General features: G+C 68.5%; 41 protein-coding genes (1 of these 41 cut by a window edge). 28 read left to right on the top strand and 13 right to left on the bottom strand.

Going from position 1 to position 57,671, the window contains the following annotated elements:
- Both EDC25_RS07020 and EDC25_RS07015 read left to right on the top strand, forming a co-directional pair.
- Window positions 1-145, top strand: the end of a protein-coding gene (locus EDC25_RS07020) for a DEAD/DEAH box helicase (RefSeq protein WP_132577361.1). The gene continues 6,218 nt to the left of window position 1, outside the view; 145 of the gene's 6,363 nt are visible here — the last part of the coding sequence; its start codon lies beyond the left edge, outside the window; its stop codon occupies window positions 143-145.
- A 1-nt stretch (window position 146) separates the two neighbouring features.
- Entirely contained in the window at window positions 147-2,255 is a 2,109-nt protein-coding gene (locus EDC25_RS07015) for a UvrD-helicase domain-containing protein (protein WP_132577360.1), read from the top strand.
- Window positions 2,256-2,309: 54 nt separating this feature from the next.
- On the opposite strand, the gene EDC25_RS07010 is transcribed toward EDC25_RS07015, so the two are convergent.
- The 6 genes from EDC25_RS07010 to EDC25_RS06985 all read right to left on the bottom strand — a co-directional run bounded on the left by EDC25_RS07010 (window position 2,310) and on the right by EDC25_RS06985 (window position 9,648).
- Window positions 2,310-3,173 (bottom strand): phage integrase N-terminal domain-containing protein, encoded by an 864-nt coding sequence (locus EDC25_RS07010; protein WP_132577359.1) that lies wholly within the window; start codon window positions 3,171-3,173, stop codon window positions 2,310-2,312.
- A gap of 586 nt (window positions 3,174-3,759) precedes the next feature.
- Window positions 3,760-4,929, bottom strand: coding sequence for an STY4528 family pathogenicity island replication protein (locus tag EDC25_RS07005; RefSeq protein ID WP_132577358.1), 1,170 nt, complete (start codon window positions 4,927-4,929; stop codon window positions 3,760-3,762).
- A gap of 507 nt (window positions 4,930-5,436) precedes the next feature.
- A complete protein-coding gene (locus tag EDC25_RS07000; protein WP_132577357.1) occupies window positions 5,437-6,612 on the bottom strand; it encodes an ABC transporter permease in 1,176 nt (391 codons plus the stop codon).
- The gene (locus tag EDC25_RS06995) at window positions 6,609-7,340 is read right to left on the bottom strand and encodes an ABC transporter ATP-binding protein (protein WP_132577356.1); all 732 of its coding nucleotides are present in this window, start codon (window positions 7,338-7,340) and stop codon (window positions 6,609-6,611) included. The genes EDC25_RS07000 and EDC25_RS06995 overlap by 4 nt, the downstream gene beginning before the upstream one ends.
- A gap of 36 nt (window positions 7,341-7,376) precedes the next feature.
- Entirely contained in the window at window positions 7,377-8,819 is a 1,443-nt protein-coding gene (locus EDC25_RS06990; RefSeq protein ID WP_165910883.1) for an alpha/beta hydrolase, read from the bottom strand.
- A 46-nt stretch (window positions 8,820-8,865) separates the two neighbouring features.
- Window positions 8,866-9,648, bottom strand: coding sequence for an FAD-binding oxidoreductase (locus tag EDC25_RS06985; protein WP_132577354.1), 783 nt, complete (start codon window positions 9,646-9,648; stop codon window positions 8,866-8,868).
- A gap of 130 nt (window positions 9,649-9,778) precedes the next feature.
- On the opposite strand from EDC25_RS06985, the gene EDC25_RS06980 reads away from it, so the two are divergent.
- From EDC25_RS06980 to EDC25_RS06970, 3 genes are all read left to right on the top strand, one after another.
- A complete protein-coding gene (locus tag EDC25_RS06980) occupies window positions 9,779-10,711 on the top strand; it encodes an ABC transporter ATP-binding protein (RefSeq protein WP_123521222.1) in 933 nt (310 codons plus the stop codon).
- Entirely contained in the window at window positions 10,711-11,517 is an 807-nt protein-coding gene (locus tag EDC25_RS06975; protein ID WP_123521223.1) for an ABC transporter permease, read from the top strand. Before EDC25_RS06980 ends, EDC25_RS06975 begins: the two co-directional genes overlap by 1 nt.
- Before the next feature lie 65 nt (window positions 11,518-11,582).
- Window positions 11,583-13,160, top strand: a complete 1,578-nt coding sequence (locus EDC25_RS06970; RefSeq protein WP_123521224.1) for a TerC family protein — start codon at window positions 11,583-11,585, stop codon at window positions 13,158-13,160.
- A gap of 88 nt (window positions 13,161-13,248) precedes the next feature.
- Here the strand turns inward: EDC25_RS06970 and EDC25_RS06965 are convergent, their stop codons facing one another.
- Complete coding sequence (locus EDC25_RS06965) at window positions 13,249-14,052, bottom strand: TatD family hydrolase (RefSeq protein WP_123521225.1); 804 nt, start codon at window positions 14,050-14,052, stop codon at window positions 13,249-13,251.
- A 164-nt stretch (window positions 14,053-14,216) separates the two neighbouring features.
- Between EDC25_RS06965 and EDC25_RS06960 the strand changes: the two genes are divergently transcribed.
- The 9 genes from EDC25_RS06960 to EDC25_RS06920 all read left to right on the top strand — a co-directional run bounded on the left by EDC25_RS06960 (window position 14,217) and on the right by EDC25_RS06920 (window position 29,517).
- Complete coding sequence (locus EDC25_RS06960; RefSeq protein WP_123521226.1) at window positions 14,217-15,272, top strand: hypothetical protein; 1,056 nt, start codon at window positions 14,217-14,219, stop codon at window positions 15,270-15,272.
- An 82-nt stretch (window positions 15,273-15,354) separates the two neighbouring features.
- Entirely contained in the window at window positions 15,355-17,844 is a 2,490-nt protein-coding gene (hrpB, locus tag EDC25_RS06955) for an ATP-dependent helicase HrpB (protein WP_123521227.1), read from the top strand.
- Window positions 17,845-17,993: 149 nt separating this feature from the next.
- On the top strand, window positions 17,994-19,214 hold the full coding sequence (locus tag EDC25_RS06950; protein ID WP_132577353.1) for an efflux RND transporter periplasmic adaptor subunit: 1,221 nt from the start codon (window positions 17,994-17,996) through the stop codon (window positions 19,212-19,214).
- A 4-nt stretch (window positions 19,215-19,218) separates the two neighbouring features.
- Window positions 19,219-22,377, top strand: a complete 3,159-nt coding sequence (locus EDC25_RS06945) for an efflux RND transporter permease subunit (protein WP_132577352.1) — start codon at window positions 19,219-19,221, stop codon at window positions 22,375-22,377.
- 162 nt (window positions 22,378-22,539) lie between these two features.
- Window positions 22,540-23,898, top strand: a complete 1,359-nt coding sequence (locus EDC25_RS06940) for a glutamate--cysteine ligase (protein ID WP_243695107.1) — start codon at window positions 22,540-22,542, stop codon at window positions 23,896-23,898.
- Between the two features lie 17 nt (window positions 23,899-23,915).
- Window positions 23,916-24,677, top strand: a complete 762-nt coding sequence (locus EDC25_RS06935; RefSeq protein WP_123522275.1) for a UPF0149 family protein — start codon at window positions 23,916-23,918, stop codon at window positions 24,675-24,677.
- Window positions 24,678-24,758: 81 nt separating this feature from the next.
- Window positions 24,759-27,494, top strand: a complete 2,736-nt coding sequence (ppc, locus tag EDC25_RS06930; protein WP_132577351.1) for a phosphoenolpyruvate carboxylase — start codon at window positions 24,759-24,761, stop codon at window positions 27,492-27,494.
- A 386-nt stretch (window positions 27,495-27,880) separates the two neighbouring features.
- The gene (locus EDC25_RS06925; RefSeq protein ID WP_132577350.1) at window positions 27,881-28,498 is read left to right on the top strand and encodes a hypothetical protein; all 618 of its coding nucleotides are present in this window, start codon (window positions 27,881-27,883) and stop codon (window positions 28,496-28,498) included.
- A gap of 281 nt (window positions 28,499-28,779) precedes the next feature.
- A complete protein-coding gene (locus EDC25_RS06920; protein WP_123522274.1) occupies window positions 28,780-29,517 on the top strand; it encodes an SDR family NAD(P)-dependent oxidoreductase in 738 nt (245 codons plus the stop codon).
- 70 nt (window positions 29,518-29,587) lie between these two features.
- Here the strand turns inward: EDC25_RS06920 and EDC25_RS06915 are convergent, their stop codons facing one another.
- Both EDC25_RS06915 and EDC25_RS06910 read right to left on the bottom strand, forming a co-directional pair.
- Window positions 29,588-30,529, bottom strand: coding sequence for an aldo/keto reductase (locus EDC25_RS06915; protein ID WP_132577349.1), 942 nt, complete (start codon window positions 30,527-30,529; stop codon window positions 29,588-29,590).
- 83 nt (window positions 30,530-30,612) lie between these two features.
- On the bottom strand, window positions 30,613-31,449 hold the full coding sequence (locus EDC25_RS06910) for a DODA-type extradiol aromatic ring-opening family dioxygenase (RefSeq protein ID WP_205984981.1): 837 nt from the start codon (window positions 31,447-31,449) through the stop codon (window positions 30,613-30,615).
- Between the two features lie 83 nt (window positions 31,450-31,532).
- On the opposite strand from EDC25_RS06910, the gene EDC25_RS06905 reads away from it, so the two are divergent.
- From EDC25_RS06905 to EDC25_RS06895, 3 genes are all read left to right on the top strand, one after another.
- The gene (locus tag EDC25_RS06905; protein WP_123522271.1) at window positions 31,533-32,447 is read left to right on the top strand and encodes a LysR family transcriptional regulator; all 915 of its coding nucleotides are present in this window, start codon (window positions 31,533-31,535) and stop codon (window positions 32,445-32,447) included.
- 58 nt (window positions 32,448-32,505) lie between these two features.
- The gene (locus EDC25_RS06900) at window positions 32,506-33,528 is read left to right on the top strand and encodes a GGDEF domain-containing protein (protein ID WP_132577348.1); all 1,023 of its coding nucleotides are present in this window, start codon (window positions 32,506-32,508) and stop codon (window positions 33,526-33,528) included.
- Window positions 33,529-33,879: 351 nt separating this feature from the next.
- Entirely contained in the window at window positions 33,880-36,513 is a 2,634-nt protein-coding gene (locus EDC25_RS06895) for a putative peptide modification system cyclase (protein WP_123522268.1), read from the top strand.
- 17 nt (window positions 36,514-36,530) lie between these two features.
- On the opposite strand, the gene EDC25_RS06890 is transcribed toward EDC25_RS06895, so the two are convergent.
- Both EDC25_RS06890 and EDC25_RS06885 read right to left on the bottom strand, forming a co-directional pair.
- Window positions 36,531-36,803: an NHLP-related RiPP peptide gene (locus EDC25_RS06890; protein WP_123522267.1), complete on the bottom strand. Its 273-nt coding sequence runs from the start codon at window positions 36,801-36,803 to the stop codon at window positions 36,531-36,533.
- A gap of 148 nt (window positions 36,804-36,951) precedes the next feature.
- On the bottom strand, window positions 36,952-37,290 hold the full coding sequence (locus EDC25_RS06885) for an NHLP-related RiPP peptide (RefSeq protein ID WP_123522266.1): 339 nt from the start codon (window positions 37,288-37,290) through the stop codon (window positions 36,952-36,954).
- Window positions 37,291-37,422: 132 nt separating this feature from the next.
- Here EDC25_RS06885 and EDC25_RS06880 point away from each other — a divergent pair, with 132 nt between their 5' ends.
- The 3 genes from EDC25_RS06880 to EDC25_RS06870 all read left to right on the top strand — a co-directional run bounded on the left by EDC25_RS06880 (window position 37,423) and on the right by EDC25_RS06870 (window position 41,083).
- Window positions 37,423-38,589, top strand: coding sequence for a putative peptide maturation dehydrogenase (locus tag EDC25_RS06880; RefSeq protein ID WP_123522265.1), 1,167 nt, complete (start codon window positions 37,423-37,425; stop codon window positions 38,587-38,589).
- An 89-nt stretch (window positions 38,590-38,678) separates the two neighbouring features.
- Window positions 38,679-39,197: a c-type cytochrome gene (locus EDC25_RS06875; protein WP_123522264.1), complete on the top strand. Its 519-nt coding sequence runs from the start codon at window positions 38,679-38,681 to the stop codon at window positions 39,195-39,197.
- A gap of 11 nt (window positions 39,198-39,208) precedes the next feature.
- Window positions 39,209-41,083 (top strand): ExeM/NucH family extracellular endonuclease, encoded by a 1,875-nt coding sequence (locus tag EDC25_RS06870; RefSeq protein ID WP_164484061.1) that lies wholly within the window; start codon window positions 39,209-39,211, stop codon window positions 41,081-41,083.
- 776 nt (window positions 41,084-41,859) lie between these two features.
- Here EDC25_RS06870 and EDC25_RS06865 read toward each other — a convergent pair.
- Window positions 41,860-45,036 (bottom strand): efflux RND transporter permease subunit, encoded by a 3,177-nt coding sequence (locus tag EDC25_RS06865; RefSeq protein WP_132577347.1) that lies wholly within the window; start codon window positions 45,034-45,036, stop codon window positions 41,860-41,862.
- 87 nt (window positions 45,037-45,123) lie between these two features.
- Window positions 45,124-46,323: an efflux RND transporter periplasmic adaptor subunit gene (locus EDC25_RS06860; protein ID WP_132577346.1), complete on the bottom strand. Its 1,200-nt coding sequence runs from the start codon at window positions 46,321-46,323 to the stop codon at window positions 45,124-45,126.
- A 362-nt stretch (window positions 46,324-46,685) separates the two neighbouring features.
- Between EDC25_RS06860 and EDC25_RS06855 the strand changes: the two genes are divergently transcribed.
- From EDC25_RS06855 to EDC25_RS14905, 8 genes are all read left to right on the top strand, one after another.
- Window positions 46,686-47,378, top strand: a complete 693-nt coding sequence (locus EDC25_RS06855; RefSeq protein WP_132577345.1) for an alpha/beta hydrolase — start codon at window positions 46,686-46,688, stop codon at window positions 47,376-47,378.
- Window positions 47,371-48,501: a cell division protein ZapE gene (gene zapE, locus EDC25_RS06850; RefSeq protein WP_243695106.1), complete on the top strand. Its 1,131-nt coding sequence runs from the start codon at window positions 47,371-47,373 to the stop codon at window positions 48,499-48,501. The genes EDC25_RS06855 and zapE overlap by 8 nt, the downstream gene beginning before the upstream one ends.
- Window positions 48,498-50,006, top strand: a complete 1,509-nt coding sequence (locus tag EDC25_RS06845; RefSeq protein WP_123521371.1) for a hypothetical protein — start codon at window positions 48,498-48,500, stop codon at window positions 50,004-50,006. The genes zapE and EDC25_RS06845 overlap by 4 nt, the downstream gene beginning before the upstream one ends.
- A 10-nt stretch (window positions 50,007-50,016) precedes the next feature.
- Entirely contained in the window at window positions 50,017-51,381 is a 1,365-nt protein-coding gene (locus EDC25_RS06840; RefSeq protein WP_123521372.1) for a hypothetical protein, read from the top strand.
- 53 nt (window positions 51,382-51,434) lie between these two features.
- Window positions 51,435-52,700, top strand: coding sequence for an amidohydrolase (locus EDC25_RS06835; protein ID WP_243695108.1), 1,266 nt, complete (start codon window positions 51,435-51,437; stop codon window positions 52,698-52,700).
- Window positions 52,701-52,794: 94 nt separating this feature from the next.
- On the top strand, window positions 52,795-56,505 hold the full coding sequence (locus tag EDC25_RS06830) for a bifunctional diguanylate cyclase/phosphodiesterase (protein WP_123521373.1): 3,711 nt from the start codon (window positions 52,795-52,797) through the stop codon (window positions 56,503-56,505).
- 121 nt (window positions 56,506-56,626) lie between these two features.
- Window positions 56,627-56,983, top strand: a complete 357-nt coding sequence (locus EDC25_RS06825) for a LysM peptidoglycan-binding domain-containing protein (RefSeq protein WP_123521374.1) — start codon at window positions 56,627-56,629, stop codon at window positions 56,981-56,983.
- Window positions 56,984-57,119: 136 nt separating this feature from the next.
- Entirely contained in the window at window positions 57,120-57,599 is a 480-nt protein-coding gene (locus tag EDC25_RS14905) for a hypothetical protein (protein ID WP_205984902.1), read from the top strand.
- The last annotated feature ends 72 nt before the right edge of the window (window positions 57,600-57,671 follow it).

The raw sequence follows: 57,671 nt of genomic DNA, 5'->3' as shown, positions 1-57,671 counted from the left end.
GGCCTGGGTCAGCCTGAAGATCGCCGTGCTGCTGGCCGATTACCAGACCGATGCGTCCCGCTTCGAGGTAGAAGGCTGGACGATCCATATCGCAACCGATGACGCGCCCGTCCAGGCGCTTCTGGATAGCTTGAAGGAACATTGAAATGGCACTTTCGCCCAAGATCGCCATGTCGGACGACTTTCTGAAATCGTTCGCCAGGATTCCGCGCCAGAACCAACAAGCGGTGCTGACCTTCGTCGCTAAGTTCCGCCAGAACCCGCTGGCCAGCGGTATCAACTACGAGCGCATCAATGATGCCGCCGATGCCAACATGCGCTCGGTGCGCATCAACGACAACCTGCGCGGCATCATCCTCAAGCCGGAAACAGGCGATGTGTATTGCCTGTTATGGGTGGATCGTCACGACGATGCCTATCAGTGGGCCAGGCGCCACCGCGTCGCGATTCACCCGGACGTGGGCAGCCTGCAAGTTTATGCGGTACAGGAAACGCAATCCCTGACCAATAATGAGGTAGCCCAAACCGAAGCCTCCCCGAGCGAGGGCTTGTTTGCGGATTTGCGTGACCGAGAGATCCGCAAGCTGGGTGTGCCGGAGGAACGGCTGGCAGCCGTGCGAGCGGCTGTATCGGAAGCCGACCTGGAGGCCCTCGAAGCGCAGTTGCCGGATGAAGCCTTCGAGGCCCTGTATCTGTTTGCCGCCGGCGAGCCGCTGGACAAGATACTGGCCGAGCGGGCACCCGCCGAAACGGTCGACCCCAAAGATTTTGGCGCGGCGTTGACGCGCGACAGCACACGTCGCCACTTTGTTGTGCTCACCGATGACAGTGATCTGGACGCTCTACTGGCCGCTCCTCTGGAGCGTTGGCGTGTGTTCCTGCATCCGAGCCAACGCAAACTGGTGGAAGGCAACAAGAGTGGCCCCGTCAAGGTCACCGGCGGTGCTGGCACCGGCAAGACGGTGGTGGCCATGCATAGGGCAAGGTGGTTGGCCAGGCAATACGCAGACCTTCCGGGACGCCCGATCATCTTCACCACCTTTACTCGCACACTGGCCGAAGACATCCGTCACAACCTGTCTCTGCTGTGTTCACCGCAAGAATTGGCCAAGATTCAGGTGGTCAACTTGGATCAATGGGCGTCAGGCCTGCTGCGCCGCTTCGGCTATCCCTACGCGCTGCTCTATGACGAGAAACAGCGACGTGGCTTCTGGCAAGCCGCCTTGTCCGCGCTGCCCGCAGGCGCTGCCTACAGCGCCGCTTTCCTGAGGGCGGAGTACGAGCGCGTGATCCTGCCCCAAGGTTGCGAAACGGCGGAGGATTACATGCGTGCCCGTCGCATCGGACGTGGCGGGCAATTGGGCCGTTTGCAGCGCACGGCGTTGTGGCCGGTGTTTGCCGAATATCGGGCGCAATTGCACGCCGCCAACCTGCGCGAGCCGGAAGACGCCTTCAGGGAAGCCTGCCAACTGATACTGCAGGAGAAGCCGCAACTGGGCATTCGCGCCATGGTGGTGGATGAGGCGCAGGACATCAGCGCCGCTGCCTACACCCTGATTCGCGCGGCCGTGCCCAAGGCCGAGAACGATTTGTTCATCGTCGGCGATGCCCACCAACGCATCTATCGCCACAAGGTGACGCTTGGACAGGTGGGGATCGAGGTAAGAGGTCGCAGCCGTACCCTCAAGGTCAATTACCGAACGACCGATGAGATTCGACGTTGGGCCTGCGCGCAGTTGGAAGGTATCGAGATCGACGACCTGGATGGAAGCATCGACAGCTTGCGCGGCTATCGCTCATTGACCCACGGCGACTTGCCGGAAGTCTTTCCATCCGCCTCCTTGCAACAGGACGTGGAGCACATCCTGTCCGTCGTTGAACATGGTAAAGCCGATGATATCGAGGCTAGGCGCATCTGCGTCACGGCCCGTACCAATGAAGATCTGGATGCATTGGCACTGGCCTTGCGGCAACGCGGTATAGCTTGTCTCAGGCTGGACCACGGCACGACGGATGATCCTGCGGAACCGGGTATTCGACTGGCCACCATGCATCGCGTCAAGGGACTGGAATTTGACATCGTCATCCTGGCTGGCTATCGCGGCGCCAGGCAGTATGCCGAGCAGTTCAGCCATGACGAAGATGTCGGTGTCACAGACGACACGGAGGTTTCCGAACGTTGTCTGCTACACGTTGCGGCAACACGCGCCAAACGGCATCTGTTTGTGCTCGCCAGGGGTGACTCACAAGATTGATCCGTCGAATTGCTGGGAACAGCTGGTGTTGCAAGAGGTGGCTTGATGGGAATCTCACGTTCCCAGGTAGATCGCTGTTATTGTTGCACGCTCATGTCCCAGCTCTCGGCTGATCTGTTGCCGGGCTTGCTGATCCAGCAGGCGTTGGGACGAATCCAATTGCACAGTACTGAGGCCACCCGCCGCCAGCGCCTTCCATCCCGTCAATACCTCATACCGCATCTGCGCGTACCGATGCCGCAGTCCGTGCATGTTGCTCAACCCTGCCGCCTTGCATTGCCCGTCGTAGACGTGCCGTTGCTGGATGTAGGTCTTTTTCGCCGGGATCAGCGAGCCCAACCCTGCCAGTCGGTGTGCTTCGTCCAGCACCGTCCGCTGCTCCGGCGTAGTGATCGGCACCGTCCGGTCACGTCCGCCTTTGGCCCATGACCCTTTGATGGCAATGTGGTCACCACGGTCGGCATAGCGGGGCTGGAACTTGATGGACTCCTCCCGCCGCAGGCCAAAGGCCGCTTGCAGGCGCAGGCTCATGCGGACGTGTGGATCGGTGATCCTGTCCAGTCCGTCGCCCAGTTCCTTGGCCTTGCTCTCGTTGGTCACATAGCGGCGGTCAGGGATGCCCAGCTTGGTGTTGTCCGCTGGCAGGATACCTGCCTTGCCGACCTTCTCTGCCCACCAGCGCAGGTGCGCCATGCGGTTCTTGAGCGTGCCAGCCGACAGCCCTTCAGCCTGCCAGCGCTGCAACAGGGCTTCGACGTGCTTGCCCTTGAGCGAGGTGGCCCGCATCTGGCGGAAACCCGCTTCGCGCAGTTGGCGAGCAGCCAGACTCAGCGACCGTTGCCGGTCGGCCTGGGTGGCGTGGCTACCGTCGCGGTTGCGCAGGCAAAGCTGGCGCAGGGTATAGGTCAGGTCGTCCATTGCGGTGTCGTTCCATCGGTTGTCGGGGCTGAGAAGCAAACGGTCAGTGTTTTTGCCAACTCGCCAAGGCAAGACCCCGAAGGGCCAGGGCCAGGTGCTCAGTTCACCTGTGGCCTCGAATGAGGCGTCCGCCTTGCTTCCTGTGGGAAGGCCGGGCGGAGGAATGGCAAGGTACGACAACGCGGTGTGTTGGGATGAGTACCTCCTGTGGCGCGATGGTGGAAAAGGTGTCGGCAGGCCGCGCGAGGACGGCCGACCAGCAATGAGTGCCTGGAGCGGCGGATGTGTGTTGCGACGATGGCGGGACGAACCACGCCGAAGATGAGAAGGGCTCTGCCCGTGGGTAGGGCGGCACACCGAACGAGCCTGGGTGTGCCTGGGATGGTTCCGCCCGGCGAGCCGGGTCGGCGCTTGCAGGAACCTGCGCCAGGGTTCCGGTGTTCATACCCACCGGCAGGTCGTTGCAGGGTCAGTGTGCCGGGGCATCATCATGTGCGCCGCTATCAATGCGATGCTGCGCCAACCCGCATTGCTGCTGCAGTTCGGCGGGCCGTCACTGCGGCGGGCAGTGACGGCCCCATCTGTTTCACGCCGAGCCCCGTGGCCCCAGCCTTGCAGCAGCAGGCGTGTTTCCCGGGGCTGTTGGCAGCATTCCGCTGTCAGCCATGCACCCGATGATCTGCCCGATGGGCAGCGATGGCGTCTTCAGCATGCGCCTGATCTGATCCAGATGCCGTTGCGCCACCTCGCGCGACGCAGGCTTTGCGGCTTGGCTGCTGGACAGTGGCGAAGGTGTCGGCGGCGAGCCATGCTGGCTGTTGTTGATGGCCTGCATGGATGTCTGCTGCGGAGTGGATTTGCGTGCCGCCCAGAGCTTGAACACGCCTTCCACGGCCTTCTTGATCAATCCGTAGAGGTAGGCGATGGCGTTGTGCACGCCACCTGATTCGCAGCGCACGTCCCACTCGGCGAGCACCGCCAAGTGTTGCTCCGGAGGCAAGCCCCTGAGACGCGCGGTGAGAATCCGTTGCTGATCCTGTGGCAGTTGCCGGAAGCGGGCTGGCACATCTGGCCCCGATACCTGCACTTCGGGTGATGATCGGTACGTACGTACTTCTTTTAATACTTCTTTTTCTACAGTACGTACTGCTGTCGGAGATGGCGGAACGGGTTTCGGAATGTCACTGCTGGCTTCGGACACACGGGAATCGGGCGAAGCCGGAACATCAGGACCGCCCGGATCATGGTCATCGCCCCGGTGTTGCAAGCGCCTGATCCGCTCTTGCATTGTTGCGGGCAGCTTTCCCAACCTGTCCGGATGGCGCATAGCCTCTTCGAGAATGGACTGTGCCAGTTGGCGAATCGTCGCACTGGCATGGCCGAGCGCCCGTTCCAGCAGGGGCAGGTAGTCTTCGTCCTCCAGGCACGCGTCGTGGAACGCGAGGGGCTGATTCCGCACCGCGTAGCGGCTGGCCATTGAGAAGCCGGTCATGGGATTGCGGCGGTACTCGACCAGCGAAATCCATGTGGACAGCCGCAGGCAAAGCACGGCCATGGACACGGTTTCAAGGGCGGCCCGCTTGCTGCCCGGTGCGCTGGGCAGGTACCCGCGCAGCGCGTCGTAGCTGAGGACCACGGTGCTGTCGCTGCTGGCCAGCGAGCGGAAAGTCAGCCAGGCGTTGCGTTCCAGCGGCGTCAGCCGCTCATCGAGCAACAGGGCTTTCGGGGTGATGATGTCTGAGGTTGGGTGTGACATGGCGAGGCTCCCATCGGTATCGGCCAACTGGCCAAAGGAGCCGTCATCTCACCCCTGCATCATCGCTGCCGCAGCCATCAATCCGAACCGCGCTCCTTCCGTTTTCTCGGGCTGAAGCAGGGCGCAACATCCTTGGTGTTCCGGGTCAGGAGGTGAGAAAATGAGCCCATTGCAGCGCATTGGACGGTGGCGAACGTCGATGGCCGGTTTCGCTGCCTCTGATCAGGTCGTCTGCTGACACATCGCATCGGTAACGGGAGAGCGGGAAGCGTCCAGGGAGGCTCATCCGCCGCTACCAGGGGATACGCTGGTTATTGGGTCCAAGAATAGGTCCAAGCGTGTCAACGGGGTTTCAAAACTCCATTGCAAATCAATAGCATGCGGCGGAAACGCCACTTCTGCATCGGAAAATAGCGCCGCGAACCCCGGGGCGGCAGCGGCGTCGACGCGAGGGTCGCCGGCGTCGACCGGCGCCGCGCAGGGCGCGGCACCGGGTGGAAAACCGGCTCAGCCGGAGATCGCCAGGCGTTCCTGGTGATAGATGCGGACGGTGATCCAGGCGAGGACCAGGCCGGCCAGCAGCGTGCAGCCGATGCTCGCCGCGTACTGCCAGGGCAGCACCACTTCGCCGCGGACGATCTGGCTGATGATGAAGTGCTGGCTCAGCAGCGGCGTGGCATACATCCAGTCCACCGGCTTGGTCGGATTGATCGCCATGAACAGCGACGGCAGCGCCGGCACGATCATCAGCATCGACAGCCAGGTCTGTGCCTCGCGGAAGCTCTTGCTGAAGGCGGCCACCATCGTCTGCACCGACGCCGACAGCAGTGCCAGCGGCGCCACGACCAGCACGGCCAGGCAGGCGGACGCGAAATCCAGCTTAAGTGTCAGGCCCAAGGGACCGAGCGGAATCACGCGCAGGAACACCATCAGGCCGAACACCGAGATCGCCACCGCCGCCAGCGAGAACGCGGTGGTCGCCGCCAGCTTTCCAGCCAGCACCTGCGCGCGCGGGATCGGGTTGATCAACAGCGCTTCCAGCGACTGCCGTTCGCGCTCGCCGGCGGTGGTGTCGATCGCCAGGTACATGCCGCCCAGGAATGCACCGAGGATCAGCATGTAGGGCAGGAATGCCAGCAGCATGCCGGCGCGGCTCTGGGCGCTGCTCTGGTCGCGCTCGATCACGGTGACCGGCTGCGCGATCTGCGGATCGATGCCGCGCACGGTCAGGCGCAGCGCCGCATGGATGGCGCCGTAGCTTTCAATCAGGCGCGTCGCCCGCTGCACGGCGGCGGCGGTGAACTGGCGCGAATCGTCGTACAGCAGTTCCACCGGCGCCGGCAGGCCGTCGCGCCAGCGCTCGCCGTATCCGGCGGGAATGCGCAGCACCAGTTCCTCGTCCTGGTCGCGCACCGCCTTTTCCGGGTCGGCGGGGGCGTCCTTGATCACCACGCCGTTCTGGCGCAGGTGGGCGATCAGGTTGGGCGCGTGCTCGGCACCGGCAACCGGCAGGTCCAGCGGCTTCTCGGCGCGCTCGCTGGCCTTGTTGATCATGAAGCCGATCAGCAGGACGAACAGCAGCGGGCCGAACAGGGGACCGAAGACCAGCGAATTCATCACCGTGCGGCGATCGCGCAGGTTTTCCATCGCTTCCTTGCGGAATACCGTGAACCAGGCGTTCATGACAGGCCCTCCTCGCTGCCGATGACCTGGACGAAGACGTCCTCCAGGTTGTCCATGCCGGTCTGCGCGCGCAGTTCGTCCGGCGTGCCCTGCGCCACCACGCGGCCATGCGCTATGACGACGATGCGGTCGCACAGCGCCGCCACCTCCTGCATGATGTGGCTGGAGAACAGCACGCAGTGGCCGGCTTCGCGCAGGCCGAGCAGGAAACGGCGCATCGCCCGCGTCGCCATCACGTCCAGGCCGTTGGTCGGCTCGTCGAGCAGGATGTTCTGCGGGGCATGGATCAGCGCCCGCGCGATCGCGGTCTTGACGCGCTGGCCCTGCGAAAAGCCTTCGGTCTTGCGGTCGGCGATCTCGCCGAGGTCCAGGGCCTGGATCAGCTGTTCGCAACGCTCGCGCAGCGTCGCCTCGCCCAGCCCCTGCAGGCGGCCGAAGTATTCGATGTTCTCGCGCGCGGTGAGGCGCTTGTAGAGTCCCTTGGCATCCGGCAGCACGCCCATGCGGCGGCGCGCTTGCAGCGGATCGACCTGGGCGTCCACGCCATCGATGCGGATCGAACCGGCATCCGGGCGCATCAGCGTATAGAGCATGCGCAGCGTCGTCGTCTTGCCGGCGCCGTTCGGGCCGAGCAGGCCGGTGATGGCGCCGTCGGGCGCGGAGAAGCTGACGCCATCCACCGCCTGGATGGCGCCGAACGCCTTGCGCAGTCCTTGCACCTCAAGCATGCATCACCTCGCGTCGTGGGAAGCGGCAGCCGGCGCTCATGGCGCGCTGCCGTTGAAGTTCAGGTAGAAGCCGGGCGCAGACATGTCGGCGACGCACTCCGCGTCCAGTCCGGCGACGCTGGCATCGCGGATGAAGCGCGTCAGCAACCGCGGCATGCAGCCGCGCATCTGCACGATGTGGCCCTGGCCGGGCGCGACCAGGTGGCGGGCATTGCCCAGCGTGGCCAACGCGCGCTCGGCGTAGGACGGCGGCGTCACCGGATCGAACTCGCCGGACAGCAGCAGCACCGGCAGGTCGGAATCGACCGGCTGCTTGAAGGCGGCGGGCGCACGCGGCACCGGCCAGACCTCGCACTGTGCCTGCAGGAAGGTCACCATTGCGGCGCCGATCAGGCTGGTGTCGTCGGGATTCGCGCGCAGCCAGGGCACGTCCTCGCTGCAGGTCACCGACAGCTGCATGCCGTGCGCGAGCATCTCGTCGAGGCTGGCGACGATCATCCGCGCCTGCGCCAGCAGCGGCTGCGGATCGCCTTCGCGCGCCTGGTGCAGCAGCAGCGGCAGCAGCGCCGCGGTCTCGGGCTGGTAGGCGTACAGGCGCGCGGTCAGCGCCAGCGTCTCCTCGGTCAGCGCCGTTTCCAGCGGCTGCCGGCTGCGCGGATCCGGCACCATGACCGTGGTCGGTGCTTCGCGATAGCGCACGCGCAGTTCCTGCAGCGTCTCCCAGGGATCGCCGAAGGCGGCGTGGCAGGCCTCGTCCTCGCGGCAGCGCTTGAACTGCGCCGCCAGGGCCTCGTCGAGGTGCCGGCCGTGGTCCTGGCTGAGGGCGACGTCCTGCGGCACGACGCCATCCAGCACCACCGAGCGCAGGCTGTCCGGATGCGCCTGCACGTAGGCCAGCGCGACCCGGGTGCCATAGGAACCGCCGACGATGTTCCAGCGCTCGATGCCGAGCTCGGTGCGCAGCTCTTCCAGGTCGGCCAGGTAGTCGCGCGTCGTGTAATGGGCGACATCGGCATCGATGCCGGCCAGGCAGTCACGCGCCATCTGCTGGATCTCCTCGCGATCCGGCATCGGCGCGGTCGGATCGTCCAGGCCCGGCATCGGGCACTTCAGCGGATGCGATCCGCCGGTTCCGCGCTGGTCGACGAGAATCACCTCGCGCTGGCCGAGCAGCTGCCGGTAGGCCGGTGCCACTTGCGGGAAACTTTCGGTCGCCGACTGGCCCGGGCCGCCAGCGAGGAAGACGATCGGATCGGGCAGCGGCGTGCTGGCCCGCGAGGGCACCTTGGCGACACGCAGCGTGATCCGGCGGCCGTCCGGCACGGCGCGGTTCTCCGGCACTTCGAACGCGGCGCAACGGGCCGCCATGCCGGAAACGGCCTTGGCGGTTTTCAGTTCACAGTCGCTGAAATCCAGCGCGAAGGCGGGTGCCGCCAGGAGCGCGGTACAGCCGATGGCGATACGGAGCAGGTTTGTCATGCGGTCCATCCTGTAGCAACCGGGCGAATCCCGGCAGTGACGACAGTCATGCTTGCGGGCCATCGGCCGGCCGGGCCGGGAGTGCCCGGGGCGACGGTGGCGAGATGTATTTTTCGCGGCGGATGTGCGCGATCGGCAGGCCGGCCCCCTTCAGGGCCTCGAACGCCGCGTCGACCATGTTCGGATTGCCGCACAGGTAGGCGATGTCCTGCTCCGCCGTCGGCGCCAGTTCCGCCAGCGCGGCCTGCACGTAGCCGCTGCGCTCGTAAGGGCGCGGCGGCTGGTAGCCGGTGCGGGAGAAACAGGGAATGAACGCGAACCCCGGCGTCGCCTCGGCAAAGGCGGCGAATTCCTCGCCGTACAGCAGTTCCCCGGGCGTCCGGGCGCCGAACAGCAGCACGAAGCGCTGGCCGCGCTCGGCGATGCGGCGGCGGATCAGCGGCAGCATGGAACGGTACGGCGTGACGCCGGTGCCGGTGGCGACCAGCAGGTAGCGCTGGTTGCGGTCGCCGTCCTGCAACACGAGCCGGCCGTTCGGCCCGGTGGCCTGGATGCGGTCGCCGGGCGACAGGTTCTCGAACAGCGCCGTGGCGGCGCCGCCGGGCACGAAGGACACCGCCAGCTCCACTTCCAGCGCGCCGGCCTCGTCCGCCGGCGTGGCGATCGAGTAGCTCCGGCGCAGCATCACGCCCTCATGCTCGAAGTGGACCTGGACGAACTGCCCGGGAATGAAGGGCTGCCGCGCTCCGTCGCTGCGCACGAAGGTGTAATGGCGGACTGCGGGTGCCAGCGGGCGGCTGGAAACGAGCGTCAGCTCGAAATGATCCATGGACGGGCTGCGTGCGGCGGGAGTGGGTCGGCTGGACAGGGCAGGCCCGGTCGCCATGACGGCGGGACGGGCGCGCCATGGTCCTGCCGGCGAGCGCCTATACTAACCGCCCTCCCCAGCCGACCCAAGCATGAGCCTGCCCACCGCCCTTTCGATCCGAGACCTGCGCAAGACCTACGGAAACGGCGTGGAGGCATTGAGGGGCGTCAGCCTGGATGTGGCGGCGGGCGATTTCTTCGCGCTGCTCGGCCCGAACGGCGCCGGCAAGTCGACGCTGATCGGCATCGTCTCCTCCCTGGTCAATGCCACGGCCGGCGAGGTCGATGTCTTCGGCGTCAGCGTGCTGCGCGAGCGCAGCCGGGCGATGAGCCTGATCGGCCTGGTGCCGCAGGAAATCAACTTCAACATGTTCGAGAAGCCGGAGGACATCCTGGTCAACCAGGCCGGCTTCTACGGCGTGCCGCGCCGCCTCGCGCTGGAGCGCGCCGAGAAATACCTGACGCAGCTGCAGCTGTGGGAAAAGCGCAACGTCATGTCGCGCACGCTGTCCGGCGGCATGAAGCGCCGGCTGATGGTGGCGCGGGCGATGATGAACGAGCCGCGCCTGCTCATCCTCGACGAGCCCACCGCCGGCGTCGACATCGAGATCCGCCGCTCGATGTGGTCCTTCGTGCGCCAGATCAACCAGGCCGGCACCACGGTCATCCTCACCACGCACTATCTCGAGGAAGCCGAACAGCTGTGCCGCAACATCGCCATCATCGACAAGGGCGGCATCATCGAGAACACCTCCATGCGCGCGCTGCTGGCCAAGCTCGACGTCGAACAGTTCGTGCTCGACATCGATGGCGCCCTGCCGGCGCTGCCGGAACTGGAAGGCGTGCGTTTCACGCTGGTCGACCCGCAGACGCTGGAAGCGGAGGTGCCCAAGCGCGTCGATCTCAGCGCCGTGTTCGCGGTGCTCAGCGCCATGGGCGTGCGCGTGAAATCGATGCGCAACAAGGCCAACCGGCTGGAGGAACTGTTCATGCGACTGGTCGACCGGCCGGCGGAGGTGGCGTGATGGACGCCCACGAAGTCGCCGCCAGCGCCGCCTTCGGTGCGCGCGAGAAGTGGGTGGCGCTGTTCACCATCCTGCGCCGCGAGGTCAGCCGCATCCTGCGCATCTGGAGCCAGACGCTGGTGCCACCGGCGATCACCATGACGCTGTACTTCCTGATCTTCGGCACCCTGATCGGCGGCCGCATCGGGCAGATGGACGGCATCGCCTACATCGACTTCATCGTCCCCGGCCTGGTGATGATGAGCGTGATCACCAACAGCTACGGCAACATCGTCTCCAGCTTCTTCGGCGCCAAGTTCGGCAAGCACGTCGAGGAGATGCTGGTGTCGCCAATGCCGAGCTGGGTGATCCTGGCCGGTTACGTCGGCGGCGGCGTGCTGCGCGGCCTGATGTGCGGCGGCATCGTGCTGCTGATCGCCATGCTGTTCACAACGGTTCGCGTCGCCAATCCGCTGGTGACAGTGACCAGCGCTTTGCTGACCGCAATCGTGTTCTCGCTGGCCGGCTTCATCAACGCCGTGTTCGCGCGCAAGTTCGACGACGTCGCCATCGTGCCGACCTTCATCCTCACGCCGCTGAGCTACCTGGGCGGCGTGTTCTACTCGATCAGCCTGCTGCCGCCGCTGTGGCAGGCGGTGTCGCAGGCCAATCCCATCCTGCACATGGTCAATGCCTTCCGCTACGGCCTGCTCGGGGTCAGCGACGTGTCGCTGGTGACCGCCTACGGCGTCATCGGCGTCGCCACCGTGGTGCTGACCGCGGTCTCGCTGTGGCTGCTGCACCGCGGCGTCGGCCTGCGCAGCTGACCGTGTCGCCGCCGGACGGCATCGCCCTGTAAAGTCTCCGCTGGACCGACTCGAAGCGCCCCGACATGGAATGGATCGCTGACCCCTCGGCCTGGATGGGCCTGGCCACCCTGATCGTGCTCGAGCTGGTGCTCGGGATCGACAACCTGGTGTTCATCGCCATCCTGGCGGACAAGCTGCCGCCGGAGCAGCGCGACAAGGCGCGGCTGATCGGCCTGAGCCTGGCGCTGGTCATGCGGCTGCTGCTGCTGGCGAGCATTTCCTGGCTGGTCACCCTGACCGAGCCGCTGTTCACGGTGTTCGGCCGGGGCTTCTCCGGCCGCGACCTGATCCTGCTCGGTGGCGGCCTCTTCCTGCTGTTCAAGGCGACCACCGAGCTGCACGAGCGCCTCGAGGGCAGCGAACACCGCAGCACCGGCAAGCAGGTGTTCGCCAGTTTCGGCGTGGTGATCGCGCAGATCGTCGTGCTCGATGCGGTGTTCTCGCTGGATTCGGTGATCACCGCCGTCGGCATGGTCGACCACCTGATGGTGATGATGATCGCCGTGGTCCTGGCGATCGCCCTGATGATGGTCGCGAGCAAGCCGCTGACGCGGTTCGTCAGCGCCCATCCGACGCTGATCATCCTCTGCCTGGGCCTGCTGCTGATGATCGGCTTCAGCCTGGTCGCCGAGGGCATGGGCTTCCATATCCCGAAGGGCTACCTGTACGCGGCGATCGGTTTCGCCATCGTCATCGAGACCTTCAACCAGGTCGCCAGCGCCAACCGCCGCAAGGTGGACCGCCGGCGTCCGTTCCGCGACCGCACGGCCGATGCCGTGCTGCGCATGCTCGGCGGTCGCGTCGAATACGGCGCCGATGCCGCGACGCAACCCGCGGCGGCCGGGTCCGACCTCAACGCCGCGCAGATGGAGGAAGCCTTCCAGCCGGCCGAGCGCAGCATGATCCAGGGCGTGCTGACGCTGGCCGAGCGGCCGGTCACCGCCATCATGACGCCGCGCACGGACATCGACTGGATCGACCTCGACGACGAGCCGGAGCGCGTGCGCCGGGAACTCGTCGAATCGCCCTACTCGCGCGTCGTCGCCGTCCGTGACGGCCGCAGCGACGACCCGCTGGGCATCCTGCAGAAGAAGGACCTGCTGCCCGACCTGCTGGCCGGCGAGGCGCTCGACCTCGACAAGCACATCCTGCAGCCACCGGTGCTGCCGGAGTTCGCCACCGTGCTGGCGGCGCTGGAGCGCTTCAAGCGCGAACCGCTGCAGCTGGCCTTCGTCGTCGATGAGTTCGGCTCGCTGATCGGCCTGGTCACCGCCACCGACGTCATGGAGGCGATCGCCGGCGAACTGCCGGACGAACACGACCCGGTCACCGCGATGATGGTGCTCAACGACGACGGCAGCTGGACCGTCGACGGCCGCACCGGGCTGGACGAGCTGCGCGACCGCCTCGACCTGCCGTTGTCGGACGACGTCGACTACCACACCGCCGCCGGCCTGGTCCTCGATGCGCTGGGCAGCATCCCGGGCGTCGGCGACGGCATCGACATCGGCGACTGGCATTTCCGCGTCGATGCCATGAGCGGCAACCGCATCGAACGCCTGGTGGCGCAGCCGCGGCCCGCGGACGGCGAGGGCGACTGAGCCGCCGGCGACCCGGCTTCGCCGCGAGGCGACGGAGGTCCGCGGACCGCGTCCGGACCCAGCCTGGCGCCGGACCGTGGCGTCGGGATCAGTCCGCCGGTGCCGGCGGCAGCGAAAAGAACGCCCGCGCCGTCGCCGTCGTCGCCGCGGCGGTCACGGCGACGTCCTCGCCGCGGTCACGTGCCAGTTCCTCGACGATATGCGCCAGGTACATCGGCTCGTTGCGCCGGTGCGAGGGCATTGGCCGCACCGTGCGCGGCAGCAGGTAGGGCGCGTCCGTTTCGATCATCAGGCGGTCGGCGGGAATGTCGCGGACCAGTTCGCGCAGGTGCAGGCCGCGGCGCTCGTCACATAGCCAGCCGGTGATGCCGATATGCCAGCCGGCATCGAGATAGGCGCGCATCTCGTCGCCGCTGCCGGTGAAGCAGTGCACGACGGCCGGGCCGAGCCTGCCGCTGAAGTCGCGCAGGATGGCCATGAAATCGGCGTGCGCATCGCGCTGGTGCAGGAACAGTGGCTTGCCGCAGGCGACCGCCAGCTCCAGCTGTCGTTCGAAGGCGCGGCGCTGCGCCGGGCGGGGCGAGAAATCGCGGTGGTAGTCCAGGCCGCATTCGCCGACAGCACGCACGAGGTCGAGGCGATGCAGGTCGGCGAGCACGCTCTCGGTGTGGCTGGTGAAGTCGGCGGCGTGGTGCGGATGCACGCCGGCAGTGGCGAACAGCCGGCCCGGCCGCCGCTGCGCCAGTTCCAGCGCGGCGATGCTGCCGGCTTCGCTGGCGCCGGTGACGACCAGTTGCGAGACGCCGGCATCGAAGGCGCGCTGCAGCACCGCGTCGAAATCGTGGGCGAAGGATTCATGGCCCAGGTTGGCGCCGATGTCGATGAGATCCATGATTCAGGGCATGACGGGGCGCGGACGGTGCCCGCGCGGGCCGCGTAGTGTAGCCTTGCGCGGAGCAGGGCGACCGCCCGTCCGGGACAGCGGCGGTTCACGACACCCATCCGGCGCGGTACTAGTCTCTGGGCACTCACCACCACCAATTCAGGGGTACTGGAATGATCAGACTGCTATCTTCCTTCCTGCTGGCCTGCGCGCTGGCTCTGGCGGCGCCGCTGGCGCGCGCGTTCACGCCGGAATCCGGCTGGTGGTGGAATCCGGACGAACCCGGTTACGGCTTCGCCATCGAGATCCAGGACGACTACGTCTTCATGGTGGTCTTCAGCTACACCAATGGTGGCGATGCGACCTGGTACGCCGCGCAGGGCACCATGGAGAACAACGCGGTGTTCCTCAACCAGCTCTACTCCGCCGAGAACGGCACCTGCCTGGGTTGCAACTTCAGCCCGTCCACCGCCTTCGCCACCGGCGGCGACATCGACGTCGAGTTCCTGACCGAGAGCACCGCACTCGTCACCGTCGGCGGCCGCACGATTCCGATCCAGCGCCACAACTTCCGCCTCAGCTACGGCAGCGACGCCTCGCCGCGCACCGGCATCTGGCGTGGTGAATGGCATGCGACGCTGGACTTCAGCAACATCCCCGACGCCCGGGCGTTTCCGTTCTTCGGCGACGTGCTGGTCTTCGACCGCACCTACTCGAACAGTGGAATCGCCTACTTCGACGGTTGCCGCCCGGAGAACAGCACGGTCGGCCAGTGCAGCACCGCGGCCTTGAACAGCCATGGTGCAACCGGCTACTACAGCCCGACCGACGGCACCTACTTTATCGTGGTCGAGGACGAGGCGACGACGTTCCTGGTCTATGAGGTGGAAGCCAACCTCAACACCTTCCGCGGTTATGCCAAACGCTGTCCGCGCAGCATTTCCGACCTGATCGGCAACTGCCTCGACAGCAACAATTACTATGTGCTGCCGGTGCGTGGGTGGCGCAGTGCGAGCCGTGCCTTCGTCGATGGCGACGACAACGCCCCAAGCGCGCAGCCCGGCGACACGGCGGACAGCAAGGGGGCAGCGGTGGGCGTCGCGCCCTGGCATTCGTTGCCGTTGACGGGCCCGTCCGCCACGCCGCAGGCGAAACGCGAACGTGCCGATCCGGCGGCGACCGCGGCGCTGATGCGGGCTGCCATCGAGACACTCGAAGCCCAGCGCTGACGACGTGCTGCAACAGCCGGTCTGACGAGGGCGCCTGCGGGCGCCCTCGTCGTCTCCACCGCGGCCCTGTCGCATCCCTCGCATGACCCCGCCCTCCGCGCTTCCCATCGATGCCGTCCTGCCGGAACTGCTCGCCAGCCTGGCGACGCATCCGCGTGCGGTCCTGGAAGCTCCGCCGGGCGCGGGCAAGACCACGCGCGTGCCGCTGGCGCTGCTGGACGCGCCCTGGCTGTCCGGCTGCCGCATCCTCATGCTGGAGCCGCGGCGGCTGGCCGCACGCAGCGCCGCCCGCTTCATGGCCGCGTCGCTGGGCGAAGAGGCGGGCGCCACCGTCGGCTACCGCGTGCGCTTCGAAGCGAAGGTCTCGGCGGCGACACGCATTGAAGTGGTGACCGAAGGCATCCTGACCCGGATGCTGCAGGACGATCCGACGCTGGACGGCGTCGGCGCGATCCTGTTCGACGAATTCCACGAGCGCCACCTGAACACCGATCTCGGACTGGCGCTGGCGCTGGATGTCCAGGCCGGGCTGCGCCCCGACCTGCGCCTGCTGGTGATGTCGGCGACCCTGGAAGGCGAACGGCTTGCCGCGTTCCTGGGTGCACCGCGCATCCGGTCCGAAGGCCGCAGCCATCCGGTCGAGATCCGGTATCCGCCGCTGCGTCCCGGCGAGGACGCGGTATCCGCGGTGCCGCGCATGGTGCGCGAGGCGCTGGCTGCCAGCGAAGGTGATGTGCTGGTGTTCCTACCCGGGCGCCGCGAAATCGCGCAGGTCGCGCGCCGCCTCGACGGCGGTGATGCCGTCGTCGTCGAATTGCATGGCGACCTCGACCTGTCGGCGCAGGCGGCGGCGCTGTCGCCCGACCCCGGCGGTCGCCGCCGCATCGTGCTGGCCACGAATGTCGCCGAATCCAGCGTCACGCTGCCGGGTGTACGCGCCGTGGTCGATACCGGCCTGGCGCGCGAACCGCGCTTCGATCCCAATTCCGGTTTCAGCCGGCTGGCGACGGTGACGATCACCGCGCCTTCGGCGGCGCAGCGTGCCGGTCGCGCCGGTCGCCTCGGACCCGGCCTGTGCCTGCGGCTGTGGCCGGAAAGCCAGCGACTGGAGCCGGCGACGCGGCCGGAGCTGGCGCAGGTGGAGCTGTCCGGCCTGCTGCTGGAACTGCGCGCCTGGGGCAGCGACGACCTGCGTTTCCTCGATCCGCCACCGGCCGGCCATGTCGCCCAGGCCGCCGACACGCTGCGTGCACTCGGTGCGCTCGACGACGAAGGCCGGATCACCGGCTTTGGTCGGCGCATCCTGGCGCTGGGCACGCATCCGCGCCTGGCGGCGATGGCGGCGCGCGCCGCGTCCGACGAGGATCGGGCGCTGTGCGCCGACCTGATCGCCCTGCTCGAAGGCCGCGACCCGCTGCGTGGCGACGACGCCCGCGACGACCGCCTCGACCTTCGCTGGCGCGTGCTCGCCGCCTTCCGCGGCCGGCGTGCCGGGGAGGCCGACGGCAGCCGCGAGGCCCTGTCGGCGCTGTCCGAACAGGCGCGGCAATGGCGGCGGCGCCTGCGTGCGCCGGAACCGCCGGCGGCCATCGACCGCCACCGTCCCGGCGACCTGCTGCTGGCCGCGTTCCCGGATCGCATCGCCCGCCAGCATCCGCGGGACGCATCGCGCTACCAGCTCAGCAACGGCCGCGGCGCCCGCCTGCACGACAGTTCCGCGCTGCGCGGCGAGCCCTGGCTGGTCGTGCCGGAACTGCGTTACGAGGCGCGAGACAGCCTGGTGCTCAAGGGCGCGCCTTTCGACCCGGCGCACCTGCGGCGCCTGTTCCCGGAGCGCTTCCGCACCGTCGAGCAGGGCCGCTTCGATGTCGCCACCCAGGCCGTCGCCGTGTTCCGCGAACAGCGCTTCATGGACCTGGTCCTGGAGCGCGAGCGCATCGCCGTCACCGATCCGGCACAGCGCGTGGCCGGCCTGCTCGATGGCGTGCGCCAGCTCGGGCTGCAGGCGCTGCCCTGGACCGAAGCGCTGCGGCAGTGGCAGGCGCGCGTCGCCTGCCTGCGTGACTGGTGCCCGGAGCTGGCCCTGCCGGCCTGCGATGACGAGGCCCTGCTGGCCTGCCTGGATGACTGGCTGGCGCCGTTCCTGGCCGGCAAGTCCAAGCTGTCGGCACTGTCGGCGGACGAATTCGGCCAGGCCCTGCGCGCCCGCCTGGACCATTCCGGACAGCAGGCGCTGAACCGGCTGGCGCCGGTGGCGGTGACCGTGCCCAGCGGCCGCGAATTGCGCCTGCACTACGAACCGGGCCAGCCGCCGGTGCTGCCGGTGAAGCTGCAGGAGCTGTTCGGTGCCGCCGATGGCCCGGCCGTCGCCGGCGGCAAGGTGCCGGTGCTGTTGCACCTGCTGTCGCCGGCGCAGCGGCCGATCCAGGTCACCGCCGACCTGTCCGGCTTCTGGCAGCGCACCTACGCCGAGGTCCGCAAGGAGCTCAAGGGCCGTTACCCCAAGCATCCCTGGCCGGACGACCCGTGGACGGCACAGGCCACGCACCGCACCCGTCGCCGCAACGAATGAGCGCCGGCCTGCATCCGGATCGGCTGCGCCGACCGCTGCGGACGTCCGCCTGACAACCGTCCAGCGCAGCCCCTGACTTCTGGCCCTTTCCGCGGCCGTCCGGAACCGGACAATCGCCGACACTTCTCCCACCCGTTTCCCCCACGCCCATGCGCCTGCCCAAACGCCTGCTCCCGCTCCTGATCCTGGTCGCCGCCGTCGTGCTGACCTTCGTACTGATCAAAATGCGGCCGGCGCCCCCGAAACAGGAGGCCGCCGTGACCACGCCGCTGGTCGAGGTCGAGGAAGCGAAACCGGTCGCCGCCGACTTCGTCGTCCGCGCCCAGGGAACCGTGCAGCCGCGCACGCAGACCGTGCTCGTCTCGGAAGTCTCCGGCGTCGTGGTCGAGGTCGCCGACCAGTTCAACGCCGGCGGATTCTTCCGCCGCGGCGACGTCCTGCTGCGCATCGACCAGCGCGACTACCAGGTGGCCCTGCGCCGCGCCGAGGCCGCCGTCGCCAACCGCGAAGCGCTGCTGGCGCAGGAACGCGCGCGCGCCGAGCAGGCGCTGCGTGACTGGGAAAACCTGCGCCGGGCCGGCACGCCCAGCGACCTGGTGCTGCGCAAACCCTACGTCGCCGAGGCCGAGGCGAACCTGCGCGCGGCGCAGGCGGAACTGCAGCAGGCACGCATCAACGTCGACCGCACGGTCATCCGCGCGCCCTATGACGGCCTGTTGCGCGACAAGCGCGTCGACGTCGGCCAGTTCGTCGGCACCGGCACGCAGCTGGCCGAGCTGTACGCCACCGACGTCGCCGAGATCCGCCTGCCGCTGACCGAGCACGATGCCAGCTTCGTCACACTGCCGCCTCCGGGCAGCGACGACGGCATCGGGATGACCGTCAGCGCCACCATTGCCGGCGTGCGCTACAACTGGCCGGCGCGACTGGTGCGTTCGGAGCGCGTGATCGACGAGCGCTCGCGCGTTCTCTACGCGGTCGCACGCATCGACGATCCCTACAGCCGCAAGCCGGACAGCACGCATCCCCATGTCCTCAGCTTCGGCACGTTCGTCAATGCCGAACTGCCGGCCACCATCGGCCACACCGTGGTCGCGGTGCCGCGCGTCGCCCTGCGCGGCAGCAACCAGGTCATGACCGTCGATGCCGGGCAGCGCCTGCGCCTGCGTGAAGTGCACATCGTGCGCAGCGACGCCGGCCACGCCTATGTCGATGGCGGCATCGCCGAAGGCGAACGCATCATCGTTTCCAGCATGCCGGCGCCGGTCGAGGGCATGCAGGTGCGCGTGAACGACGCCAGCGCCGTCGCCGCGACAAGCGGCCAGCCGACCGTCGCCGAACCGGCGGACGACGCCGAGGCGGTGGAGTAGGACCATGGAATCGAACCGTTACAACGACGACCACGAAGGCATCATCGGCTGGTTCACGCGAAATCCGGTCGCCGCCAACCTGCTGATGGCGGTAATCATGATCGCCGGCTTCCTGTCCTACCAGGGCATCCAGAAGCGCACCTTCCCGGCCTTCGAATCCAACCTCGTGCAGGTGGTGGTGCCATACCGGGGCGCCGCGCCCGCCGAGGTCGAGGAAGGCGTGGTGGTGAAGATCGAGGAAGCCGTCGCCGACATCGAGGGCATCAAGGAAATCCGCAGCACCGCGCGCGAAGGCAGCGGCATCGTGCAGATCGAGGTGATGACCGGCCACGACACCACCAAGGTGCTGGACGACGTCAAGTTGCGCGTCGATGCGATTCCGAACTTCCCGGCGGAAACCGAGAAGCCGATCATCTCCGAGGTGCTGTTCGAGCAGCAGGTGGTCTGGGTCACCGTGTATGGCGACCTCGACGACCGCGCGCGCAAGAACCTCGCCCGCCAGGTGCGCGACGAGATCCTCGCGCTGCCCGGCGTGCGCAAGGTCAACCTCGCCGGCGACCGCGCCTTCGAGATGGCGATCGAGGTCTCCGAGGCCGACCTGCGCAAGTTTTCGCTGACCTTCGACGAGGTGGCCACTGCGGTGCGTCGTTCGTCCATCGACCTGCCCGGCGGCAGCGTCAAGACCGACGCCGGCGACATCCTGCTGCGGACCAAGGGCCAGGCATACACCGGCGCCGAGTTCGCCGACATCGTCCTGCGTACCAATCCCGATGGCACGCGCGTGCGCCTGTCCGATGTCGCCACCATCCGCGACGATTTCGTCGAAAGCGAAGACTATGCACTGTTCGAGGGGCAGCCCTCGTTGAGCATGAACGTGGTCGCCATCGACGGTGGCGACGACATCGCGATCAGCGAGGCGGTCAACCGCTACCTCGAGCGCAAGCGCGCGACGCTGCCTGAGGGCGCGAAGCTGGCGGTCTGGGGCGACACCTCGTTCTACCTGAAGGACCGTCTCGACATGATGGTCAAGAACATGCTGATGGGCACGCTGCTGGTGTTCGCCTGCCTGGCACTGTTCCTGCGCCTGAAGCTCGCCTTCTGGGTGGCACTGGGCATTCCCATCGCTTTCCTCGGTGCGCTCTGGCTGATGCCGCTCGGTCCGTTCGCGACCAACATCAACCTGATCAGCCTGTTCGGCTTCCTGCTCGCACTGGGCATCATCGTCGACGACGCGATCATCATCGGCGAGAGCGTGCACACCGAGACGCAGCGCCACGGCAACAGCGTCGCCAACGTCATCCGCGGCGCCCGCAAGGTCGCGCTGCCGGCGACCTTCGGCGTGCTCACCACGATGGCCGTGTTCATCCCGATGCTGTTCGTCGAGGGCGGCTTTTCCGTGTTCCTGATCGGCGTGTGCTGGGTGATGGTGCTCTGCCTCGGCTTCTCGCTGGTGGAGTCCAAGCTCATCCTGCCGGCACACCTGGCCGGCATGAAGCCGCTGAACCCCAACCCCGGACCGCTGGGTCGCATGCAGCGTCGCTTCGGTGCCTGGCTGGAAGGATTCATCGAACGGCGCTACCGCCCCGCTGTCAGCGTCGCGATCCGCAATCGCGGCATCACGCTGGCGATCTTCCTGTCGACCATCATCCTGGTGTTCGGCATCCTCGGTGGCGGCCTGGTGCGCTTCGTGTTTTTCCCCGACGTACCCAGCGACTTCATCCAGGCCAACCTGCGCCTGGCCGATGGTTCCTCGGTGCTGTCGCGCGATGTCGCCCTGCAGCGCATGCAGGACGGCATCGCCCAGGTCGAGGCGGACTACCGGCGCGAGGTCGATCCGGAGGGCACCTTGCTGCGCAACACCCTGGTGTTCACCAGCGGCGATACCGGCGGCCAGCTGGTGGTGGAGCTGACCAAGGGCGAGAGTCGCGAATGGGATGCCTTCCAGATCAGCGAGCGCTGGCGCGCCCATGTCGGCGAGATCGCCGGCGCCAAGGAGCTGCGCATCTCGGCCAGCACCAACCCCGGCGGCCGACCGGTCGACATCCGACTGGCCAGCGAGAACATCGACGCGCTGGAAAAGGTGTCGGCGGAACTGGCGACGCGCCTGCGCGAGTACAACGGTGTCTACAACATCGAATCGACCTTCGACGCCGGTGCGCAGGAAGTGCGCCTGGCGATCCGTCCGGAAGCGCAGGCGCTCGGCCTCACCCAGGTCGATCTCGGTCGCCAGGTGCGCCAGGCGTTCTACGGCGAGGAAGCGCAGCGCATCCAGCGCGGCAAGGACGAGATCCGGGTGATGGTGCGCTACCCGCTCGACGAACGCCGTTCACTGTCCGACCTGGAGCAGATGCGCGTGCGCACGCCCGATGGCGCCCAGGTGCCGTTCGCCACCGTCGCCGATGTCACCGTCGATACCGGCTACTCGCGCATCAACCGCATCAACCGCAAGCGTTCGGTGCGCCTGCTGGCCGATATCGACACCGCGATCACCAGCGCCGAGGAAGTGGTCCCGGCCTTCCGCAAGACCGTGCTCGCCGACGTGCTGGCGCGCTATCCGGAGGTGATCGAGACCGGCGGTGGCTCGGCGGCCGAAAGCGCCAGCGCGCAGTCGCAGATGAACCGTGCCCTGTTGATCGGCCTGTTCCTCATCTACGCGCTGCTGGCGGTGCCGCTGCGTTCCTACGCGCAGCCGCTGATCATCATGTCGGTGATTCCGTTCGGCGTCGTCGGTGCCGTGCTCGGGCACTGGATCATGGGCCTGAACTTCTCGATGATGAGCATGTTCGGCGTCGTCGCGCTGGCGGGCGTCCTGACCAACGATTCGCTGCTGATGCTGCACTTCATCAATCGCGCACGCGCCGAGGGCATGACCGTCGAGCAGGCGGTGGTCGAGTCCGGCACGCAGCGCTTCCGCGCCATCTGGCTGACGTCGCTGACCACGTTCTTCGGCCTGGCGCCGATCCTGCTGGAACGCAGCCTGCAGGCGCAGCTGATCATCCCGATGGCGACATCGCTGGCCTTCGGCATCATGTTCGCCACGGTAATCACGCTGTTCCTCATCCCGACGCTGTACCTGAGCCTGTACAACCTGCGCCAGCGCTTCCGCCGCAAGGCCGTCACGGCGGCGGCGACGGCCAAGGTCGGCGGCATCGGCATCGGCTGAGTCCGGTTTCCGGCACAGCGCGCAGCCCGGGGCCAACGGCCTGCGCGCGGTGCCGGGGGCGCCGCCGCACCCCGTCGCAAGGGTGACCGCGTGACCTGCCCGCGGGCATTGTCTTTGCGGCGGCGCAACCTTACTGTTCCCACTTTGCTACTGGAGTACGGCGTGGCCGACGCATCGCCTGTGATCAACGATCGCCACGAGCTGGTCGACTGGCTTGCCGCGGGTGGCAAGCCGCGCGAGCGCTGGCGCATCGGCACCGAACACGAGAAGTTCGGGTTCACCTGGGACGACCTGCGCCCGCTGCCCTACGACGGCGATCGCTCCATCCGCGTGCTGCTCGAAGGCCTGCGTGACCGCTACGGCTGGCAGGGCGTGCACGAAGGCGAGACGCTGATCGCGCTGGAACATCCGGACGGTGCCAACATCACCCTGGAACCGGCCGGCCAGCTGGAGCTGTCCGGCGCCCAGCTGGAGCACCTGCACCAGACCTGCTGCGAGGTCAACGGGCATCTCGCACAAGTGAAGAGCATCGCCGACCCGCTCGGCATCGGCTTCCTCGGCATGGGCTTCCAGCCGAAATGGTCGCGCGCCGACATGCCCTGGATGCCCAAGGGTCGCTACGCCATCATGCGCCGCTACATGCCCACGCGCGGCGATCTCGGCCTGGACATGATGACGCGCACCTGCACCGTGCAGGTCAACCTCGATTTCGCCGACGAAGCGGACATGGTGCGCAAGTTCCGCGTCGCGCTGGCATTGCAGCCGGTGGCGACCGCGCTGTTCGCCGATTCCCCGTTCACCGAAGGTCGGCCGAACGGCTTCATGAGCTTCCGTTCGCAGATCTGGACCGATACCGATCCGGACCGCACCGGCATGCTCGACTTCGTGTTCGAAGACGGCTTCGGTTTCGAGCGCTACGCCGACTACCTGCTCGACGTGCCGATGTACTTCGTCTATCGCGATGGCAATTACATTGATGCCGCCGGGCAGAGCTTCCGCGATTTCCTCGACGGCCGCCTGCCGGCGCTGCCGGGCGAGCGTCCGACGATCAAGGACTGGGCCGACCACGCCACCACCGCCTTCCCGGAAGTGCGCCTCAAGCGCTACCTGGAAATGCGCGGCGCCGATGGCGGGCCCTGGGGCAGGCTGTGTGCGCTGCCGGCGTTCTGGGTCGGCCTCCTCTATGACGACACCGCGCTGGATGCCGCGTGGGACCTGGTGAAGGACGTCTCCATGGCCGAGCGTAACGCGCTGCGCGACACCGTGCCGCGGCTGGCGCTGAAGACGCCCTTCCGCGACGGCACCGTGCTCGACCTGGCGCGGCAGGCGGTGGCGATCGCGGCAGGCGGCCTGGCGCGTCGTGACTACCGCAACACACACTCGGCCGACGAGCGCATCTACCTGGAGCCGCTGATCGAGTTCCTGGACGCCGGCCTGTCACCGGCGGAACAGAAGCTCGCGCTGTACCATGGCGAGTGGAACGGTTCGGTCGATCCCCTGTTCCGGCAATTCGCGTACTAGCCACCGGGACAACGCCGATGACGAACGCCAGCGCCAACGTCGAACACACACCGATCAGCGCTGGCGAGCTGGATCGACTGTCGGAACTGCTCGAGCGCTACGGCGACCCCGACAGCGGCCTGACGCTGGAAGGCCTCGACGGCTTTTTCTCCGCCGTCGCCGTCGGCCCCGGCGACCTGATCCTGCCGGCCGAATACCTGCCGGAAATCTTCGATCGCGAGCCGCAGTTCGAAACCCGCGAGGACGCCTTCGATACCGTGCACCTGCTGACGCGGATGAACAACCACGTCGTCTGGCGCCTTGCCCATGGCGACGATGGCAATGGTCCGCTGCTGCAGCCGCTGCTGATGATGCCGGTGGACAACGACGACCGGCCACTGGAACCGCTTCCCGACGACTTTCCGCTCGGCGCCGCCTGGGCGCTGGGCTTCATGCGCGCCGCGCAACTGCGCGCGACCGACTGGCAGGCCTGGTGTGCCAGCGACGACGGCATCGCCAACGACTTCTCGCTGATCGTCGACCTGACGCTGGTCATGCCCGAGCAGCTCGACGATTTCGGCATCGACGCCGAAGTCGGCGTGCCGGTCCTGGCCGACCGCGAACTGATCGTCGCCGAGCTGGGCAGCATCCTGCTCAACATGACGCGCCAGCGCGCGGGCGAAGGCGACGTCGGTGTCGAAGGCGCTGTGCCGCTGGATCTCGCCGTCACGCCCTGTCCCTGCGGATCCGGCCGGCTGTACGGCGCCTGCTGCGGTGCGCCGGCGCGGTCCTTGAACTGAAAGGCGTTCGATCGCCGGCAGCGGTGCCGGCCGCCGACACCGACAATGCCGGGGTGCCGGCGCTGCTGTAGGCTTCAAGGCATGCAGCAGACCTCCGACGATGCCTTCGAAGCCGCGCGCGACAGTGACTTCATCGCCGCCGACCAGCCCTTGCGCGATGACGTGCGCCGACTCGGCACCCGTGTCGGCGAAGTCCTTGCCGAACAGGTCTCGCCGACCTTCCTGCAGCAGGTCGAGACGATCCGCCGCTGCGCCATCGACCGCCGCGAATCCTCGGCACCCACCGCGGCGCTGCACTATTACCTGCAATCGCTGCCGGCGACGCAGGCCGACCTGATCGTCCGCGCCTTCACCACCTACTTCCAGGCCACCAACCTGGCCGAGCGCGTGCATCGCATCCGCCGCCGCCGCGACTACCAGCGCCAGGACGCCGGGCCGCAACCGGGCAGCCTGGAAGCAATTCTGGCCTTGCTGAAGGAACAGGGTGTCGATGCGACACAGGTGGCGGCGCTGTTGCCCGACCTGCGCGTGGAACCGGTGTTCACCGCGCATCCCACCGAGGCGGTGCGGCGCGCGCTGCTGGAAAAGGAGCGCGACATCGTCCGTCGACTCATCGACGACATCGACCACACGCGCACGCCCCAGGAGCGCGGCAGCGACGACCAGCGCATCCACATGGCGCTGGCGGCGGCGTGGCAGACCGCCGACGCGCCACCGGAAAAGCCGCAGGTCAGCGACGAGCTGGAACATGTCAGCTACTACCTGCGCGACGTCCTCTACCGCGTGGTGCCGGCCTTCTACGAAGCCTTCGCCGCCGCCTGGCAGTCGGTATACGGCAACGAGGTCGAGTTGCCGCCGCTGCTGCGCTTCGCCACCTGGGTGGGCGGCGACATGGACGGCAATCCCAACGTCGGCGCCGATACCATCGCCCACACCTTGGCTGCGCAGCGCTCGCTGGTGCTCGACGCCTACCAGTCCGACCTCAGGGAACTGGCCAGCCTGCTCAGCCAGAGCACCCGCCGCGTCGGAATCGACGGCGCAGTGCTCGAGCGGCTCGACGCCTGCGTGAAGCTGTTGCCATCAGCCGCGGATCGCCTGCGATCCCGGCATGCCGACATGCCGTATCGCCAGCTGCTGCTGCTGGTCGCCGAGCGCGTCGCACTGACCGCCAGCGATGACGAAGCCGGTTACGACGGCGTCGACGGGCTGGCCGCCGATATCGCTCTGGTCGCGGACAGCCTCGCCGCGCACAACGGCGCGCACGCGGGCCTGTTCGCCGTCCGCCGCCTGCAGCGACGCATCCAGACCTTCGGTTTCCATCTCGCCACGCTGGACATCCGACAGGATTCGGCGGTACACGACGTCGCCCTCGCGGCGCTGTTCGATGATCCGGAATGGTCGCAGCGGCCGGCGCCGGCGCGCCTGGAGATGCTTGAATCCTTCCTCGCCGGCAGCGATGACGTGCCCTGCCCGGAGGCGGCCGACGCGGCGTCGACGCTCGCCGTGTTCCGAACCATCGCGGCAGCCCAGGCCCGTTATGGCGGCCTGGCGATCGGCCCCTACATCATCAGCATGAGCCGCTCGGCCGCCGACGTGCTGGCCGTGCTGGCGCTGGCACGCATCGCCGGCTGCGTCGATGGCGACGGACAGGTGCCGCTGGACGTGGCGCCGCTGTTTGAAACCGTCGACGACCTCGCCGCTTCGTCGGCGGTCATGGGCGAACTGCTCGGCAGCCGTCGCTATCGTGCGCATCTTGCCGCCCGCAGCCAGCGCCAGATCGTGATGCTCGGTTATTCCGACAGCGCCAAGGACGGTGGACTGGTCGCCTCGCGCTGGGCGCTGCAGCGTGCGCAGGTCGAGCTGACCGGACTGGGCCGCGCGTGGCGGACAAGGATCGAGTTCTTCCATGGCCGCGGCGGCTCGATCAGCCGCGGCGGCGGCAAGACCGGACGTGCCGTCCTGGCCGCGCCGCGCGGTTCGGTCGGCGGCGTGCTGCGCATCACCGAACAGGGCGAGGTCATCCATCGCAAGTACGGCATCCGGGCGCTGGCGCTGCGCAACCTCGAACAGATGACCGGTGCCGTGCTGCGCGCGACGCTGAAGCCCCGCGACCCGGAACCCCGCGAGTCGCAATGGCGCGCGATGATGGCCGACATCGCCGGCCAGGCGGCGCTGCACTATCGCGGACTGGTCCATCGCCATCCGGACTTTCCCGCCTACTTCCGCGCCGCCACGCCGATCGACGTGATCGAGCGCCTGCGCATCGGATCGCGGCCCTCGCGCCGCAGCGGCGCCGACGAGGGCGTCGACCGGCTGCGGGCCATTCCCTGGGTCTTTGCCTGGTCGCAGAACCGTTGCGGCCTCACCGCCTGGTACGGCGTCGGCGCCGGCCTGCAGCGCGGCATCGACCGCTACGGCCTGGGTGCCATGCGCGACATGGCGAGCGACTGGGCGTTCTTCGACACCCTGCTGTCGGATGTCGAGATGGTGCTGGCCAAGTCCGACCTGGCGATCTTCGAGCACTACTCGAAACTGGCCGGCGCGCTGCACGCCGGATTCTTCCGGCAGATCGAAGCCGAGTTCATGCGGACGCGCGCGCTGATCCTGTCGCTGCGCGATACCACGCAACTGCTCGCCGGTGACCGCCGCCTGCGCCTGTCGATCCGCCTGCGCAATCCCTACGTCGATCCGATCAGCCTGCTGCAGGTCGATCTCCTTCAGCGCTGGCGTGCCGGCGACCGCAGCGACGACGGCCTGCTGCACAGCCTGATCGCCACCGTCAACGGCATCGCCGCCGGCGTGCAGAACACCGGCTGACACCGGTCCATGCGCGGCAAGGCAGGTTGGAGCGGGGCCACCGCCTTCTGGACGCCAGGCGGAAAAAAGAAGTCGTTCCGGTTGTTCCTGGGCGGCGCGTTCGGGGTTGCCTACGTGGGCGCACCCGGGCCGGGGCGCCCGTTGCCAGTGGCCGGGCTGGGTGTCGACGCCGGCTCCTGCGCCCGTTTGAACCTCCGGATCGCGATGGATAGCGGCGGACAATCAGGGGTGACCGAGGGTCGGCGACGGCTGTCGGGACCACACCCAGGGCCAACTCATACAAACGTGAATTTTTGTGTCGGGCTTGTGACGAATTGAAAACCGGCCTTGATCCGGAGCGTGTCGAGGATCACAGTCTGGCCAAACTGACGCATGGGAGTGACGTCATGTTTGGTTGGTCGTCCACATCGTCCGCCGACACCGCCCCGGCGGCGGAAGGCGGCGTTCCGCCGGCCCCGGTTGCCATCGGCCGGAGCGGGCTCACCCGCCTGCTCGTGGACCGCATCCAGGACAGCCGGCGCGATCCCTTCGCGGTGGTGATGCTGGACCTGGCCGGCCGCGCCAGTGGCAGCGACCGGCCACCGCAACCGCTTCCCGCCGCGGCGCGTGAACACATTGCCCAGCGCCTGCAGACACGGCTGTCGCAGCTGGCCGGACATGGCGAACTGGACGAGTCGCTTTCCGTTTTCATCCTCGCCGGCGCCGACACCCGGGCCGCACTGGAGCCGTTGCGGCAGGCACTGGCCGAGCTGTGCCAGCACAACGTGCTCGCCGACAGGCAGTGCTACAGCGTGCGCTGGCGACTGGCGGCGACGTTCTATCCGGGCGACGGGCACGCGCCCTGCCGTCTGCTCCACGACGTCCAGGCCTTGCTGCGCAACGAGCCCTGGCACGACGGCGTGTCGGCGCCGCGCGGCGCCGCACAGGCGGCGACGCCGGTCCGCGCCCCGGCGCTGTCCGAACTGCGGGTGCCGGTGGCGACGGATCCGCTGGCGCTGTTCTGATCCATCGGGCAAGCGCACGGTCGTGACCTGACATCACCGGGGGACGGCCGCATCGGGCGGCATGGCGCCCTGCTCACGCCCCGGTCTCCGCCTGCTGCTGCGCAGCGACCCTGCCGGTGCCTTGTCTATCGCCGCCCGGCGCCAGCGCTGCGTGGGCGCCGGCCGCATCCCTGACACGGCGCGACAGGACGCAGCGTTTTCCGGGCTTTCAATGACCGCGGTCAAGGCTGCCGGGCCCTGGCAGTGCAAGGCTGGGACATCAACCGCTCAGGAGGCAGATGATGCGAAGTTCACTTGCGGGCAGGATCGCATTGGTCACCGGGGGCGCCCGCGGGATCGGCGCGGCCATCGCGCGCCGGCTGCACGAGGATGGCGCCGGCGTGATGATCACCGACCTTCGAGCCGAGGACGGGCAGGCGCTGGCTGCCGCGCTCGGCGGCCGCGTCTGCTTCATGGAGCACGACGTGTCCGACGACGATGCCTGGCGCGCGGTCATCGAGGCCGTCGTCTCGGTGTTCGGTCGCCTCGACATCCTGGTGAACAACGCCGGCATCTATGAACCGGGTGGCATCGCGGACGCGTCGCTGGACGACGTCGAGCGCCAGATCCGGGTCAACCAGATGGGCGTGTTCCTGGGCATGCGCCATGCGATCGCGCCGATGCGGTCCGCCGGTGGCGGCAGCATCGTCAACATCAGTTCGATCGCCGGCCAGTGCGGCTTCCCGGGCGCCGCCGCCTATGTCGGCACGAAATGGGCCGTGCGCGGGATGACCAAGACGGCGGCGCTGGAACTGGCGCCCGACCACATCCGCGTCAACTCGGTGCATCCGGGTTTCATCGATACGCCCATGCTGGACCGGAACCCGCCGGAAACCAACCAGGCCGGCGTCGAGGCGACCCCGCTGAAACGTCTGGGCAGGCCGGAGGACATCGCTGCCGCCGTGGCCTGGCTGGCGAGCGACGATGCCGGCTTTGTCACCGGCTCTGAACTGACGGTGGACGGCGGCTGGCTCCTGTAAGGCATTTGATGGCGGTGCGGGAGCGCGCCCGGTTTCGTCGCCGATCCGGGCGTGCCGGCCGCGCGTTCGCTCAGGCCGATGCGGCGTTGTCCAGTCGCGACGTCGCCTCGGCTGGCAGCACCAGCTCGGCGGCGGCCATCAGATCGTCGAGCTGCGCCAGCGAGGTCGCGCTCGCGATCGGTGCGCTCACCGCCGGCTTGGCCATCAGCCAGGCCAGCGCGACCTGTGCAGGCGTGGCGGCCAGCTCCTCGGCCACTTCCCGCAGGCTGGCCAGCACCCGAAGGCCGCGGGCGTCGAAGCAATGGCGCAGGAAGCCGGCCCGCGAGCTGCCTTCCAGATCCTCGATGCGCCGGTACTTGCCGGTCAGGAAACCACTGGCGAGCGCGAAATAGGCGACGACACCAAGACCCTGTTCGCGGGCCACCGGTGCCAGCGTGGTCTCGAATCCACGGTCCAGCAGGTTGTAGCCGGGCTGCAGCACTTCATAGCGCGCCAGGCCTTCCCGCGCCGCGATGCGCAGCGCCTCGAGCACGCGTTCCGGGCCGTAGTTGGACGCGCCCAGGGCGCGCACCTTGCCGGCGCGCACCAGGCGGTCGAACGCAGCCAGCGTTTCCTCCAGCGGCACCGAGGCGTCGTCCTCGTGCGCGAAATAGACGTCAATGTGGTCGCTGCGCAGCCGCCGCAGTGAATCCTCGACAGCCGCCTCGATATTGGCCGCGGACAGGCCCTTGCGTGGCTGCCACTTGGCGACCTTGGTCATGACGATGACATCGTCACGGCGTCCGCGGCGCGCCAGCCAGCGGCCGATGATCGTTTCCGACTCGCCGCCGGCCAGACCCGGTGCCCAGGCGGCATAGACGTCGGCGGTGTCGATGGTGTTGAAGCCGCGCTCGACGAAGCGGTCGAGCAGCGCGAAGGAGCGCGCCTCGTCCGCGGTCCAGCCGAAGACATTGCTGCCGAAGACCAGCGGCGCGATGTGCAGGCCCGAGCGGCCCAGGGGACGTGTGTTCATACGGTGGATTTCCTGAAGCGGATCCGGGACAGGATGCGCGCGGCAACGCGGCCGGCGCCGAAAAGGGATGATCAGCCTCGATGTCAGCCGAAGCGGAACGCCGACAGCCACGTCTGCAGGACCCGCTGCGAATACACCTGGCGGCCGGGATCCTCGCCGGCGGCGCCGGCGACCACCATCAGCGGCAGCAGGTGCTCTTCGGCGCGGGGCGGGTGGCAGTCGCGGGCGTTGGGCGCCTCGCTCCAGCGCCGCAGCCGGGCAGCGCGCTCCGTGGCCGGGCTTTCCACGGCGGCCGTCAGCCAGTCGTCGAACCGCTTCGACACCGGCGTATAGCGCGGATCCCCGTAGCCGCGCATGTTGTGGAAGCTCATGCCGCTGCCGACGATCAGCACGCCTTCGTCGCGGAGACCCTGCAGCGCGCGGCCGGCGTCGAGGTGCGCAGCCGGCTCCATGTCCTGCCGCAGTGACAGCTGCACGACCGGAATGTCAGCGTCCGGGAAGGCGACCTTGAGCGGAACGAACACGCCGTGGTCGAAGCCGCGTTCCGGATCCACCTGCGCCGGTTCGCCGGCCTGTTCGATCAGTGCCGACACGCGCGCGGCCAGGGCGGGTTCGCCCGGCGCCGGCCAGGCCAGTTCGTAGGTGTGCGGCGGAAAGCCGCCGTAGTCGTAGATCAGACCCGGGCCCGCATGGCCGGTGACGGCGAACCGCGGCGCCAGCCAGTGGCCGGACACGACGAGGATCGCGCGCGGTCGCGCTGGCAGGGTGCCGGCCAGCCCACGCAGGAAGGCGGCCATCGCATCCCAGGTGTCGGGCGGATTCCAGTCCATGAAGAAACACGGCCCGGCGCCGTGCGGAATGAAAACCGTCGGCATGCGCGGGCCGGGCGTCGCACAGGATCGGTCGGTAAGGTTGCTCATGCCGCAAGTATGGGTTCTGACCTGCAGGCTCAGAAGACCCGCGATCGTGACAACAGTTCGTACTGATGGTGTTAGATTGGCGCATGGACCGCATTACCGGCATGCGTGTGTTCGCCCGTGCGGCCGGCGACGGCAGCCTGTCGGCCGCGGCACGGCACCTGGCGATGTCGCCTGCCATGGCCACCAAGCACGTCAATGCGCTGGAAGCTCGGCTTGGCGTGAAACTGTTCCACCGCAGCACGCGGCAGCTGCGCCTGACAGAAGCGGGCAGCGAATACCTCGAGGCCTGCCAGCGCATCCTCGCCGAGATCGACGAAGCCGAGGCGGCCGTCACTTCGCAGCAGGTGAAGGCGTCGGGCCTGCTGCGCATGGCGGTGCCGCTGTCGTTCGGACGCGGCTTCATCGCGCCGCTGATGCCCCACTTCGCCCGACGCCATCCGGAGGTCACCGTCGAACTGGGACTCAGCGATGCCCAGGTCGACCTGCTCGCCGGGCAATGGGACCTGGCGATCCGCATCGGCCGGCTGGTGGATTCGCCACTGGTCGCAAGGAAGCTGGGTGACAGCACGATGGTCGTCTGTGCCTCGCCCGACTACCTGGCCGGCCACGGCACGCCGCGCCGGACCGGCGACCTGGCCGGGCACAACTGCCTGGGCTACACGCTGTCGGCGATGCAGGACCGCAAGCACTGGCGTTTCGGCGAGCGCGGCGACATCCGCGTGCCGGTGCACGGCAACCTGCTCGCCAACAACGGCGATGCGCTGATGGCGGCTGCCCTGGGCGGCCAGGGCATCATCTACCAGCCGCATTTCATCGTTGCCGATGCGCTCGACCGCGGTGGACTGGTCGCGCTGCAACTGGACCGGCCGGTCGCGTCGCTGGGTGGCATCCATGTCCTTTATCCGGCGGACCGTCGCCCGCCAGCGAAGGTGCGGGCGATGATCGACTTCCTGCACGATGCCTTCACGCGCGCGCCACCCTTGAATCGCGCCGTGTGAGGGAACCTTCGGCGCAGAAGGGCTAAGATCGAATGTCTGTTGGCGCGTGGGAGGAGCGGTGAACCAGCCAATGCCATCGCCGGGAACGAGCCTGCCCCTGTCGGGGCTGGCGCCCGTCAAGCCGATCCAGCTGCCACGCCAGCTGTCGGAAGCCGAGTTCGGCATGTTCGCCCAGCTGGGCCAGCGTCGCGTCGTGCGTGCCGGCGAAATCGTGTTCCAGCGCGGTGAGTTCGGTCGCAGCATGTTCGTCATCGAATCCGGCCGCGTGCAGCTCGAATTCGGCGACGGCCGTCCGGACAAGCTGATCGGCGCGCGCGAATTCTTCGGCGAGCTGACGCTGTTCATCGGCAACCACGCCCGCGTCGCCAAGGCGACCGTGGTCATCGACGCGACCCTCCACCTCATCGAGCACGAGGCGTTCGAAACGCTGCTGCATGCGCATCCGGTGGTGATGGCCGGCTTCATGCGGCGTTCCTTCGCCTACCTGGTCAGCAGCGAGCAGCAGCTGATCGCCAATCTCAAGCGACGCAACGAAGACCTGCTGGTGACGCTGGATTCGCTGCGTCGCACCGAAGCCGAGCTCGGGACCGTGCAGCGGCTGGTGCAGACCGACGAACTGACCGGCCTGTGCAACCGCCGCGGCCTCTACATGTTCCTGGAGACGCTCGAACGGCGCCGGCTGCCCGGCACCGACATGGCGTTGCTGCTGATCGACGTCGACAACTTCAAACAGATCAACGACACCTGCGGCCACCTCGTCGGCGACCAGGTGCTGCGTGCGATCGCCGGCACCGTCCAGGAAGCGGGCGCTCCCTGCGACCTGCCCTGCCGGCTCGGTGGCGACGAGTTCGCGCTGATCGCCCAGGTGCGCACGCGCGACGACATCGCCCTGCGTGCCAGGCAGATCCTCAATGGCGTACAGGCCCTGCACCTGCCCGGCTGCGAGCAGGTCCGGGTCAGCATCGGCGGGGCAATCTGTGACGCAGACAACGATTGGGCGCACTGGTACAGTCATGCCGATGTCGCCCTGTATGAAGTCAAGGCAGCCGGCGGTGACAGCTGGCGGCTCCTGACCCCGTAGCGGGCGCATCGGAGCCGGCCGGATGCCATCCGGCTGTACGGCGCCCGCGATTCACTGGCGGGCAGGGGACCAGAGCTTGAAAGCGCAGCGGCAGTGCACAGCCAGTCCATTCCGGACCGGGCCCGACGGGGTCCGACCTGTGCCGCCTGCGGCGCGGAAGTCCGGCTCCCGCCCCTGCGGCGGGCATGGCTGCGTGCAATCCATGGTTCACAGGGCGCCGCAGTGAACGTCAGCCCGCAGCCGTCGCCGACGGACCCGCCCGCAGCCGCGACCACGTCCGGGGACGATGTCCATGCCCAGGCGCAGCCCGATGTCGGGACAGCCGGGACACAGGCGATACCGGACGGGGCGATGTGCCTGCTGCGCTGCGTGGTGGTCTGTGACCTGGCCGATTCGACGGCATTGTTCGAGCGGCTTGGCGACCAGCGTGCCGCCGAACTGATCCGCCGCCACGACCGCCTCGTGCGTGACCTGATCCGGGAACATGGCGGCCAGGAGATCGACAAGACCGACGGATTCCTCGCGCTCTTCGAGCGGCCGGTGCAGGCGGTCGGCTTCAGCCTGGCCTGCCAGCGCGCGCTGCGCCGGTTCTCCACCGAGGAAGAGCTGCCTCTGGCGGCGCGCATCGGCGTCCATCTCGGTGAGGTGGTGCTCTGGCAGAACAGTGCCGACGACATCGCCAAGGGTGCCAAGCCGGTCGAGGTCGAGGGGCTGGTCAAGCCGCTGGCCGCGCGCCTGATGAGCCTGGCATCGCCGGGCCAGATCCTGATGTCGGGCGTTGTCTACAGCATCGCCCATCGCGCCGAAGGTGAACTTGGCGCATTGATGCCGCGGGTGCGCTGGCGGTCACACGGGCGTTACCGCTTCAAGGGCGTTCCGGAGCCGGTCCAGGTTTTCGAGGTCGGTGAGGAGGGCATCGCGCCGCTGCGCGCACCGTCCTGGAGCGGCAAGGCGTACCGCGAGGTGCCGCTGTGGCGGCGACCGCTGATGCTCGCCGTGGAAATGATCGCCCTGCTGGCCCTGTTGTCGATCCCGCTGTGGGACTTTTTCCGGCCGCAGCCGGCGATCGCGTTCGCCGAACGGGACTGGGTGGTCGTCGCCGACCTGCGCAACCTCACCGACGACCGCCGCTTCGATTCGTCCCTGCACGAGGCCTTCCGCATCGGCCTGGAACAGTCGCGGCACATCAACGTGCTCTCCGACCTGCAGGTCAGCGCCGCGCTCGAGCGCATGCAGCGTGATCCCAACAGTGCGGTCGACCGCACCGTCGGATCGGAAATCGCCCTGCGCGAGGGTGCGCGGGCACTGATCCTGACGTCGCTGGCCGAGATCGGCGGCCGCGTCCGGTACACCGCGGAAGTGGTCGACCCGGTCACCCAGGCCACGGTCTATGCCGAGTCGGCCGATGGTGTCGGCGTCGCTTCCGTGCTGTCGTCGGTGGACCGCGTCAACCGGCAGTTGCGCGAACGCCTGGGCGAGGCCCTGGCGGCGGTCACCGAAGACAGCATGCCGCTGGAAAAGGTGGCGACCGCGAACTTCGATGCACTGCGCGCCTACACCATGGGCATGCAGGCCAAGCGCGCCAACCTCTTCAACGACGCGCTGGCGCTGCTGCGCCAGGCGATCAATACCGATCCGGAATTCGGCCGCGCGCGCCTGGAGCTGTCGGCGCTGCTGGTCGAAAACGGCGACCGTGCCGGCGCCTTGCTGGAACTGCACCGGGCCATCGAGAAGCCGGAGCGGCTGAGCGTGCGCGACCGCCTGCATGCCGAGGCGTCGATCGCCAACCTCAGCGACACGCCGGCCAAGGTGATCGAGCGCTGGCGCCTGCTGGCCAATCTCTACCCCGATGATTTCCGCGCGCAGGGCGCCCTGGGCTACAACCTCTGGTACTTCGGCAACCGTTACGACGATGCCATCCGGGCCGTGGAGCACAACGCGCATCCGGCCAATCCGCGCCGCGGCCTCGGCCATTACCTGCTCGGCCAGCTCTACATGGGACAGGAGCGCTTCGACGAGGCCATCGAGCAGTTCCGTGCTTCAGAGGAGCTGGGTCGCCGATTCGAGAACACCGCCTATGCGAGTGCGTACGCGGCGCGCAACGAGTTCGCCCTGGCCCAGCGCACGCTGGCCCGCGGGCGCGCGTCGGGTTCGGTGTACAGCCAGTTCGGACGCATGCTCACGGCAGCCACCTTCAAGCTCGACCAGGGCGACTGGGCCGGCGCCAGCAAGGACCTGGCGAGCGGCCATGAGTGGTCCGACATCACCGACAACCTGCGCCAGTCGCTGTTTGGACTGCAACTGGGACTGGCATCGCTGACCGAGGAGCCGGAACGGTTCGCGGGACTTCTCGACCAGCGGCTGAAGTCGTTTGTCGCCGCGCGGATCACGCAGGATCCGCTGTGGTACGCCGAACACCAGCAGCGCGTGCTGCTGGTGGCCTGGCTCGCCGCCCGCGCCGGACAGGTGGCGATCGCGCGGCAGGCGATGGCACACCTGGACAGCGAACTGAAGATCAGGGAATACCCGATCCTCTGGCAATGGCATGACATGGTGGTCGCGGAACTGATGCGCGCCGAGGGCAAGCCGGATACCGCGGTCGGGATCCTTCGCGGCATTGCCGATGACGACGATCGCCTGGTCCTGGTCCACGTCTCGATGGTGGACGCCCTGGCCGAAAGCGGCCAGCATGCGGCGGCGCTGGAGGAAGCGCGCTGGCTGACCGGACATCGCGGTCGCGCCTACTCGGAAACCACGGCGAACATGATGGTGGTGCCGCTCAACGTCGCCTACTCGCGGCTGGGCTGGCTGTTCCAGGCCGAGCAGGCGATCCAGCTGGGCCAGGCGGACGTGGCCGCTGCCGCGCTCGAGCGGTTCTCACATGTGTGGCTGACGAACCAGCTTCCGCCGCCGGTCAGCGGGCGCTGGGCCGCTGCGCGCGCGGCCGTCGCCGAACTGGCGACCGGGCGGGGCGCCGGGTCGTAGGGCCCGGCTCCGCCGACTCAGCGCAGACGCGCCTCCGGCGTCTGCATGCCCACCGCCGCCAGGAATGCTTCGCTGTTGACGTCCTTCAGCAGCTCGGCGAACTTCTCCTTGGGCGCAAGGGTGCGCGGGTTCACGCATCCCGGGTCGAGCGATGCCAGCATCTCGTCGGAGATGCCGAGCTGTTTCATGGCAGCCCGCGGGTCTTTCTCGAACAGCGTCCGGAACGCATCGTCCTCGGCAAGCTTGCGGATCAGGGCGATACCTTCTTCCTGCGGCAGTGTTCCAGCCATGGCGTGTTACTCCTTCCGTGCAAGGCCGCAAGTCTAGCAGCGCGAACGGATCGGAGACGGATGTATTCGATTCCGTCCAATCCGGGTGCCGGCCGACCGCCATTGCCGGGCGTCGCTGTTGGCGACGCCCGCCGGCGCGCGCCGGGACTCAGGCCCGAAGCGCGGCCGGGAAGTCGGCGACCGCCGGCATCTGCTGTGCGGTCGCACCCAGGCGTGCCGCCAGCGCCGCCTGCGGCACGGCCATCTGCATTGCAATGTCGAATGCCTCGCCATTGATGTTTTCGAGCAGCGAGACAAATGCGGCCTTCGGCGCCAGCGTGCGCGCGAACTTGCACTTGGGACCCAGCGACTCGATGATTTCCGTGCTGATTCCCAGCTCGGTCATCGCGGACGATGGATCGGTTTCGAACAGACCGCGAAAAGCATCATCGTGCGCGAGCCGGCGGATCAATTCGATTCCCTTGTCACGGGGCAGGCTTCCAGACATGTCTGCACTCTCTCTGGTTCGAGTAATGGTTTGGCGATTCTAGAAAGACTCCACCGCCGTTGCCAATGACGGCGGACCCGTTGAAATCCCATCATCGCCGCTGCGATCCCTTTTGTCTTGTCCGGATATTCCATGCGCCTGCGTCGCTGCCATGCCCTGTTGATCGAACCCCGCGAAACCCGCGAACTGGATATCGCCGCCGTGTTCGCCGGCGAGGCGCGGATGCGCAGTCGCATCGAATGGAGGGGCTTGGCTGCCCACCGTGACGACTGCGTCACACTTTCGGATGCGGAAGTCCTTGCCCTGGGCGAGGTGTCATCAACGGACTGGACGGAAGGCGAGGATTTCGTGCGCAAACACGGCGAGGCTGTCGTCCGGCGCCTGCTCGACAACGGATTGCTGGAAACGGAGGACGCCCCCGATGCCGGCGACGCCATCGTGCGTGAAGGGCACTGGCATCGGATCGCCGCCGTCGCCCACCGCCACCTGCGCTGGCAGGACACCGATACGCAGAAGACCACCGAGGCACTGGCCGGCGACAGCTCGCTGCCGCCGATGCTCGAGCGCCTGGGTCCGCCACCGCCGCCGGTGGCGCCGCGTGTGGACGCGGCCAGGCGCCAGCCACTGCCGGCCAGTCCCGAAACCGGTTTCGACCGGCTGCTGTCGCGACGGGTGACCTGCCGCAACTTCGACCCTGCGCGACCGCTGCCGCTGGCGATGCTGGCGACCATCCTGCAACAGGTCCATGGAGCGCGCGCGACCGCTGAAGTCACCGGCGTCCCGTTGCTCAAGAAGGCGGTGCCGTCGGCCGGCGGCCTGCATCCGGTCGAGGCCTGGCTGCTGGTTCGTCGGGTCGACGGGCTTGCGCCCGGCCTGTACCACTATCACAGCACCGACCACGCACTAGAGCCGATGCGTGCGCTCGATGCCGAAGAAGCCGACGGGCTGGCGTTGCGCTTCGTCGCCGGCCAGACGTGGTTCGCGCAGGCGCCGGTATACGTGATGCTGGTGGCGCGATTCCAGCGCAACTTCTGGAAGTACCGCGGCCATGCCAAGGCCTATCGCGCCGTCATCCTCGATGCCGGCCACCTGTCACAGGCGCAGTACCAGCTGGCCACCGAACTGGGCCTGGGCGCCTTCATCACCGCGGCCGCCAACGAAGGCGAGATCGAGCGTGCCCTGGGCCTGGAGCCGATGCGCGACGGTGTGCTGGCGGTCACCGGCTTCGGCTACCGCGCTGGCGAGATGGTCGATCTGGAGTTCGATCCCCTGAAGGCGGTCTGGCCCGCCCCGGCCTGAGCGTCGCCGGCGCCGGGGAAAATGCCCGGCACCAATACGGACTGCTATACTGCGCGGCCTTTACGGTCGCCGCCGCCAAGAGTTCTGCCGTGAACAACACTGACCTCACCTTCCTCAAGAAGTTCGCCTCGCTGATCGCCGGTTTCGTGGTGCTCTCGCTGGTGCTGATCACCGTGGCGTTTTCCGTGCACGGCCGGCACAAGGGCGACACGCGGACCCCGGAACAGCTGGCCGCCGTGCAGGCACGCATCGCGCCGGTCAGTGGCGTCTATGCCGGCGCTTCCGGCCAGATGGCGCAGGCGGCCGCCGAAGCCGCCGCCGCGGCTGCCGCGCAGGCCCAGGTGGCGTACGGCGGCACGCTGGACGGCTCGGTGATCTACGGCAACCTCTGCAAGACCTGCCATGACACCGGCGCCGGCGGCGCGCCGACGATGACCCGGGCCGCCTGGAGCGACCGCATCGCCAAGGGCACGGATACCCTGGTCCAGCACGCCATCGACGGCTTCCAGGGCAATACCGGCATCATGCCGCCGCGGGGTGGCAACCCGTCGCTGTCGGACGACCAGGTCCGCGCCTCGGTCGAGTGGATGCTCGAGAACATCAACTGAGGCTGATGGCCGTGCGCCACTGCTCCGGACGCCGCCTGCGGGCGGCGTCATGCCGTCCGGCCCTTGCCCTGGCCCTGTTCGCCGCCCTGTACGGCTGCGATGACGGTCGTCCTGCGGCGACCGCGTCCGATCCGGCGCCGGCCGCACAGCAGGATGTCTGCGGTGGCGCCGCCACCGCCATCGCCAGCCTGCCGCGTCGCAGTGGCGCCGGCATCGCCGAGTTCGGTCGCGTCACCGTCGAGGGCGTGGTCAGCGCCGTCTACCTCGATGGCCTCGGCGGATTCTTCCTGCAGAGCGCCGACGGCGAGGACGACGGCGACGAGCGCACGCCGGAAGGCGTGTTCGTCGAGGCCCGTGGCACCGCGCTGCGGCCGAAGAGCGGCGAGCGCCTGCGCGTATCCGGGAAGTGGTCGCGCAGCGACGACCGTGCGGCCGCGACCTGGGCGCTGCGCGACGTCGAGCGCATCGAAGCCTGCGGCAGCGGGTCCGCACCACGGCTGGAGCTGACCCGGCCGCCGGAGGACTGGTCGCGGCTGTCCGGCATGTACGTGCACGTACCCGGCCCCGTTGTCCTCAGCGGAAACGAATCGCTGCTGCGCTTCGGCGAGCTGACCATCGCCTTTGGCGACCAGCGCCTGTACGCCGCCACCGAAGTCGCGCGCCCGGGTCCGCAGGCGCGCCGCGCCGAGAACGAGAACCGTCAGCGCAGCCTGGTCGTCGATGACGGCCGCGACGGCGAGTACCCGAGGTCGCTCTGGCAACTGCCCGTGCCGGTGTCGGCACAGGCGCCGTATCGCGTCGGCAGCCAGCTGCGTGGACTGGAAGGGGTGATCGACCATCGCCTGGGCCGCTGGCGCCTGCAGCTGGCGCGTCCCATCGTCGCCGTCGAACAGGCGCCCCGCCCCGCCGCCCCGGCGCGTGCCGAGGACGGGCTGCGCATCGCCAGCTTCAATGTCCTGAACTTCTTCAACGGCGACGGCAGCGGTGGAGGTTTTCCGACCGACCGTGGCGCCGCCAGCCGCGAACTGCAGCAGCGCCAGCGCAACAAGCTCGTGGCGGCCATGCGTCAGCTCGACGCCGACGTGCTGGCGCTGATGGAGATCGAGAACGACGGTTACGACAGCGGCAGCGCCATCCTCGAACTGGCCGACGCGCTGGCGCCGCCGCCCCGCGGCAAGGAAAGCGTCTGGCGGGCCGTGCAGCCCGCCGGGCTGGACCGCCTCGGCGCCGATGTGATCAGCGTCGGCCTGCTCTACCGCGCCGACCGCGTCGAACCGGTCGGGGCGGCGTACACGCTCGACAGCGGCCCGTTCGACAGCGACAGCCGCATGCCGCTGGCGCAGGCGTTCCGCCCGCTGTCCGGCGAAGGCCGGCCCTTCCTCGTCGTGGTCAACCACTTCAAGTCCAAGGGCGGCTGCGCCGACGCCAACGAGGCCAATGTCGACAAGGGCGACGGCCAGGCCTGCTACAACGCCGTGCGCCGCGACAGTGCCGAGCGCCTCGCGCAGTGGCTGGCCAGCGATCCGGCCGGCATCGGCGCCGGCGCCGCACTCATCCTCGGCGACCTCAACGCCTACCGCCGGGAAGACCCGGTCCGCGTCCTGACCGGGCAGGGCTATCGCGACGTGCTCGCCGGGCAGGCGCCGGAGGATGCGCCGCCACCGCACAGCTATGTGTACCAGGGCCAGGCCGGCCTGCTCGATCATGCGCTGGCGGGCAGTGATCTCGCTGCGCGCGTCCTCGGCGCCGGCGTCTGGGCGATCAATGCCGACGAGCTGCCGGAGTTCGCCTATGACGGCGACAGCCGCAGCGGCCGCCGCCTGTACGCCGCCGAACCCTGGCGCAGCTCCGACCACGATCCGGTCTGGGTCGATATCCAGCCCTGAGCCGGGGGAACGGAGACGCGGCCGGATTCCGCGCGTCCTGCCACCAGCTGGCGCCCGGGCGTCCGCGGCAGCGTCACTTGCCTGGTGTCCAGCCATCTGAGGGATGACCGGGATTCGCTCAGCTCCGCTGCGCGACGCGGGATGCCGCGCCTGCCACGTGGGATCCGCCGCGCCGGTGCCGACCCGGCGTCCGCCCACGCAACGCGGCCACCCGGCGGGCCCGGAAACCGAAGCGCTCCATTCCTCGACCGCGACGTCCTTCAGGAGGTGCGGTCTGGTACCGCCCATGCCGGCCCGGCCTGATTGCCTCGACACCGCAATGGCGTCGCCGGCGACAGCGGACGTTCCATTTCCAGCTGCAGCGGCCTCGGCATCGGAAGCAACGGATGGACGCATGCAGTCGCACCATTTTCGCCCGACAGGCGCGGGTCGCAGCGGCGCCTAGCGCATCATTCGCCACATCGGAAAGGTGAAACCCGACTCAACGACAGCGGAAGTTTCACCGCCCGTTGCAGCGGCAACGGCATCGGGCCCGGATGAACGGATGCAGCGGCGCCGTTGTCGGTCGACAGGCGCTGGTTGCAGCGGCGGGCAGCGCACCCTCCGCCACATCGGGAGGGCGCAACCCGCCTCGTGCAACGTGGCGGGCTTCGGCGCGCACATGAAGCCCAAGGCCCACGGTCGGCCGCCATCGACCGGCGACCGACGGCGTCCGATCGGGTCGGCACGGCCGTGGCCTGCCGCCGCCGGTCAGGCGGCGGCAGGATGGGCCGGGATCAGGCCTTGATCGCGTCGCCGAGGCCCGCCGACGGCAGGTCCGACGGCGCTGGCACGCCTTCCGCGGAATGGCCGCTGCGGTGGTCGCGCGCCAGGTACAGGTAGAACGCCGGCAGCACGAACAGCGTGAACAGCGTGCCGATCGACATGCCGGCCGCGATGGTCACGCCCATCGAGAAGCGCGCCGCAGCGCCCGGTCCGCTGGCGATCAGCAGCGGGATCATCGCGAACACCAGCGCCGCCGTGGTCATCAGCACCGGACGCAGGCGGATGCCGGACGCCTCTTCGATCGCCTCGCGCTTGCTCAGGCCCTTCTCGATCTGCAGGGCATTGGCGAATTCGACGATCAGGATGCCGTGCTTGGAGATCACGCCGACCAGCGTCACCAGGCCGACCTGGGTGTAGATGTTGATGCTCATGCCCGGGAAGGCCTCGATCTGCATCATGCCGAGGATGCCGCCGACGATCGCCAGCAGGTTGATCACGAACAGCGCGCCGCTGATCGCCATCGGTACCGTCACCAGCATGATCAGCGCGTCGCGGAAGCTCTCGAACTGCGCCGCCAGCACCAGGAAAATGATCACCAGCGCGAACAGCAGCGTCACCAGCATGGTCGCGCCCTCCTGCTTGAACTGGCGCGACTCGCCGGCGTAGTCGACGCTGTAGCCCTGAGGCAGGACTTCCGCGGCGGCCTGTTCCAGCACCGCCAGCGCCTCGCCCTTGGATACGCCCGGCCGCGGCGCGAAGGTAATGCCCACCGCGTTGAGCTGCTGGAAGCGTTTCAGCGTCTGCGGCTGCGTGCTTTCCTTCAGTGTCACCAGCGTCGACAGCGGTACCAGTTCGCCGCTGCGCGTGCGCGTGTAGTACTGCTGCAGCTGTTCGGCATTGAGGCGGTCGCTGCGCTGCACCTGCGGGATCACGCGGTAGGAGCGGTTCTGCATGGCGAAGCGGTTGGTGTAGCCGCCGGACAGCATCGCGGCCATGTCGGCCGCCAGCGTGCGCATGTCGATGCCGAGCATCGCCGCCTTGTCGCGGTCGATGTTCACCTCGATGCGCGGCTTGTCGATCTTCAGGTCCTTGTCGAGGAAGATGAAGCGCTTGGAGGCATAGGCGCGGTTGAGGATCTCGTCGGCCAGTTCCGACAGCAGCTCCAGCGAACCGACGCCGCCGATCAGGAACTCGCCGCCACCGTCGCCACCGGCGCTGGGCAGCGATGGCGGGACCAGCGCGAACACGTTCAGGCCGGTGATCTCGCCCAGCTTCGGCTGCAGCTCCTGCTGCAGCACCTGGTTGGTCGAACGCGATCGCTCGCTCCAGGGCTTCAGCACGAAACCGGCCAGCGCCGAATTCGAGCCACCCATGCCGGCGAAACCGCCATTGAACAGGAAGAAATCATCGACCTCGGGAATCTCCGAGACGATCTCGGTCATCTCCTCGGTATAGCGCTCGATGTAGTCCAGCGTCGTGTAGGCGTCGGCCATGCCGATGGAGAAGATGAAGCCCTCGTCTTCCAGCGGCGCCGGCTCCTTCGGCGCCGTGGTGTAGAGGAAGGCGCAGGACACGAACACGATCAGGCCGAAGATCGCGATCACCGACTTTGTCTCCAGCGCGCCGTGCAGGCGGCGCTGGTAGCTGCTGCGCAGTCCCTCGAAGAGGCGGTCCAGCCAGGCTTCCAGGCGGCCCTTGCTGCCGTGGGCATGCGGTTTGAGGATGCGCGAGCACATCATCGGCGTCAGCGTCAGCGCGATGATGCCGGACAGCAACACGGCGCCGGCCAGCGTGAAGGCGAACTCGGTGAACAGCACGCCGGTGAGGCCGCCCTGGAAACCGATCGGCAGGTAGACGGCGATCAGCGTCGTGGTCATCGCAACCACCGGCCACGCCAGTTCACGGGCGCCGATCAGCGCCGCCTCCTTGGGCGACTTGCCTTCCTCGATGTGGCGGTGGATGTTCTCGAGCACGATGATGGCGTCGTCGACCACGATGCCGATGGCCAGCACCATCGCCAGCAGCGTCAGCAGGTTGATGGTGAAGCCCATCAGCAGCATCAGGAACAGCGCGCCGACCAGCGACAAAGGCACCGTCACGGCCGGGATCAGCACGCTGCGCAGCGATCCCAGGAACAGGAAGATCACCACGATCACGATGGCGACCGCTTCGACGATGGTGCGCACGACTTCGTTGATGGCATCGCGGATCGAGTCGGTGCTGTCGTAGGGAATCGTCGCCTCCAGGCCTTCCGGCAGCTGCGGCAGGATTTCCCGGTCCCAGACTTCGCGAACGGCGGTGATGACGTCGAGCGAGTTGGCATCGGGCGACACGAAGATGCCCATGAAGGTCGCGGCCTGGCCGTTGATGCGCACCGACGAACCGTAGTTCTCCGAACCCAGTTCGACGTCGGCGATGTCGCCCAGGCGGACGATGGCGCCGCCCTCCTCGCGCACGATGAGCTGCCGGAATTCCTCCGGCGTGCGCAGGTCGGTGCGGGCGGTCAGGTCCATGGCCACCATCTGGCCCTTGGTCTGGCCCAGCGCCGACAGCACGTTGTTGGCCTGCAGCGCCAGGTGCACGTCGCTGGCGGTGACGCGCAGTGCCGTCATCCGGTCCGGCTTCATCCACACGCGCATGGCGAAGGCGCCGGGGCCCATGATCTGCGCGCGCTGCACGCCCGGGATGGTGGCCAGTTTCGGTTCCACCACGCGCGTCAGGTAGTCGGTGATCTGGTTGTCGTTGAGGCGGTCGCTGGCGAACGACACATACATCGCCGCGACCTGCTGGCCCTGCTGCAGTTCGATCACCGGGTCCTCGGATTCCGGCGGCAGCTCGCCACGCAGCTTGTTCACCTTGGCGGCGATCTGGGTCAGCGCTTCGTTCGGATCATGGTCGAGCCGGATATAGGCCTGGATGACGCTGACGCCCGCCGAGCTGCTGGAGGTCAGGTACTCGATGCCTTCGGCGCTGGCGATCTCGCGTTCCAGCGGCGTGGTGATGAAGCCCTGGATGAGGTCGGCATCGGCGCCGAAATACGTGGTGCTGACGTTCACCACGGCGTTCTGCAGCTCCGGGTACTGGCGCACGTTGAGCTCGCTGTAGGAGCGCAGGCCGAAGAGCAGGATGAACAGGCTGACCACCACGGCCAGCACCGGCTTGTTGACGAAAATATCGGTGAATCTCATCGGTCGTTTTCCCTCCGGCGCCCGGCCGGGGAACGTTCGCAATCAGGTGCCGGCCGTGGCCGGCGACGTCATGGACTGCCGGCGCGCTCAGCGGTTGGCCGGTTCCGGCGATTCCTCTGCGCTGGGCTGGACCTTGTTGTTGATGGTCACCTCGGCGTCGTTGCGCAGCTTCAGCAGGCCGCTGGTGGCGACCCGCTCGCCGACGTCCAGCCCTTCGACGACGGCCACGAGGTCGCCGCGCGTCGCACCGGTACGGATGAAGCGCTGCTGCGCGACCAGTTTGTTGCCGACCAGCGGGTTGCCCATCATGTCCGTCTCGCCCGGCTGGCGCGCGACTTCGGTGATGACGAACACCGAATTGCCGTAGGGATTGAAGGTCACCGCGGTCTGCGGCACCGCCAGCGCCGTCAGCGCTTCGCCCAGGTCGCTGCTGACGCGCGCGAAGGTGCCCGGTCGCAACACTTCGTCGGGATTCTCCAGCGTCGCCTGCACCAGGAAGTTGCGGGTGCTGGCGTCCACCTGCGACTCGATCGCCGTGATCGTGCCGTTGAAGCGCTGGCCCTGCAGCGCGTCGACCGTCGCCGTCACCGCCTGGCCGACGGAAACGCGGCTGACTTCCTGTTCGGGCAGCGAGAAGTTCAGGTGGATCGGATCGAGCATCTGCAGGCTGACGATGGCGTCACCGGGATTGATGTACTGGCCCAGGTTGACCTTGCGGATGCCGAGCACGCCGTCGAACGGCGCCCGGATGGACTTGCGGGCGATCAGCGCGCGCTGCGCCGCGACATCGGCCTGCAGGCGTTCGGCTTCGCTTTCGCGCTGGTCGAGGTCGGCCCGGGCGACCGCCTGGCGGGTGCTGAACAGCTCGCGGTAGCGGTCGCGCTGGGTGATCGCGAGTTTCAGCGCCGCTTCCATCGAGGCCAGGGTGGCCGACTCGGCGGTCGCATCAAGCTGCAGCAGCAGGTCGCCCTTCTTCACGCGCTGGCCGGATTCGAAGCGGATCGTCCGGATCACGCCCGGCGACTCGGTGGTGACGTCGGTGCCGTTCACCGCGACCAGCGTGCCGACGGCATCCAGCGACTGCGGCCAGGTGCGCTGCACGACCTCGGTGGCGGTGACGGCGACGGCCGGCTGCGGCATGTTGTCGAAGAACTGGTTCATGCCGGCGGACATCATGGCCTTGACGGCGAACAGTCCGCCCAGCAGCACCCCGGCGAGGATCAACATGATGATCATGCGCTTGGTGGTGGAAGGCTTCTTCTCGGGTCGGGCGTTACGCGGGGTCATGGACGGCATTCCTGGGCAAGGGCGGCAAGAGGGAAGGGCGCTCGATCGGCGCGGAATACGGACTGGAACCGCCGGCGCGATGCTCCCTCGGCCGGTGCGATATCCACGGGAACGGAGGTTAGGCCCGGGCGGTGACTGTTCCTGTCACCAAACCGGTCGCGGGCGCTCCGGGTGGAAGGCGGGGTGTTCCAGTACCCTCGGGTTCAGTAAAGGTCGCGAGTGTGGCGACCCTGATCGAATGCGGCAAGGGTCATTCGACACGGGTCCCCGGATTGCGGTCCGCCAGTCGGCCCGGGTTCAGGCTGAGGACGGCTGGCGGGCCTGCGCTATCATGCCCGGCGTTGCCCGGACCCACTTCGCCCATGCCTGTTGTTCCGCCTGCTGCCAATCCCGACACCTTCCCGGAGGAATCCGGTGAACTGAGGCTGGTCGGCCCTGCCGGACCGATCGAGGCCTTCCTTGAACTGCCGGAGCCCGCCGAGGCGCGGGCCGGCGTGGCGATCATCTGCCACCCGCATCCGCTGCACGAAGGCACGATGCACAACAAGGTCGTGACCATGCTGTCGCGGAGCCTGCGCGAACTGGGCCTGGCGGCGCTTCGCTTCAACTTCCGTGGTGTTGGCGAATCGGCCGGCAGCTACGACGGCGGCAAGGGCGAGGCCGAGGATGTCGAGGCCATTGCGCGCTGGCTGGAGACCGTGCGCCCCGGCGATGCCCTCTGGCTGGCCGGCTTCTCCTTCGGTTCCTACGTCGCCGCGCGTGCCGCCCAGCGCCTGCCCGTCCGCCAGCTGATCAGCGTCGGCCCGGCGGTGGAGAACTTCGATTTCGCCAGCCTGCGCCGTCCGGACTGCCCGTGGGTGGTCATCCAGGGCGAAGAGGACGAGGTCGTGAAGCCGGAGGCGGTATTCGACTGGGCGGCATCGGTGAAGCCGGCGCCCCAGCTCATCCGCATGCCGGAAACCGGCCACTTCTTCCATCGCCGCCTGATGGACCTGCGCGGCGCCCTGAAGAACGCGGTCAAGACGAACCTGCCGCCTTTGCGCGGCGATGGCTGACGGCGGCTCGTCGGCGATGCCCGGGCGGGCGCCCAGTGCCGCCTACGAGGCGGGAGTCGTCGCCGGCCGCTGGCAGGACGATCCGCGCCAGCGCGCGCTGCTGCCGCTGTTCGACCGCATCCAGGCCGCCGCGCGCGCGCCGGCCCGGCCGGCCGGCGGGCTGCTGGCGAAGCTGCGGCGCTCGCGGACACCTGTCCAGCCCCAGGGCCTGTACCTCTGGGGCGGCGTCGGTCGCGGCAAGACCTTTCTCCTCGACCTGCTCGCCGCCTCGCTGCCCTCGGGACGCGCGCAGCGCCTGCACTTCCACCGCTTCATGGCACAGGTGCACGAACAGCTGACCGGACTGCGCGCGCGCGGCCAGGCCGATCCGCTGGACGACATCGCCGCGCAGCTGGCGCGTCGATGCCGGGTGCTGTGCCTCGACGAGTTCATCGTCAACGACATCGGCGACGCCATGCTGCTGTCGGGCCTGCTCGAAGGCCTGTTCTCGCGCGGCGTGATGCTTGCCACCACATCGAACACCGCGCCCGACAACCTGTACCGGAACGGCCTGCAGCGGGCGCGCTTCCTGCCGGCGATCGGGCTGCTCAAGCGCCACTGCCAGGTCGTCGAGCTGGTGTCGGACACCGACTACCGGCTGCGCGGCCTGACACGTGCGCCGGTGTACCTGCATCCGGTAAACGCCGACACCGAGGCGCGCCAGGCGCAGCGCTTCGTGGATCTCGGTCGCGAGGAAGGCCGGATGCCGGCGACGCTGGACATCGCCGGCCGCACGCTGGTCGCGCGCGGCCTCGCCGAAGACGTCGCCTGGTTCGATTTCGCCCAGCTTTGCGCCGGTCCGCGCGCGGTCTCCGACTACATCGAACTGGCGCGCGGCTATTCGACCGTGCTGGTCAGCGGCGTGCCCGCCTTCGGGCCGGCGACGCTCGACGACCAGGCCAAGCGCTTCATCCTCCTGGTCGACGAGTTCTACGACCGCAAGGTCAAACTGCTGCTGACGGCCGAGGTGCCGGTGACGTCGCTGTACCCGGCCGGGCGGCTGCGCGCCGAGTTCGAGCGGACCGAAAGCCGCCTGATCGAGATGCAGAGCCAGGACTACCTGGCGCAGGCACACCAGCCGTGAACCGCGAAGCGGCGCCATCCTGGGGCCGCGCGTGGCCGGTCGCGACAGGGCTGGCGCTCGCCTGCGTGGCCTGGCCGCTGCTGCAGGCGGGCTTCCACACCGACGACTGGATCTGGCTGGCGATCGTGCGCCACCTCGACCACCCGTTCTCGCCCTACGTCACCGGCATCCTTCACGAGTACTTCTACCGGCCCAGCTCGATCGCGCTGTGGTGGCTGGCCGAACGCATGGCCGGGCACGACAGCGGCGGCCATTACCTGGTCGACATCGGCGTGCACGCGGCCAGCTGTCTTGCCATCGTCGCGCTGCTGCGTCGCTGGGGCGTGGGCCTGCCCGCGGCCATGCTGGCCGGCCTGCTGTTCGCGGTCGCGCCATCGGCGGCGGGGACGGTGTCGTGGTTGTCGAACCGCAACGAGCTGCTCGCCGTGGCGGCCGGCTTCGGTGCGCTGCGCCTGCTCGAGTCCGCGCTGCACCGTCGCCGGCTGCTGCCGGTGGTGGCCCTGCTGCTGGCGCTCTCGATCTCGTCCAAGGAAACCGGACTGGTTTTCGCCAGCGCCGGAATGCTGCGCCTGTACTGCGCGCGCCGCCAGGGCACGGCAGTGGCAGCCGGCGCCTGGTTCGCGCTGCTGCTGCCGGTCGCCGGGCTGTTCCTGATGCGGCGGCTGATGCTGTGGCCGGTGGGCGTCGGCATTTCGGTCGCGGACGCACCGGCCGGCGTCGCCGGCTGGCTGCAAACGGTACCGGCGGCGTTGGCCGGGTTTGCCGGTCCAGCGTGGCTGCATGTCGTGCTGGCGGCCACCGTGGCCGCCGTTCTGCTGGGCGCCGGGTCGGCGGCGCGAATGCAACCGCGACTGCGGATGCCGGTGGGCGTGGTGCTGATCCTGCTGGCGCTGCCACCGCTGCTGCAATGGCCGATCACGCACCTGGTGTTCGCCGATGCCGGCGCGCGCCTGTTCATCGAAAACCTGCGCTTCTTCTATCTGGCAACGGCGGCGCTGGCGATGCTGCTGGCGCTGGCACTGGATGCGCTGCCTGCACGGCTGCGCCCGCGAACCGTGGGCGCGGTCCTGTTGCTTGTCGCGCTGCCCGCCGCCATCGCCGCGCGGGCGCAGACACGAGATTGGGCATCCACCACCGGACCGGTCAGCGCACGCATCCTCGCGCTGGCGGCGCCGGTCGCGGCGCGCAGCTATCCGCAGGGCTGCGTGATCGTGCTCGAACACGGGCACTGGCCGACCGCATTTCCGACCTTCGCCGACGCCATCGTGAAGTTCGCGGCGGCGCGCGACGCCAGTGTCCTGGACTGCGCCGTCTTCACCGACACCGCACCCGCGCACAGCGTGCTTCCCGCCCCGGCCTGCAGTGCGCCGGAGCGGCCCGGACTGCGGCTGCGCATGCAGCAGGGCGTGCCGGTACGGCGCGCGCTGGGCAACCTCTGCCTGGCTGGCTTCGAAGCGCCCGATGCATCGGCGGCGCCGTCGATCATCCGCATCCACCTGGACTGACGGAACGGTCGTGACATCCGCACACGCCACGCGATCCCACGCCGCCTGGTGGGCTGCCCTCGCCGGCTTCGCGGTCACGCTGCTGCTGTTCCATCCCGGTTGGCTGAGCGTCGATTCGGCCGTGCAGCTCTGGCATGCCCGCACCGGCGCCTACACCAGCGACCACCCGGTCGCGATGGCGATGCTGTGGTCGTGGATCGATCCGTGGTGGCCGGGTTCCGGTGGCCTGTTCGTGCTGTTCGCAGCGGGCTACTGGTCGGCGCTGGCCTGGCTGGCCTTCGAGCTGTTCCGCGGCGCGCGCGCCCAGTTGCTGACCGTGCTGCTGATCGGTCTGTGGCCGGCCAACCTGGGCATGGTCGCGCACCTGTGGAAGGACATTCCGACGGCGTTCTTCGCGCTCTGGGCCTGCGCGCTGCTGCTGCGCGAGCGGCGCCGTCCCTCGCGGCGATTGCGCTGGCTGGTACCGATGGTGCTGCTCGGCGCCTGCCTGTTCCGGCACAACGCCCTGCCGTTCGTGCTGCCATTGCTGTGGTACTGGAGCGGGCGCTGGCCACGCCTGCACGGGTCGCCGGTGCAACGGACCGTCGCCACGCTGGCGGTCACCGCCGTGATCGCCGTGGTCGCCGCCCTGCCCAACAAGCTGCCCGCGGTCACCGAACGCGCGGTCTGGCCGCTGCTGCAGACCTGCGACCTGGCGGCGCTGTCCGTGCGCACAGGGCAGATGCTCATTCCCCGGAGCATGCAGGAGCAGCCGCTTCAGGTCGACGAACTGCGCGCGGTGCTCAAGCCTTACGCCCTGATCACGGCCTTCGAGACCCGCAAGCTGGTGATCGCCACCTTCCAGGACCTGACCGCGCAGCAGCGCGCCGATCTCGATCGCGCCTGGTGGTCGGCATGGCGGGACCACCCGGGTGAATTCCTCCGCCACCGTGCACAGATGACCGGCCTGCTGCTGGGATTGCGGCAGTCGCAGATGCCGCTGTCGCTCACCATCGCGCCGGGCCGCGTCGCGGCGCCGGTGGGACCGGCCGTGGAAGCGGCATGGCCCTGGGACGCCGCGGTCATGCGCGCGTTCTCGGTGCTGGCGACCACGCCGCTGTTCGCCGCCTGGCCCTACCTGCTGGCGGGCATCGCGCTGGTCCTCTCCAGCCTGCGCCGGCCCGTGCATGCGCTGTTCTTGCCGGTGATGGTCTCGGCGATGTGCTTCGCGGCGCCGCTGCCGCTGCTCGCCGCCAGCGCCGAATACCGCTACCTGTTCTGGCCGGTGCTGGCGGTGATGGTCGCGGCGGCATTGCGCCTGGCCGGACCGGATGCGCCGGAGCGGCCCCGACGCCCGGACATTGGCGCATACTTGCCGCAGGGAGGACCACACTGATGCGATATCCACGCCTGTCGGCCACGCTGCTGGCCACTGTCATCACTGCGGCGATGGCGCCCGCCGTGTCGGCCGAAGTCGCCGCACCTGATGCCGACACGCTCGCCGCCAGCGTCGAGGCAGCGGTCGTCGGCTGGCGGCGCGACCTGCACGAACATCCCGAGCTGGGCAACCGCGAGCACCGTACCTCCGCACTGGTCGCCGGCCACCTGCGCGCGCTCGGGCTCGACGACGTCCGCACCGGCATCGCCCATACCGGCGTCACCGCCGTGCTGCGCGGCGGGCTTCCGGGCCCGCGGCTGGCGCTGCGCGCCGACATGGACGCGCTGCCGGTGACCGAGCGCACCGGCCTGCCGTTCGCATCGAAGGCGACGGCGCAGTTCCGCGGCGAAACCGTCGGCGTGATGCACGCCTGCGGCCACGACGCGCATACCGCGATCCTCATGGGCGTGGCGCAGGCCCTGGCCAGCGTGCGCGAACAGCTGCCAGGCGAAGTGCTCTTCATCTTCCAGCCCGCCGAGGAAGGTCCGCCGGAAGGCGAGGACGGCGGCGCCCTCATGATGCTGAAGGAAGGCATCTTCGAGCGCTTCAAGCCGGATGCGGTGATGGGCCTGCACGTGTTCTCGACGCTGCGCGCCGGCGAACTCGGCTACCGCGCCGGTCCGCTGATGGCCGCTTCCGACCGCTTCCGCATCGTCGTCAAGGGGCGGCAGACCCATGGCTCGCGGCCCTGGGGTGGCGTCGATCCCATCGTCGCCGCCGCCGACATCATCGGTTCGGCCCAGCACATCGTCAGCCGGCAGATGGACCTGAGCCGCCAGCCCGTCGTGGTCAGCTTCGGCGCCATCAAGGGCGGCATCCGCTACAACATCATTCCCGATGAAGTGGAACTGATCGGCACCATCCGCACCTTCGACGAGGGCATGCGCCAGGACGTATTCAAGCGCCTGATCGACATCGCGACGAACGTCGCCGCCGCGCACGGCGCCACCGTCGATGCCCAGGTGCCCGACCAGGACGGCAATCCGGTCACTTCGAACGACCCGGCCCTGAGCGCGCGCATGCGGCCCTCGCTGGAAGCGGTGGCGGGCGCCGGCAAGGTCATCGCCATGCCGTTGAACATGGGCGCCGAGGACTTCTCGGAGTATGCGCTTCGCGTGCCCGGGTTCTTCTTCTTCGTCGGCGCGACGCCGGTCGACCGGGATCCGCGCACGGCGCCCAGCAACCACTCGCCGGAGTTCTTCCTCGACGAGTCGGCACTGGCGCTGGGCACGCGCGCGATGTTGCGCCTGAGCCTGGATTTCCTGGGCCAGCCATGATCGTGCCAGGCGCCTTGTCCGGTCCAGGCATCGGCGCTACCGTGCCGGTATCTGGCCGGTCGAGCCGGCCGCCCATCCTGGACCGCCACGGACGATGATCCGCACCCTGCCCAAGCTGGCCGAGCAGCGTCTGCCGCGCCTGCTGTGGATGTCCGGCGGCGTGGTCATCGTGCTGGTGCTGATCCTGCTGGTCCTGCTGCTCGGTCACCTGCGCCGCAGCGAACTCGACAACGCCGCGCGCGAGCTGTCGTCGCTGTCGAAGTCGGTCACCGCGATGGTCGACCGCTACCTGGATACGCATGCGCTGGCATTGCGCGCCGTCGCCCGGCTGGCGGTGGAGGATGGCGAATACCTGGGTCGCAGCCTTGCCGCGCTGTCGGAACTGAGGGCCAGCGTTCCGGCGCTGGACGAGCTGCTGATCGTCGACCCCGATGGCCGCGTGCTCGATGGCGGCAGCGGCGCGCGCGCCCTCGATGCCGGCATCCTGGCGCAGCGCGAGACCTGGCTCGCCGCCGGCCGGCCGCTGGTCGAACCACCGCGCCAGCTGGGTTCGGGCCGCTGGTTCATGCGCATGATCCTGCCGCTCGACCACCCGCGCATCGGCTGGCTGGTCGGCGAGCTCGACGTGCACGCGCTCGACGGCCTGCTGGCCGGCATCAATGTCGGTCCCGGTGGCGGCGTGCTGGTGTTCCACGAGCACGGCCCGCTGGTTGCGCGCCACCAGGATGGCGACCGCTACCGCGCCGCCGAAGGCATGACCCTCGATACCTGGCAGCAGGCGGCCGTGGGCGGCGAAATCCGGAGCGTCCGCCAGGGTGCCGCCGAAGGCGCCGACCGGACGGTCGCGCTCGAACGGCTGCCACACCATTCGCTGGTGGTCGCCGTCGAGCGCGAGCAGTCGCGCATCCTCTCCGGATGGTGGCGCCTGGTCTGGGCGGCGATGGCGACCTTCGTGTTGATGGCCATGGTGCTGCTGACCGCCATCGGCCTGATCCGGCGCGCCTGGAACACGGCGCTGGCCGCCACCAACGAAGTGGGCATGGAGCAGGAGCGGCTCAGCGAGGTGCAGGAGATCGCCGGCCTGGGCTTCTGGGAGCTGGAAACCGCGACCGACCAGCTGATGTGTTCGGAGGAAGTCGAGCGCCTGCTCGAACTGGATCCGCAGCCACGGCGCCTGGGCTACGGCGCGCTGCTGGCGCGCGTCGAACCCGGCGAGCGCGAGGCGATCGAGATGCAGCTGCACCAGGCGGTGGTGAACGACGTCCCCGTCGACATCCCGATGCGCATCCTGCGTCACCATGGCCGTGTCCGGCACCTGCGCCTGCGTGCCCGCCCGCGCATCGACCGCCGCGGCGTGCAGGTGCTTACCGGCACGCTGCTCGACGTCACCGATGTCACCGAGGCCCAGGAGCGCCTCGCGCTCGCCGAAGCGCAGTACCGCTACCTGTTCGAGCTGAGCCCGGTGCCGCTTTGGGTCTTCGACCTTGAAAGCCGGCGCTTCGTCGCCGTGAACCAGGCGACAGTCGAGCTGTACGGCTGGTCGCCGCTGCAGTTCCTGGACATGAGCCTGTCCGACCTCGCGGTTCCCGACACCGCGCCGGACCTGCAGGCCGCGGCGCTGACCGATGCCACCGCCGAGAACGGCCTGATGTGGCGCCACATCACCAGCGACAACCGCATCGTGCACGTGCGCATCTACAGCACGCCGGTCAGCTTCGAGGGCCGCGAGGCGCGCCTGGTCGCCAGCCTCGACTTCACCGACAAGGTGCGCGCCGAAGCCGAGCTGGCCGACAGCGAGGCCCGCTTCCGCCTCGTCGCCCGCGTCAGCAACGACGCCATCTACGATTTCGACGCCAACCACCGCAGCCTGTGGTGGAGCGACAGCTACTACCACCATTTCGGCGCCGATCCCGAGCTCGACGACAGCTCGCTGGACACCTGGGCGCAGCGCATCCACGACGACGACCGCGAGGCGGTGGTGAAGGGCATCAAGGCGGCCCTCGACGGCGGTTCCGACGACTGGGAAGCGCAGTACCGCTACCGTCGCCGCGACGGTGGCTATGCCCATGTCCAGGACCGCGGCTACATTCTCCGTGACGACAGCGGCCGCGCCGTGCGCATGGTTGGCGGCGTCCTCGACCGCTCACGCGAGCTGGCCGCGCAGAAGGCGCTGGCCGAGCGCGAAAGCAGCTACCGCGGGCTGATCGAACGACTGCCGCTGCCGCTGCTGGTGCTGCGCGACGGCGCGGTCGTGTTCGCCAATCCATCGGCCGGCTTCGCCCTGCAGGACGGCGAAGGCCAGCCGCTGGTCGGCCGCCGCATCGAGGCCCTGTTCGACGCCGACGTCGTCGGTTCGCTGCATGATCCCGAGTGGCAGGCGGTGCGCCGCCAGGTCCGCGTCCACCTGCCCAATGGCGGCCACTACCTGGCCGAACTGTCGGTCTCCGATTATCACGACAGCAGCGGTGGCGGGCTGCAGGTGATCGTCCGCGACCTCACCGAGCAGCTGCGCTTCGAACAGATCCTCACGCATCAGGCGCAGCACGACGAACTCACCGGCCTGCCGAACCGGCGCGCGCTGAAGGATCGCCTGCGTGCCTGGCTGGCCACCGGTTCCGACCACGGCGAGCTGGCGGTGATCTTCATCGACCTCGACCAGTTCAAGCTCATCAACGATGCCCTCGGCCATGCCGTCGGCGACAACGTCATCTGCGCCGTCGCCGAACGCCTGCTCGGCAGCATCGGCCCGGGCACCACGCTCGGCCGCTTCGGCGGCGACGAATTCATGCTGCTGGCCGACGCCGATGCCGCCGACGAGCTGATCCGGACCATCCAGGAGGTGGTCGCCGAGCCGATCGAGGTGATGGGCGCGACGCAGTTCCTCACCGTCAGCATCGGCGTCGCCATCGCGCCGCGCGACGGCCAGGACGCCGATACGCTGATCCGCAGCGCCGACACCGCGATGTACGAGGCCAAGCGCCTGGGCCGCAACCGTTCGGCGATGTTCTCCGATGTCCTTCACCGCACCGCCAGCAACCGCCTCGAACTGGTGTCGCGCCTGCGCCAGGCCGACCTCGGCAAGGAGCTGGCCCTGTACTTCCAGACCCAGCACGACGCGCGCACGGGCGAAGTCAGCGGCGCGGAGATGCTGCTGCGCTGGCCCAACGGTCCCAGTGCCCTGCGCCAACCGGGACGCTTCATCCCGATCTGCGAGGAAACCGGCCTGATGGTGCCGATCGGGCGCTGGGTGCTGCGCGAGGCATGCCTCCGCCAGGGCGAGCTGTCACGCCTGGTCGGCCGGCCCTGCCGCGTCGCCGTGAACGTGTCGGCGCAGCAGTTCATGCACGACGACCTGGTCGCGGAAGTCGCCTCGGTTCTCGAGGAAACCGGACTGCCCGGTTCGATGCTGGAACTGGAGATCACCGAAAGCGTCATCCTCGCCGACCCGGGCGGGGTGGTGCGCGCGATCGAGAACCTGCGTGCGCTCGGGGTCGAAGTCTCGATCGACGATTTCGGCAGCGGCTATTCCAACCTGGGCTACCTCAGCCGCCTGCCGGTCACGCGCCTGAAGATCGATCGCAGTTTCGTGCGCGACGTGCTCGAGGACCGCCAGCAGGAAGCGATCTGCGCCTCGATCATCGCCCTTGCGCACAGCCTCTCGCTGCGCGTCGTCGCCGAAGGCGTCGAGACGCAGGGGCAGCGCGACTGGCTGGTCGCGCATGGTTGCGACGAGCTGCAGGGCTACCTGTTCTCGAAGCCCCGACCCTTCCCGGACGCCGAACTGGCGCCGCTGGAAGCGGGCTGAAAATAATCCGGCACGACGATGCCCCGTGGCGGCATCATTGGCGCGGCGGGATAACGCCCCGTTAACCCGACCGTTGTATAAGCGCTGTCATGTCCACCCGCAGATCCAGGAGGTTCCTGCGATGAGTTCCGATCCCGTCAAACCCGATTTTTCCAAGGTCAAGGGTGGCTTTGCCAGCCTCCCGGATCCGGTGCCGGCACCGGAAGCACCGAAGCCCGACTTCAGCAAGGTCAAGGGCGGATTCGCCTCGGCCGACGAAGTGCCCGAGCCCGGCCTGATGCCCGTCAATTCGACGACGGTCACGCCGACCTATACCGTCGCCAAGGGCGACTCGCTGTCGAAGATCGCCAAGGAAATCTACGGCAAGGCGTCGCTGTGGACCCTGATCTACGAAGCCAACCGCGACGTGATAAAGAACCCGGACCTGATCCAGATCGGCTGGGTCCTGAAGATCCCGCCGGCACCGACAGCGACCTGACGGCGCGCGGCCGGATGACCGACGGCCGGCCGCGGAGGCCATCCGCGGCCATCGCGGCCGTTGTCGCCATTCCGGCCGTTCGCCATAACGCCAGCATCACCGTGCATTCGAAGACCCAACAGATCCGGGAGACACCATGAACCGTATTCGTCCCACCGCCCTTGTCCTCGCCCTGGCCGTCGCCGGCCTCACCGCCTGCAAGAAGGACGAGCCCGCTCCGGCACCCGCGCCCGCTCCGTCGCCGGCACCGGCCGCCACCCCGGCACCGCCGCCGGCCCCGGCTGCCGCGCCGCTGGCCGTCGCCGACGTGCAACTGGGCAACGCGCTGACCGAAAGCGGCGATGCCGTGCCGATGACCGGCGCCTTCTCGCCCAAGGATGCAATCCACGCGGTCGTCCACACCACCGGCGTCGGCAACGCGACCCTGGGGGCCAACTGGACCTACGGCGCCGACCGCCAGGCGGTCCACCAGGAAGAACACCGCATCGACACCGACGGACCGTCGCGCCACCTGTTCCGCATCAACATGGAAGACGGTTTCCCGACCGGCACCTACCAGGTCGACGTGACGCTGGACGGCAACGTCGTTTCCAGCAAGTCGTTCTCGATCGAGTAACGACCCCGCCGCGGCGCCGCGGCAACGCGGCGCCAAGGGCTTCGCGGGCGCACCCCCAGGGGCACGCCCGCC

Origin of the sequence: Pseudofulvimonas gallinarii, from assembly GCF_004343305.1 — a bacterium.
Classification (GTDB): Bacteria; Pseudomonadota; Gammaproteobacteria; order Xanthomonadales; family UBA2363; genus Pseudofulvimonas; species Pseudofulvimonas gallinarii.
Note: the sequence above shows the minus strand (reverse complement) of the source record. Positions and strands in the feature narration are given on the sequence as shown.

Bases quoted from the DNA above. Each gene is read 5' to 3' on its own strand.
- EDC25_RS07015 (WP_132577360.1), top strand. From the start codon at position 147: ATGGCACTTTCGCCCAAGATCGCCATGTCGGACGACTTTCTGAAATCG.
- EDC25_RS07010 (WP_132577359.1), bottom strand. From the start codon at position 3,173: ATGGACGACCTGACCTATACCCTGCGCCAGCTTTGCCTGCGCAACCGC.
- EDC25_RS07005 (WP_132577358.1), bottom strand. From the start codon at position 4,929: ATGTCACACCCAACCTCAGACATCATCACCCCGAAAGCCCTGTTGCTC.
- EDC25_RS07000 (WP_132577357.1), bottom strand. From the start codon at position 6,612: ATGAACGCCTGGTTCACGGTATTCCGCAAGGAAGCGATGGAAAACCTG.
- EDC25_RS06995 (WP_132577356.1), bottom strand. From the start codon at position 7,340: ATGCTTGAGGTGCAAGGACTGCGCAAGGCGTTCGGCGCCATCCAGGCG.
- EDC25_RS06990 (WP_165910883.1), bottom strand. From the start codon at position 8,819: ATGACAAACCTGCTCCGTATCGCCATCGGCTGTACCGCGCTCCTGGCG.
- EDC25_RS06985 (WP_132577354.1), bottom strand. From the start codon at position 9,648: ATGGATCATTTCGAGCTGACGCTCGTTTCCAGCCGCCCGCTGGCACCC.
- EDC25_RS06980 (WP_123521222.1), top strand. From the start codon at position 9,779: ATGAGCCTGCCCACCGCCCTTTCGATCCGAGACCTGCGCAAGACCTAC.
- EDC25_RS06975 (WP_123521223.1), top strand. From the start codon at position 10,711: ATGGACGCCCACGAAGTCGCCGCCAGCGCCGCCTTCGGTGCGCGCGAG.
- EDC25_RS06970 (WP_123521224.1), top strand. From the start codon at position 11,583: ATGGAATGGATCGCTGACCCCTCGGCCTGGATGGGCCTGGCCACCCTG.
- EDC25_RS06965 (WP_123521225.1), bottom strand. From the start codon at position 14,052: ATGGATCTCATCGACATCGGCGCCAACCTGGGCCATGAATCCTTCGCC.
- EDC25_RS06960 (WP_123521226.1), top strand. From the start codon at position 14,217: ATGATCAGACTGCTATCTTCCTTCCTGCTGGCCTGCGCGCTGGCTCTG.
- hrpB (WP_123521227.1), top strand. From the start codon at position 15,355: ATGACCCCGCCCTCCGCGCTTCCCATCGATGCCGTCCTGCCGGAACTG.
- EDC25_RS06950 (WP_132577353.1), top strand. From the start codon at position 17,994: ATGCGCCTGCCCAAACGCCTGCTCCCGCTCCTGATCCTGGTCGCCGCC.
- EDC25_RS06945 (WP_132577352.1), top strand. From the start codon at position 19,219: ATGGAATCGAACCGTTACAACGACGACCACGAAGGCATCATCGGCTGG.
- EDC25_RS06935 (WP_123522275.1), top strand. From the start codon at position 23,916: ATGACGAACGCCAGCGCCAACGTCGAACACACACCGATCAGCGCTGGC.
- ppc (WP_132577351.1), top strand. From the start codon at position 24,759: ATGCAGCAGACCTCCGACGATGCCTTCGAAGCCGCGCGCGACAGTGAC.
- EDC25_RS06925 (WP_132577350.1), top strand. From the start codon at position 27,881: ATGTTTGGTTGGTCGTCCACATCGTCCGCCGACACCGCCCCGGCGGCG.
- EDC25_RS06920 (WP_123522274.1), top strand. From the start codon at position 28,780: ATGCGAAGTTCACTTGCGGGCAGGATCGCATTGGTCACCGGGGGCGCC.
- EDC25_RS06915 (WP_132577349.1), bottom strand. From the start codon at position 30,529: ATGAACACACGTCCCCTGGGCCGCTCGGGCCTGCACATCGCGCCGCTG.
- EDC25_RS06910 (WP_205984981.1), bottom strand. From the start codon at position 31,449: ATGAGCAACCTTACCGACCGATCCTGTGCGACGCCCGGCCCGCGCATG.
- EDC25_RS06905 (WP_123522271.1), top strand. From the start codon at position 31,533: ATGGACCGCATTACCGGCATGCGTGTGTTCGCCCGTGCGGCCGGCGAC.
- EDC25_RS06895 (WP_123522268.1), top strand. From the start codon at position 33,880: ATGTGCCTGCTGCGCTGCGTGGTGGTCTGTGACCTGGCCGATTCGACG.
- EDC25_RS06890 (WP_123522267.1), bottom strand. From the start codon at position 36,803: ATGGCTGGAACACTGCCGCAGGAAGAAGGTATCGCCCTGATCCGCAAG.
- EDC25_RS06885 (WP_123522266.1), bottom strand. From the start codon at position 37,290: ATGTCTGGAAGCCTGCCCCGTGACAAGGGAATCGAATTGATCCGCCGG.
- EDC25_RS06880 (WP_123522265.1), top strand. From the start codon at position 37,423: ATGCGCCTGCGTCGCTGCCATGCCCTGTTGATCGAACCCCGCGAAACC.
- EDC25_RS06865 (WP_132577347.1), bottom strand. From the start codon at position 45,036: ATGAGATTCACCGATATTTTCGTCAACAAGCCGGTGCTGGCCGTGGTG.
- EDC25_RS06860 (WP_132577346.1), bottom strand. From the start codon at position 46,323: ATGACCCCGCGTAACGCCCGACCCGAGAAGAAGCCTTCCACCACCAAG.
- EDC25_RS06855 (WP_132577345.1), top strand. From the start codon at position 46,686: ATGCCTGTTGTTCCGCCTGCTGCCAATCCCGACACCTTCCCGGAGGAA.
- zapE (WP_243695106.1), top strand. From the start codon at position 47,371: ATGGCTGACGGCGGCTCGTCGGCGATGCCCGGGCGGGCGCCCAGTGCC.
- EDC25_RS06835 (WP_243695108.1), top strand. From the start codon at position 51,435: ATGGCGCCCGCCGTGTCGGCCGAAGTCGCCGCACCTGATGCCGACACG.
- EDC25_RS06830 (WP_123521373.1), top strand. From the start codon at position 52,795: ATGATCCGCACCCTGCCCAAGCTGGCCGAGCAGCGTCTGCCGCGCCTG.
- EDC25_RS06825 (WP_123521374.1), top strand. From the start codon at position 56,627: ATGAGTTCCGATCCCGTCAAACCCGATTTTTCCAAGGTCAAGGGTGGC.
- EDC25_RS14905 (WP_205984902.1), top strand. From the start codon at position 57,120: ATGAACCGTATTCGTCCCACCGCCCTTGTCCTCGCCCTGGCCGTCGCC.